Origin of the sequence: Rhizobium chutanense (assembly GCF_002531935.1) — a bacterium.
Classification (GTDB): domain Bacteria; phylum Pseudomonadota; class Alphaproteobacteria; order Rhizobiales; family Rhizobiaceae; genus Rhizobium; species Rhizobium chutanense.
Genome location: NZ_NWSV01000018.1, coordinates 57,062 through 112,490, shown reverse-complemented (window position 1 = coordinate 112,490; position 55,429 = coordinate 57,062). Strand labels below are relative to the sequence as shown.

Here is a 55,429-nt window from a genome sequence, read left to right as displayed (position 1 = left end):
AACAGGCGGTCGACCAGATCTTCGACGTCATCCGCTTCAAGTCGGTCACCAATCTCAAGGGCGACCTGCCCGAGGGCTACGTCTCGGCGGGCGGGCGCACCCCGGCCGGAATCGGCAAGGTGACGAAGCGGGTGGTCGGCGAGATCGGCGACAAGTCGGATCTGCTCGAAGAATTGCGGCAGACCTCGGAAAAGGTCGCAGCTATTATCGGTGCACTCTCGGCCGTCTCTGACCCGAACCACCGCGACCGGATCGTCGACCGTTACACCGGCCTGCTGGTCGAAAGCGCCGGCCGGCAGCGTGTCCTTCTCGAACGGCTCGCTCTCTATGGACCGACGGAAGAATAACCCATGACGGCGTCGAACGAGCGCTGATCATCTTGCAATGCCGAGGCCTTGAGCCTGGCTGAAGCGCGTCGCACCGAACCTGGTTCATGCGGCGCGCTTCGGCTTTCAGGCCCTGTCGATATGAACGCGCATGCGTCCGGCCAGGTCCTGAATATATTGCCAGGCGACGCGGCCGGAGCGCGCGCCGCGCGTCGTCGCCCATTCCAGCGCCTCGGCATGCATCCTGTCGCGTTCGAGCCCGAGCTTGAAGTGATCGGCATAGCCGTCGATCATGCCGAGATAGTCTTCCTGGCTGCATTTGTGGAAGCCGAGCCAAAGGCCGAAGCGGTCGGACAGCGAAACCTTCTCTTCGACCGCCTCAGACGGATTGATTGCCGTCGACTGCTCGTTTTCCATCATATGGCGCGGCAGGAGATGGCGCCGGTTGGATGTGGCATAGAAGAGCACATTGTCCGGCCGCCCCTCGACGCCGCCGTCGAGGGCCGCCTTCAGCGACTTGTAGGCGGTGTCGTCGTGATCGAAGGAGAGGTCGTCGCAGAAGACGATGACGCGGTAGGGCGTGTCCTTCAGGAGGTCGAGCAGGGTGGGGAGGCTGGCAATATCCTCGCGATGGACTTCGACCAGCTTCAGCGCGACGCCGCTTTCACCCCGGACATCCTCGTGCACGGCTTTAACAAGGGAGGATTTGCCCATGCCGCGTGCGCCCCAGAGCAGCACGTTGTTGGCGGCATAACCCTCGGCGAAACGCACCGTGTTTTCATGCAGGATATCGCGCACATGATCGACGCCGCGGATGAGCTTCAACGCCACCCGGTTCGGCTTTTTCACCGGCTGCAGGTGCTGGCGCATCGGCGCCCAGACGAAACAGTCGGCCGCATCCCAGTCGTTGACGGCAGGCGCCGGCCCGGCAAGGCGCTGAACGGCATCGGCGAGCCGCTTCAGTTCGGCAAGCAGGGCGGTGTTGATTTCCTCGGTCATCGCAGGCCTCCTGTTTTTCGCTGCGTCATTCGGCTTTGATCTTTCGATGCCGCCTACCATGGCGTTTTGCCGGCGGAAAGGTTATGAGGCAGCGGAATCGGTACTGTTTCCGGCTGTTTCTGTTGCATTCATCGAAGCGGCAATTATAGTCCGGCAACCTGAAAAAGAGGCGGGGTTCCGCCGCCAAGCCTGAGGAGTTTAGCATGTTCATCACCCCGGCATTCGCCCAGAGCGCGACCGACACCGCAACCGGTTTCGGCGGCTCCGGTTTCGAAATGATCATCCTGTTCGTGCCGCTGATGGTCGTCTGGTACTTCCTGCTGATCCGTCCGCAGCGCGCACAGGCAAAAAAGCGTGAGGAAACCCTGAAGGCAATCCGCCGCGGCGACCAGGTCGTCACCGGTGGTGGTCTCGTCGGCAAAGTCACCAAGGTCGTCGACGACAAGGAAGTCGAAGTCGAGATCGCCGATGGCGTTCGCGTTCGCATCGTCCGCAGCGGCATTTCGGACGTTCGCGTCAAGGGTGAACCGGTCAAGGCCGACGCAGCGTAACAAGCGATAACGGCAGGACAGCCGCCGGATCGGAAGATCGTCGAGAGAATGTTGCATTTTTCCCGCTGGAAAACACTTCTGATCTGGCTGGCTGCGTTTGCGGCCATCGTCATCGCTGCGCCCAATCTCCTGAGCGAGGCGCAGCGTTCCTCTCTGCCGGGCTGGTTGCGGCACGACCGTATGACGCTCGGTCTCGATCTGCAGGGCGGCTCGCATATCGTCCTGAAGCTCGAACGCTCCGATATCGTCAAGGACCGCCTGGAAGAGGTCGTCGCCAATGTGCGCAATGCACTGCGTGGTGCCGGCATCCGCTATACCGGGCTGACCGGCAACGATCAGACCGTCACGGTGCGGATTACCGATCCGGCCGAGACGCAGAAAGCGGTCGATCTCCTGAAGCCTCTGACCACTCCCGGCGGGCGTTCGGGACCAGAGGTCGCGCTGCAGCAGGGCGCGGAAGGACAGCTCTCGTTACAGATTTCCGACGCCGGCATCACTGCTGACGTCGCGTCCGCGCGGACCCGGTCGCTCGATATCGTCAGCCGCCGCATCGCGGGCTTCGGCTACGACAATTTCATCGTCGGTCCCGATGGCGCCGACCGGATCGTCGTGCAGGTGCTGGGATCGGTCGACGCCGAGCGATTGAAGAACCTCTTGAACCAGCCGGCCAAGCTTTCCTTTCATCTGATCGACGAAAGCATGTCGGGGCAGGAGGCATTGAACGGCCGCTGGCCGGTGACATCCGAGGTGCTCTATTCGCTGGACGACCCACCGGTTCCCTATCTCGTCGATCGCACGGCTTTCGCCACGGCCGGCAACATGGTGCAAATCGAGCCGCTCATCGACCCGCAGACGCAGGACGCGTCGATCGACTATCGTCTCGATGCGGAGGGCACAGCGCGGCTGGCTGAGGCGACGGGCCGGAATGTCGGCAAACATCTTGCCATCGTCTTCGACGACCAGGTGATGTCGGCGCCGGTCATCGAGGCGCCGATCACCGGCGGCGAGGGCCGGATTTCGGCCAACTTCTCCGAGGACGGGGTTCGCGATCTTGCCGTGATGCTGCGCGCCGGTTCTTTGCCGGCGACCCTGACAAGCGTCGAGGAGCGTAGCGTCAGCCCGGGTTTCGGCGCCGAATCGATTTTCTCCGGTCTCATTGCCGGCCTCGTCGCCGTTGTGCTGGTCGCAGCGCTCATGATCGCGCTCTATCGCATCCTCGGTGTCATCGCCGTCGTCTCGCTCGTCTTCAACCTGATCCTCATCGTCGCGGTGCTCAGCCTTGCCGGCGCGACGCTCACCTTGCCCGGGATTGCCGGCATCGTGCTCATCGTTGGCATGGCGGTCGATTCCAACGTGCTGATCTACGAGCGCATCCGCGAAGAGGAGAAAACCGCCCATTCCTTTGCGGAGGCGGTCGGCCGCGCTTTCCAGCGTGCATTCGCAACGATCGTCGACGCCAATGTGACGATCTTTATCGCCGCCGTCATCCTCTTCTTCCTCGGCAGTGAATCCATCCGCGGTTTCGCCGTGACGCTGGCGGTCGGCATTCTGACGACCGTCTTTACGGCGTTCACGCTGACGCGCTCGATCGTTGCCGTCTGGCTGCAGCGGCGCCATCCCCGGCATTTGCCGAAGAGCGTGCTGACGCATCTGTTCGAACACGCCAATATCCGCTTCATGGGCATCCGCCGCTATGTCTTTACGACGTCGGCGGTCATCTCGCTGATCGCCATGGCGGCCTTTGCCACCGTCGGCCTGCATCTCGGCATCGATTTCACCGGCGGCTCGCTCATCGAGGTGACGGCAAAGCAGGGCAATGCCGATATCGCCGATCTCCAATCGCGCCTCAATGATCTCAATCTCGGCGAGGTCGGTGTCGAGCGCGCCGGCGGCCCGTCGAATGCGCGGATTCGCATCGCCTCCCAGGGCGGCGGCGAGAATGCCGAGCAGTCGGCGGCAACGCTGGTGCGCGGCGAACTCCAGGCGGATTATGATTTTCGCCGGGTCGAGGTCGTCGGCCCCGCCATATCGGGCGAATTGACGATGATGGCGACGCTCGGCGTGCTGGCAGCACTTGTGGCGATCCTCATCTATATCTGGATCCGCTTCGAATGGCAGTTTGCGGTTGGCGCCATCATTGCCACGCTGCACGACGTCATCATCATGCTCGGTCTCTTCGTGCTATCAGGCATCGAGTTCAACCTGACGAGCATCGCCGCCGTGCTGACCATCGTCGGTTATTCGCTGAACGACACGGTGGTGGTCTATGACCGGATGCGCGAGAATCTGCAGCGATACCGGAAGATGCCGTTGCCGATCCTGATCGATGCCTCGATCAATCAGACGCTGTCGCGCACCGTTCTGACCGCCGCGACGACGCTGCTCGCCTTGCTGGCGCTCTATCTTTTCGGGGGCGAAGTCATCCGCTCCTTCACCTTTGCGATGCTCTTCGGCGTCGCTCTCGGCACCTTCTCTTCGATCTATATCGCCGCCCCTGTCTTGATCGTCTTTCGGCTGCGGCCGGGGGCTCCCGACGGGGAAGAGAGCAACAAGACGGATGCTGGTGTAAAATCCGGCACGGTGGTTTGAAAACATGGCAAAAGGCATAGAAATCCGCGCCGCCCATTTCCCCGGGCGTGCGCCGATCGATACTTACGGCAATGGCGGCTTCCGCTTTGCCGACATGTCGCATCGCGGCTCGATCCTTTGCCTGCCTTCCGGCATTCATGGCTGGGACATGGATATGTCGAAACCGCTGTCGCCCGAAAATTTCCGCCGTGTGCTGGATGAGGCTGGTGATATCGAAGTTCTGCTCGTCGGCACCGGAACCGAGCTTCGCCGCCTGCCGGAGGAATTGAAGCAGGCGCTGAAGGCGCGCGGCATTGCCTCTGATCCGATGAACACCGGGGCAGCGGTGCGCACCTTCAATATCATGCTCGCCGAGCAGCGCGCCGTCGCTGCGGCATTGATCGCGGTCTGACGATGGCTGAAGCGATTATGACGAAGAACCAGGAGATCTGCCTGGCGATGCTGCGCGACAGCGATCGCGACCGTTACCTCGCCTGTTTGCTGTCACCGGAGGAAAAGCGGGGCGCGCTTGCGGCCCTCTATGCCTTCAATGCCGAGCTTGCCCGCATCCGTGATCTCGTGCACGAACCGTTGCCCGGCGAGGTCAGGCTGCAATATTGGCGCGACCTGCTGGAAGGCAGCGCGCATGGTTCGACAGCCGCCAACCCCGTCGCCGCGGCACTTCTGACGGCGATCGAGACGCACCGCCTGCCGCGCCAGACGCTAATCGACATGATCGAGGCCCGCACTTTCGACCTCTATGACGATCCGATGGACACGCGCCTGTCGCTCGAAGGTTATGCCGGCGAGACGGCATCGGCCCTGATTCAGCTTGCGAGCCTCGTGCTTTCGCCTGAAGAGGCGGCACGGTCGGCTGATGTAGCCGGTCATGCCGGCATTGCCCAGGCGGTTGCCGGCCTGTTGTTGCTGATGCCGCTGCATCGCCGCCGCGGCCAGGTCTATATTCCGCTGCAGATCCTCTCCGCCACCGGTCTCGACCGTGATGCCTTCCTTGCCGGCGAAGATCGGCCGCGCATTTCTGCGGCCATCGAAGCCTTCGCCGGCCTTGGTCGCGAACATCTGGCAAAGGCGAGGGCGGCCGGACCGATTGCATCAGCCGTCTTTCCGGCCTTCCTGCCGGCGACGCTTGCCGAACCGGTGCTCGTCAGAGCGCAGAAGCGCGGCGTCCTGCTGTTCGACCGACCGCTGCAGCTGCCGCAATGGCGCCGCCAGCTGCAGATGGCGCTCTCGATAATCCGCAGAAAAATCTGACGCCGGTCAAACTCGCGCAAGTCTCACGCGTTACAAGCCTTGAACCGCTACCCTTTTTGAACGGAGACTCGGGCGTGGGCATTATCGTCTGGTGCGTTCTTTTCGCCATCGTCATCTTCTTTGCTTTTGCAGCAACGCGCATGGCTGCGCAGAACAAGGAAGACGGCCTGCATGACACGGGTCTCGCCATCATCGAGTTCGGCCGCGCCTTTCCAAACGAAGCGATCCGCCAGTTGCAGGCGACGGAAAACGGTCAGGCCGTCTTCGTGCGCCTGCACGACAATAAGGCCGGCGTCATGCGCAATATGTCGCGTCACTTCGCCTGCCATCTGATCGAGCCGGGCCGCGTGCGCGTCGTCAGCTCGCAAACGGGCAGGGGGCTGGTGATCGAGTTCCTGGATGCGCCGCATCATAACGGCGATTTCGAATTCGCTTCCGCCAAAGAGGCGTCGGAAGTCGCGCTCTGGCTGCTCGGCAACTATATCGCCGAGCCGGATAAGGATCTGCCATCCGATAATATGTCGGCGGCGAACAAGCAGTAAGCGCGGCTTACAGCGCCGCGCCTCTGAAAAGCGCGCAAAGAACGCTGAACACTGGACTATGCAGACGCGGAAATCTGCCCAAGCCAGGCGGCACAGTCTGCAAGGGCGCGGCGTGCAATCAGCTGCCGTTTCATGATCGTCTTGTCCTTGCCGCGGAAACGCTTGACGCCTTCGGGCTTGACGATCGAACCCGGCTCGAGCTCCGGAAACAGCCCGAAATTGATGTTCATCGGTTGGAACGACCGCTTGCCCGGCTCTTCGTCGGTGACGATATGGCCGCCGGTGATATGACCGAGCAGCGAGCCGAGCGCCGTCGTCGCCGGCGGCAGCGAGATCGCTTCGCCCTTGCGTTCGGCGGCAGCGAAACGCCCGGCCATCAAGCCGACGCTGGCGCTTTCCACATATCCCTCGCAGCCGGTGATCTGACCGGCAAAACGCAGGCCGGGCCGCGATTTCAACGTCAGCGACGGGTCGAGCAGGGTGGGGGAGTTGATGTAGGTGTTGCGGTGCAGACCGCCGAGACGGGCAAATTCCGCGTTTTCCAGACCCGGGATCATCCGGAAGATTTCCGCCTGCGCACCATATTTCAGCTTGGTCTGGAAGCCGACCATATTGTAGAGCGTGCCGAGCGCGTTGTCCTGGCGCAGCTGCACGACGGCATAGGCCTTGACCGTCGGGTTGTGCGCGTTCGTCAGCCCCATCGGTTTCATCGGCCCGTGACGCAGCGTCTCGCGGCCGCGTTCGGCCATCACCTCGATCGGCAGGCAGCCGTCGAAATAGGGCGTGCCTTCCCATTCCTTGAAGCCGACGGTGTCGCCTGCTGTCAGCGCGTCGACGAAGGCATTGTACTGCGCTTCGTCCATCGGGCAGTTGATGTAATCCTTGCCGGTGCCGCCGGGCCCCACCTTGTCGTAGCGCGACTGATACCAGCAGATATCCATGTCGATGCTCTCGCGGTAGACGATCGGCGCAATGGCGTCGAAGAAGGCGAGCGAATCCTCGCCGGTTTCCTTCTGGATGGCGCTGGCAAGCGACGGCGCCGTCAGAGGTCCGGTGGCGACGATGGCAAGATCCCAGTCCTTTGGCGGCAGGCCGGTAACCTCTTCCCGCACCACCGTGATCAGCGGGTGGTCGTGGATCGCCTTGGTCACCGCCTCGGAGAAGCCATCGCGATCGACGGCGAGCGCGCCGCCGGCCGGCACCTGATGCCGATCGGCAGTGGCCATGATCAGCGAGCCGGCCATGCGCATCTCGGCATGGATGACGCCGACGGCATTGCTGGTCGCATCGTCCGAACGGAAGGAATTGGAGCAGACCAGTTCGGCAAGGCCGTCGGTCTTGTGCGCATCCGTGCCGCGCACACCGCGCATTTCATGCAGGATGACGGGGACGCCGGAATTGGCGATCTGCCAGGCGGCTTCCGAACCGGCAAGCCCGCCGCCGACGACGTGGATGGGGGAATAGGAGGACATCGTGTTCATTCCGGGCTGATATCATGTCGGCAGGTGCGATCCAACACCCCGGAATCAAAAACGGCGCCTGAGGGCGCCGTCTTGGAAGCATCGCGCTCGCTATTGGCGAGCCCGCTATTAGCGGAAAGAGCGGGATGCGATATTGCGGATGTCGTAGCGGCTGACGCCGATATCGGACAGGGTCTGGTTGGAAAGGCCGCCCAGTTCGTTGAGCGTACGGCGGTAGCTAAGCCAGCTTTTTGCAATGCGGATCGGGTTCATTGTCTTCTTCCTATGTCCGTGGGACGGCGGGATCGCCTGTCTCTCTGCGGTTGATGTTTATATAGGCGATCTCGGTCCCATTGTGCAGTGCAAATAAATGGCGTCTGCCATGCAATTGTGCAGTGTGATGCTCTCAATTTAAGCGGTGAATATTTTTTGAGCGGGTAGCGACGCGGCAAAAACATGCAACCGCGACGGTAGCCGTATGCGGACAAAAGAAAACGCCCGCTGTGGGTACAGCGGGCGTTTCGATCGAGAACAATCGCGCTTGGGAGGAGCCGCGATCGCCTGGAATTAGCGGGAAGAAGCTTCGCGAGCAACGCGATGGATGTCCGAACGGTCGATGCCGAGATCGTGCAATTCGCGGTTGGTCATGCGGCCGAGTTCCGTGACGGTCTGACGATACTTGCGCCAGTTATTGAAAGAGCGAGAGAAGTTCATGTTAAGCCCCTTTCCGAGGGTTTGATCTGCCAGCAGCCACCGATCGGCGCTGACCTCTATTTGATGACCCGAATATATGTTGCGGCGCGAAAGACTAAAACAGCCAAGTTTTCAGATCACCTATGCGAATGGCGCAATGCTCCAGGAGTATTTGAGGCAGACTTACCATTTTCTGGTCAACGAATGGGCAGAATTGCGCCAGCGAAACTCATCCGGTTTGGCGTATGGAGTGGGCGCCGCTGCCGAAAGCCGCTGCTCCGCGGGCGGTTTCGCGCGTTTATCCGCTCTCCGCGTCGAAACGAAAGCTGCCCATTTGTTGGCGGCCATGGTTGGCCGGGTGTGACCACAATGTGGTCAGCCGGCCCTCTGCGGCGGAAATCCCCAATCCGCCAATGATTTAATTTAGTTTCTGCCGAGAAAAAAACGCCCGCCGGGGGAGGATCCGGCGGGCGCATTATGGTGACTGGCAACTGGGAGGAGGAGTGTTGCCAGCCTATCACAGCGCGCTGGGAGGAGGAGTGCGCTGCTGCGAATCTCGTCACGGACAAAAGATCCACGGGCATCCGGCTGGGCCGGGCCGGGGCGCCATCCCCGTGCTTCAATGACTATATAAATAGTATGACTAATTCCGATTTTGCAGTGCAATAAATTCATGAGGGATATGCGAAATCCGCATAGCTCTCCATTCCTATGCTTATCTATGCACTTCCGGCGTTAGCGGCCGGTTAATGCCCAATATAAGTTAGACCAATGAGGAACTTGTATATTTGTCGCAGCAGCGTTTGCGAACACCCGTGCTGCGGCTATAACGGCATGAGCCGCAGCGCCGCAGTCGGCGTCGCGAAACGAAGGGGTGGAGCATGTATCGCGGCAGATTGGAGCGGGATCTCTCGCTCTGGGTAGGCAAGGGCCTGCTGGGCCAGGAAACGGCGGCCACGCTGCTGGCCGAATATGATGCTCGCCCGGCAAGCTTCAGCCTCGGCAGGGTGCTGATGGCGTTGGCAGCGGTGCTGCTTGCCGCCGCCATCCTGCTTGTTGTCGCCTCCCACTGGGAGGACATCCCGCGCCTCGTGCGCGTCGGCGCCATCCTTCTCCTGATTTGGGCGGTTCATATCGGCGCCGCCCTGATGCTCGCCCGCGGTGCGACGGCGGCAGCGAGCGGATTGCTTATCATCGGCGCGATGAGCTTCGGCGGCGCCATCTCGCTGGTCGGGCAGATGTATCATCTCTCCGGCGACGAGCAGACGGTGATGTATCTCTGGTTCGCCATTGCGACCATCTCGGCGATCCTGTTCCGTTCGGGCGCAGTCACCGTCGTCGCCGGCTTTCTCTCCTGGGCGTCCTTTGCCGTCTATCTCGAGAATCATGATACGCATTGGGTCGGGCTCGATCCCTGGATGGCACCGGTCATGGCGGCGATCACAATCGCCCTGGTGCGCTATACCGGCGCTGAGCGAGCCCGCCATCTGGCCTATCTGCTTTTGATCGGCTGGCTCGCCTGGCTCTATACTCTTTATGAGGAGATTGCCGTGGCGCTCGCCTTCGCCGTCGGCGGCATGGTGGCCGTCGTCCTGACGGCCTTGCCGCTCCCGCGCATCGCCTCCCTGGTCAGGAGCGCCGGTGCCGCCCCGGCCTTCTACAGCTTCCTCGTCGCGGCGATCGGTTTCCTGCTGCTGCATATCGAGATCGAGGACGGCTGGCGGCTGGTGGTGCTGGGGCTGGCGACGCTCGCCGCCTCCGTGCTGGCGATTGCCCTGCACGGCAGGGACAACGGTGCGGTGCGTTATCTCGCCTACGTCACCTTTGCCGCGGAGATGCTCTACCTCGCCTCCGTCACCGTCGGCTCGATCCTCGGCACGTCGAGCCTCTTCCTGTTCTCGGGTCTCGTGGTGGCCCTTGTCGCCTGGATCGTCATCCGTCTCGAGCGGCGGTTTTCGGCGAGCGCACAGGGGGAGCGCGCATGAGCTCGTTCATGGCAAAGCTGCAGTCCGGCAAGGGTTATCTGCTATCGGCGATCATTGTCGCCGGCCTGCAGACCCTGATCCTCGGCACGATCATCCAGAGCCGGGCATCGATCCTCAGCAATGGCGCCGAGGTACTGCTGAAGACGGCGCCTGTCGACCCGCGCGATTTCCTGCGCGGCGATTATGTCGTCTTGAACTATGACATTTCCTCGGTGCCGGTGCAGACGGTTTCCGGCGGCATTCCGGCCGAGCCCGGCGAACGTGTGTTGTGGGTCCGGTTAAAGAAGCAGGAGGACGGTTTCTGGACGGCGATCGAATCGTCCTTCCATGAACTGCCGCCGCAGCCGGAGACCGTGATCCTGCGCAGCCAGCCATTCTACAGCAGCGGGCTTGCCGCGGGCGATAGCATCCGTGTCGAATATGGCATCGAGCGCTACTATGTTCCGGAAGGCGAGGGCAAGCCGATCGAGGAGGCCCGCAATGGCGGTAATGTCGCCATTGCAGTGCGCGTCTCGCCTGATGGAACCGCGCAGATTCGCAGCCTTCTCGTTGACCGCAAGCCGGTTTACGACGAGCCGCTTTACTGATCCGATGGCGCTTCGCAGCCAGGCGGCTTGTGAGGCGCAGATCCCTGTCATCGACCGTTCATTTTTCCTTTGCCTCGGCCAAATCGGGTGATATAGAGACGCCGCGCTCCGGAAGGCCTCATGCGCAGGCATAGGCATGCGGTTTTGTGAACGCGGGTATGGTGAAATTGGTAGACACGCCAGATTTAGGTTCTGGTGCCGCAAGGCGTGGGAGTTCAAGTCTCTCTACCCGCACCAAGCTGTTTGCAGGCGGGAGACTATGAATCGGTTGTTCCAGAACAATTGAGAGTTGTCCCGAAAAGCCCGCGAGTGCCGTTCCGCTTCGGGCGGAATGATACGGAATTGGGAAAAAAGCCACGCGCGGCACGCTGCCGGCGTCGTGCTCATCGAAACGAACGGCGTCTGGGCACGGCCGCCACGACATGAAGGTAGGAAGACATGCAGGTTATCGAAACGCTCGCTGAAGGGCTGAAGCGCGAAATCAAGGTCGTTATCCCGGCCAAGGACATGGAAAACAAGATGAATGAGCGTCTTGCCGATGTGAAGGACAAGGTTCGCATCAACGGCTTCCGTCCGGGCAAGGTCCCCGCTGCTCACCTGAAGAAGGTCTACGGCAAGTCGATCATGGCTGAGCTCGTCAACGAGATCGTCCGCGAGCAGCCGGCCGCCATCCTCTCCAGCCGCGGCGAGAAGTCGGCCACGCAGCCGGAAATCGCCATGACCGAGGACAAGGACGAAGCCGACAAGATCCTCGCCGCTCAGCAGGATTTCGAATTCACGCTCTCCTATGAAGTGCTGCCGCCGATCGAACTGAAGTCGGTCAAGGGCATCAAGGTCACGCGCGAAGTCATCGATATCTCGGACGACGAAGTCAACGAGCAGGTCCTGAAGGTTGCCGAAAGCGCCCGCGCTTACGAGACCAAGACCGGCAAGTCCGCCAACGGCGACCGCATCACCATGGATTACGTCGGCAAGGTCGACGGCGAAGCCTTCGCGGGCGGCACCGACCAGGGCGCCGAACTGGTGCTCGGCTCCGGCCGCTTCATCCCCGGCTTCGAAGACCAGCTCGTCGGCGTCAAGGCCGGCGATGAGAAGACCATCACCGTGACCTTCCCGGCCGACTACCCGGCCAAGGACCTCGCCGGCAAGGAAGCGACCTTCGACGTATCGGTCAAGGACGTTGCAGCCCCCGGCGCCGTCGAGATCAATGACGAACTCGCCTCCAAGCTCGGCATCGAATCCGCCGACCGCCTGAAGGAAATCGTCCGCGGCCAGATCGAATCGCAGTACGGCTCGCTGACCCGCCAGAAGCTGAAGCGCCAGATCCTCGACCAGCTCGACGAGATGTACAAGTTCGAGACCCCGAACTCGCTCGTCGACGCCGAATATAACGGCATCTGGAGCCAAGTGAACAACGACCTCGCCCAGTCGGGCAAGACCTTCGAGGACGAAGACACGACCGAAGAAAAGGCACGTGAGGAATACAAGACGCTCGCCGAGCGTCGCGTCCGCCTCGGCCTCGTTCTCTCCGAAATCGGCGAAAAGGCCGGCGTCGAAGTCAGCGAAGACGAAATGCAGCGCGCCATCTACGATCAGCTGCGCCAGTATCCGGGCCAGGAAAAGCAGATCCTCGAATTCTTCCGCAGCCAGCCGGGTGCCGCCGCCTCGATCCGCGCGCCGATCTTCGAAGAGAAGGTCATCGATCACCTGCTGACCGAAATCGACGTCACCGACAAGAAGGTGACGAAGGAAGAGCTGCTCGCCGAGGAAGAAGGCGAGACCAAGGCCGAGACCAAGAAGGCCGCGCCGAAGAAGAAGGCCGCCGCCAAGACCGAAGCAGCTGAGGCCGGTGAAGGCGAAGAAGCCGCACCGAAGAAGAAGGCCGCGCCGAAGAAGAAGGCGGCTGACGAAAGCGCCGAATAATCGCTTTTCAGCTCTGAAGTTTGGAAAGGCCCCGCCATCGTGCGGGGCCTTTTTCTATGATCCGGGGCAGTTCATTCCCCAACGTCTTCTCCCATAGATCTGCAGCAACAAAGAGTTGCAATGAAGTATATTTCAATGCAGATTTTGCTGATGGTGGGAGGACCTGAACATGACTGCAAAGCACGACATGAAGAAGCTCGTGGAGGAAATCTATGCTGTGCGTGACCGTGGCGATATCGAGGGCACGCTGGCGCTGCTCGGCGAGGATTGCACCTTTCGCATGGTCGGCAATACGCGGCTGGCGCCCTTTTCGACGGAAACAAGCGGGCATGCCTTTCGCCAGACGATCACGCAGCTGATCGCAGTATGGGATCTATCGAAGATCAGGACATCAGGCATCTATGTCGACGAAGACGAGCAGATGGTCTTTGCCCACCGCGAAGGCGAGGTGAGGCACATCCCATCGGGCGTGAGCTTCCAAACGGAGTTCGTCGACAAGATCCATTTTCAGGATGGCAAGCCGATCAAGATCGTCGAATTCGTCGACACGCTGCAAGTGGCCGAGACGACCCAGATAATCCAAATCGCTTAAGCGGGCATCCAGGTCGAAGCGCTTCAAAGCACGGCATCAAACTTGATTTAAGTTTGATGCCGCTGACGTTTTCGGCCGACAGGGTGTCGGCGGCCGTTGCAATCAATGCCCCGTCAGTTGCGCGACTTTCCTGACATGGCTGACGGCTGCGGCGCCGCCTGATGTCTGAGTGAAGAGGTGCAGCGTTTCTTCTTCGTCGTCGGCGACAGGCGTCAGGGCCTGATCCATATAGGTCTTCGACTTGACATCCCGTGAAATCAGGAAAGCCGAAACGGTCAGGCCGATGATCGTACCGGCGAGCGAGGCATGTTTGCGGAAGGTTTCCCAGGCAAAACGCGGCCAGAAGACCAGCGGATGTTCGCGCGGCAGTTCCGGGCGCCGCTCCGACGGCGTCTTCAGGCGCAAGAGACCGCTCTGCAGCGGATGCACGTTTTCCAGCGGTACGGTGGTCGCGAAGGAAACCAGAACCTTGACGAGCCTTGCCAGCGGCACACCGGTCGCCACGGCGCGGCGCAGCAGCGTCTTCATGTGATCGGGCGAATAATAGAGCGCCCAGGCCTCGTGGTAGATGTCTTCCCATTGCTGCTTGCTCATCTTCGGATGCGCGGTGCAGACATGTTCGACATCGTAGATGTTGAGATCGGCATCCATCTCGACGCCCTTCTTCCACAGCACCTGATGGTCTTCGGAGCCGGGCAGCGGCGTCAGGATGAAGAATTCGATGACGTCGAGCGGCAGCTCTTCCTGGATGATCGCGATGTCACGGCGGATCGATTCCGGCGTATCGCCGGGGAAGCCCAGAATATAACCGGCGAGCGTCATGATGCCCTGCGCCTTCCAGGCGAGCAGCATCTTGCGGTATTCGGTGATCTTGTTCTGGTTCTTCTTGGCGGCGGTCAGATTGTCCGGATTGACGTTTTCGAGGCCGATGAACACCCGGGTAACGCCGGCGCGCCGGGATTTCTCGATGAAATTCGGGATCTTGTGGCAGAGCGTGTCGACCTGGATCATCAGGCCGAGCGGAATGCCGTCCCGCTCCTTAAGCTCGATCAGCCGGTCGAAGATCGCTTCCCAATCCTTGTTGCGGGCGAAATTGTCGTCGGTGATGAAGAATTTGTGGATGCCCTGCGCCCAGTTCATCCGCACCAGCTTTTCGACGTCGTCGGCCGAGCGGAAACGCGACTTGCGTCCCTGCACGTTGATGATGGTGCAGAACGAGCATTGATAGGGACAGCCGCGTCCGGCGTCGAAGCTGGTGCTGAGCCCGAGCGTGCGCTGGATATTGTCCTTCGGCAGGAAAGGAACCGGCGTGCCGCCAATGCCCGGAAGGTCGTTCATGAAATTATAGAGCGGCTTCAACTCGCCGCTGGCGGCGTCGCGCAGCACCATTTCCAGCCGGCCCTCGGCCTCGCCGGCGAACATCGAGATGCCCATGTCGCGGCAGGCGTCGAGCCCGACGGCCTTGCCATCCAGCATCGACAGGCAGCCGGAAACATGGAAGCCGCCGATCGAAACCGGCAGGCCGGCATCGCGGAACGGCCGGGCGATATCCAGCGCACGCGGATACTGGTTGGTCTGGACGCCGACGAGCGCGATCATGCCGAAATTGTCATGACGCTTGAACTGGGCGAGCAGCCCGGCGAAATCGATCCGCGTATTGGTCTCGTCGATCACGGTGATGTCGATCGCGGTATCGGGCCCGAGCACCTTGCGCTCGGCGCATTCGGCGGCGATGCCGTAGAGAGCCGCAAGCGAATTGGACGGGATCATTGCCCGCCACCAGCGAATGACATAGCCGTCATCGTCATAATGCGACGGCTTGATCAGGATCAGCTGAAAACGTCGGCGTGCAGCTTCCAAGACATGGGACAAGAGTATCTATCTTTCTTCAGACGCTTTTGCCGGCGGCAAAATGGAGTTGAAGGCACATATCATGCATGGCGTATCAATGCGACTTATGCGGGGTTCAAACGAAGGCTTAGAAAACGGCACTGCGCGCGAAACGCTCCGCGCGTATCATTCATCAATATACTACCCGATATCGAGCAGCAATGCGCGGTGGTCGGAGACCTCGGGCGCCTCGACCACCTCGAACTTGCCGACCTTCACCCCCGGTGTGACCAGCATGTAGTCGGCAAAGCGGCCCTGCTTCAGATAGTAGGAGGTTCGCGTGTCTACAAGGCCGTTTCCGGTGACGAGATCCGAAAGCCCGAGTCCGGCGAGAATCGCAAAGGTGGCGCTGTCGGGCAAAACGTTGAAATCGCCGCAGACGACAAGCCCTTCGTCGCCGGGCCAGACGCGCTCGATGAGCCGGACCAGCGCTGCAGCCTGGTCCTGGCGCGCCGCCGTGTCGCCCTTGCCCGCGGGATCGCGCAGGCCATGCATATGGGCGATCGTCACGGCGCGGCTGTGCTCATGGCTGAAGACGCGGATGCAATGGGCGTTTCGCGGCCTGGGATGGGCGCCCCAGCCATCGGCGGAAAAACTTCCATGCACGAAATCCAGCCCCTCGGCGATAACGGCATGCGTTTTGCGCACGAAGGTTGCCAGGCCGAACTCGGCGGTGACGGTGCGATCGCCGTCGAAGAGTTCGCCTCTCGATGTCGGGAAGAAGAAGCCGTCGTGGCCGGGCAGGGCGGCGCTAATCTCGGCGAACAGATTGAAGCGCTGCGGCAGTTCCAGCCCGGCATCCCGATAGATCGACCATCCGCAATCCGCGCCCGGCGTCCGCAATACCTCCTGCAAGCAGAGCACGTCCGGATCGGCTTGTCTGACATAGCCGATCAGGGCCTCATGCAGCCTGCCGCCCCATGCGTTCAGCGAAATGATGCGCAATGTTGATTCGGCTCCGATTTTGACGGCCGGATATTAGACGGCGGCGCCGTCTAAAGTTCCGACTTGATGTCGCCCATCCGGTTCCAGGCATCGAGGCCGGCGATCTTGTAGGCTTCGGCAAGTGTCGGATAGTTGAAGGTGTTTTCGACGAAATATTCGACCGTGCCTTTGAGATTGAGCACGGCCTGGCCGATATGGACGAGTTCGGTGGCGCCTTCGCCGACGATATGCACGCCGAGCAGACGGCGTGTCTTCAGCGAGAAGATCAGCTTCAAAAGCCCGGTGTCGAGGCCCATGATATGACCGCGCGAGGTCTCGCGGAAGCGGGCGATGCCGCATTCATAGGGAATGCCGCGCTCCTTCATTTCCTCTTCGGTCAGGCCGCAGGTGGAAATTTCCGGCACGGCATAGATGCCGTAGGGGAAATATTTCGGCGGCTCCTTGGCGACTGCGCCGATCGCGACGCGGGCGGCGATGCGGCCCTGTTCCATCGAGGTCGAGGCAAGGCTCGGAAAGCCGACGACGTCGCCGGCGGCGTAGACATTGGCAACCGATGTCTGGAACGTCTCCGGATTGACCTTGAGACGGCCGCGGCTGTCGGCCTCGAGGCCGATCGCCGGCAGGTTCAGCGCGTCGGTCGCTCCCATGCGGCCGGCGGCGAACAGCACCATGTCGGTCGTCAGGCGCCGGCCGCTGTCGAGCGTCAGCTCGACCTTGCCGTTGTCGAGCGTCTCGACCTTGTCGGCCTTCTGGCCGAGCAGCAGCTTCATGTTGCGGTCGCGCAGCTGGTAGGTGAAGTCCTCGACGATTTCCTTGTCGATGAAGTCGAGCATCGTCGCCTTCGGATCGAGGACGGTGACGGCCGTGTCGAGCGCGCTGAAGATCGTGGCATATTCGATGCCGATGACGCCGGCGCCGATGACGACCATCGAGCGCGGCAACTCCTGGATATCGAGCAACTCGTCGCTGTCGAGAACGGTCTTGCCGTCGAAGGGGATGTAATCGGGGCGGAACGGCTTTGTGCCGACGGCGAGCAGCACGCTGGCGGCGGTGACCTGCGTAATCTCGCCGTCTTCCTTGACCACCTGCAGCGTCGACGCATCGATGAAGCTCGCCTTGCCGCGAATATGCTGCACGCGGTTGCGGGCGAACTGGTGTTCCAGCACCTCGACCTCATGGTTGAGCGTGATCAGCAGGCGGCGGCGCAGGTCGTCTGCACTGATCTCTTCCTTGACACGGTAGGAGCGGCCGTAGAAGCCGCGTTCGCGCCAGCCGGAAAGATTGAGCGCCGTCTCGCGCAGCGTTTTGGAAGGGATGGTGCCGGTATGCACGGACACGCCGCCGACGCGTTTTCCCTGCTCGATGACAAGCACTTTCTTGCCGAGTTTTGCAGCCTGGATGGCGCCACGGCGCCCTGCGGGACCGCTGCCCACCACAACAAGATCGTACTGAAGCATCATCTGGCCCCGGATTGGAAAGGAATCATTTTGCGACGCAAAATGTCGCCCGTCTATCGGTAGCCGGTCAATGTTACAGATTGTTTTACGGCCGCCGATTCAGCCGGCCCTGTGCTTTTCGGATCAGCTTCAACCCCTTCAGTCTGACCGCCGTCCCAACCGATAATGACGTGGTCGTGGACGATAATATCGAACGCCTCGGCGGCATCGATGATCACCTTCGTCGTTTTAATGTCGGTACGCGACGGCGTCGGGTTGCCGACTTTTGAGCTGTGCTGTCTGTGCAACCTTTAGTTGCCTAAAGGGTCATTCGAAGAGCTCGGCGAGTGGGGCAATATTCCTGCTTTACGGATTGCCGGAGTGGCCGCCATTGATCGCCCGATGGCTTCCTGCCCGGGTGATGTAGTCAGCGGAAATTTCGCTCACCTTGGTAACGCCGAGCAAAGCCATATTGCTATGCAGTTCCCTCTTCAGGATATCCGCCGCCTTGAGCACGCCCGGTAGGCCGGCGACGGCTGCAGCATAAAGGAACGGCCTGCCGACAAACACGAAGCAGGCCCCGAGCGCCAGGGCCTTCATGATATCCGTTCCGCGCCTGAAGCCGCCGTCGACCATGACGGCGGTGCGGTCTCCAACACGCGCCGCAATCTCCGGAAGCACCTGAAGGGGAGATGCGGTGCCATCGAGCTGGCGGCCGCCATGATTGGAGACGATCACGCCATCCGCCCCGGTGTCGGCAGCCCGTGCCGCGTCGTCAGGATGCATGATCCCCTTGACCACGAGCTTGCCGGACCACCGCTTGCGTATCCGCTCTAGATGGTCCCAGTTGAGATGGTCACGCCTGCCGAAATCGCGCGTGACGTTCGAGGAGATGATCGGCGCGCCTCTTGTGGCATAGGAATTTTCAAAGTGCGGGATGCCGTGCCGGGCGATCGTGCGCAGGAATGTGCCGGTTGTCCAGCGCGGGTGCGAAATGCCCTGCCAGGCCAGGCGGAGACTGGGACGCAAAGGCGTCGAAAACCCGGCCCTTACATTGTTTTCGCGATTTGGCAGCGTCGCCGTGTCCACGGTCAGCAGAAGTGTGCGGATGCCGGCGGAAGCGACGCGATCGATGAGAGCGTCGATACGGTCGGGTTCGCCGGGCAGATAGGCCTGAAACCAAGCTTGTGGCGAAACCGCAGCGATCTCTTCCAAAGGGATAAGAGATGAACCGCTGATGATCATCGGCATTCCCGATTGGTCCGCGCCTTGCGCAAGCACGATGTCGCCCCGATAGGCCATCAACGCGCTGATCCCCATCGGCGCGATGCCGAACGGCACGGCATGGGTCTTGCCGAAGAGGCTCGTCTCGGTGCTGCGTCCCGAGACGTCCCGAAGGACACGAGGCCGGAAGGCATAGGCCTGGAAAGCCTCGGCATTATGCCGCAGCGACGCATTGGTCTCGGTCGCCCCGGCGATATAACCGAACAGAGGCTTCGGCAGATGCCGCCGCGCCTTCCTTTCAAAATCATCGAGGCAGAGCACGTCGCGGCAGAGGCGGCTTGATCGATCGGAGTGACCGCTGGAGATCGTCATGAAGCTTCATCTTCTCGATATGTCGGGCGGGGATTGCTCAGCATATGGCGGAGCATGATTGCATACAATCTCCCACCAGCGACGACTGTCAACTCCAGCTTTCCTCAATCCTCGCGCGCCTTGAACGCTTGCCTGCGGCCGCGCCGAATCGACCGCCTGGCGGGACGCAGCCCGCGTGGCCGATGTGCCGGGGCTCGGTATTTCGGCGGCGATCAGCCTATTTCCTGTTCAGATCAGCTTCAGCCCCTTCAGGCTGACGTGGCCGTCCTTGCCGATGATGACGTGGTCGTGGACGGTGATATCAAGCGCCTTGGCGGCATCGATGATCACCTTCGTCATGTCGATGTCGGCGCGCGAGGGCGTCGGGTCGCCGGAGGGGTGGTTGTGCACGAGGATCATCGCCGTTGCCGAAAGCTCCAGCGCGCGTTTGACCACCTCGCGCGGATAGACCGGCGTATGGTCGACAGTGCCGCGGCCCTGCACCTCGTCGGCGATCAGCACGTTGCGCTTGTCGAGGAAAAGGATGCGGAATTGTTCGCGGGTTTCATGCGCCATGGCGGCGTGGCAATACTGGATGACCGACGACCAGGAGGAGAGCACCTGCTTGCTCCGGAGTTCGCTCTTCAGGGTCCGGTGGGCGACGGTTGAGATTAGCTTGAGGTCGAGGGCGACGGCCTCGCCGACACCTTTCACCTCGGTCAGCAATGCCGGTGGCGCGCCGAAGACGCCGGAAAGCGAGCCGAAGCGTTCGATCAGCGCCTTGGCGATCGGCTTGGTGTCGCGCCGCGGGATCAGCCGGAAAAGCAGGAGCTCGAGGATTTCGTAGTCGGCAAGCGCAGTGTCGCCGAGTTCGCGGAAGCGCTCGCGCAACCGCTCGCGATGGCCGTGATAATGCTCCTGCCCGGCAAGCGAGGCGGGCAGGGTGGTCCCGGCTTTCGGCGCGGACGGTTTCTGTTTGCCGAAGAACGAGCGTTCGTCGGCCATGGGCTCTTGCGTCGGGAAAGGCAGTTCGTCGTCGGAAGATGTCGAAACAGGGCCTTTCGCCATCGCAGCGTCACCCGTTGTACGGCGGCAGACCCGGGCGGTCGAGGCCGCCGGGCGACAGCGTGAAGATCTCGCAGCCATTGGCGGTGACGCCGACGGTGTGTTCGTACTGCGCCGAAAGCGAGCGGTCGCGGGTCACCGCCGTCCAGCCATCGGCCAGCACCTTCACATGCGGCCGGCCGAGATTGATCATCGGCTCGATGGTGAAGATCATGCCTTCGCGCAGCTCCGGCCCCTCGTTGGCGCGGCCGTAATGCAGGATATTCGGCGAATCATGAAACAGCCGGCCGACGCCATGGCCGCAGAAATCGCGCACCACCGAGCAGCGCTCGGCCTCGGCAAAGGTCTGGATCGCCTCGCCGATCGCGCCGGTGCGAGCACCCGGCCTGACGGCTGATATGCCGCGCATCAGCGATTCGTAGGTCACCTCGAGCAGCCGCTCGGCGGCGCGCTTGATCGTGCCGACAGGATACATTCGGCTGGAATCGCCGTGCCAGCCGTCAAGCACGAAGGTGACGTCGATATTGACGATATCGCCTTCGCGCAGCGGCTTGTCGTTCGGAATGCCGTGACAGACGACGTGGTTGATCGAAGTGCAGGTCGATTTGGTGTAGCCGCGATAGTTCAGCGTCGCCGGGTGAGCGCCGTGATCCATGCCGAAATCGAAGACGAATCGATCGATGTCATCGGTCACCAGCCCCGGCTTGACGATATCGGCCAGCGCATCGAGGCAGCGCGCCGTCAGCTGGCACGCCCTGCGCATGCCCTCGAATGCTTCAGCGTCATAAAGCCGGATGGCGCCCGTATTCTTCGACGGCGCGGAGGAGGCTTCGATATAGTTCACCATTGCAGGGCCTTAGTGGAGAATATTAGAATTGTTCATAATGCAGCTATGCCGGGTTCGTCCATCGCGATCAACCGCAAGGACGAGATTTCTCAGCCGATCCGATCGGCCCGGCATGCGCTCCTCCACATGCCTTCGATGCCAATCATCGGTGCGGGATGGAATATCCACAATCTTGCCAAGGGGATAGGATTGATTGCAGGAGGCCTGCCCGCTACTCACCGATTGGTGACAGCGGGGAAGGGTCGGTCATGCTTGACGAAGCCGTAAATCTTGAAAATTCGCTTGAGGCCGGCGGCGAGCCGGAACGGCGCGTACGTGATCGCGGCGCCACTGAGCGCGCCATCCTTGCTGCCGCCAAGCGACTGCTGGCCGAAGAAGGCTTCCAGAATTTCGGCATCAATGCGGTTGCCCGCCGCGCCGGCTGCGACAAGCAGCTGATCTATCGCTATTATGGCGGCCTCGACGGCCTGGTCGAGGCGATTGGCGCCGATCTCGGCACATGGGTGAAGGATCGCATTCCGGAAGACACCGGCGGCATGTTCCTGCTCACCTATGGCGACCTGATGGAGCGGCTGTCGCTTCTTCTCCTCGACGCCTTGAGAGATGATCCGCTGATGCGCCGCATCCTCGCCTGGGAAATATCGGAAAACACCGAGCAGGTGAGGCGGCTGTCGGAAGCGCGTTCGAAGGCGCTGGCTCTCTGGCTGGAGCGCATGCGGGGTTCGCTGACGCCGCCGAAGGGCGTAGATACGGCAGCGGTCAATGCCATCGTCATTGCAGCGATCCAGCATCTGGTGCTTGCCGCCTCGGCCGGCGGGCAGTGCGCCGGTCTGTCGCTGAAGACGTCCAAGGATTGGGAGAAGGCGGCGACGGCGCTGAAGCGCATCGTGCGCGGCGTCTACGGCTGATCGCTTCTTCATCCACAGGGAACCGGCGCCGCGTTAACCTTAATGAATGGTTTACGTTGCCTGGACTGGGTTAACCCGACAGTGTGGGATCAGCAGAGATGGAATGAGTGAGAGTCTCCGAGTTGACATCCATGGGACCCAAGATCGGCAGAGCCGCGTTTTTCGTAACGGCGATGATGTTTTTCGCAGTTCTGGCGCTCGATATCGCAATTCCCACCCTGGTGCTTTGCATCATGGCATTGTCGACCTGGTTGGTCTCCCTCGATCTGCCCGTCGCGCGCAAGCATGGAGGAGAGGCCGCATGAAGTGGTTTCTGATCTTCTGGGCCGGCCCCATCGTCTTTCTCGGCGGATGGTACTGGCTCTCCTATTACGACATGAATTTCGGCATCCTCATGCTGTCGCGGCAGGTCCATGACCTGACCTTCCAGCTTTACGGAAAGGCGCTCGGCATTCCGCCGGAGACGATCCCGCCGCTCGTGGCCCGCGCCATCGCGGTCGACAGCCTCGTCGTCTTCGCCATTCTCGGCTTCAGAAAGCGCAAGTCGATCATCGGCTGGTGGAAGGCGCGTCAGGCGCTGAATTCGTCTCCCGACCTTGCCAGCAAGGAAAGCCTGTCGAGCGCGCCCTGAAGGATGAAGCTTGCCGCGGCCGAATCGATCCGTTCGGCCCGCTTGGCGCGCGAGACGTCCATTTCCAGCAGCGTCCGTTCGGCCGCCACCGTCGAAAGCCGCTCATCCCAATAGACGAAGGGCAGCGCGGTCTTCTGCTCCATGTTGCGCACGAAGGCGCGTGTCGCCTGCACCCGCGGACCCGCCGATCCGTCCATATTCATCGGCAGGCCGATGATGAAGCCCGCGACCTTTTCGGCTGCCGCAAAATCCAATAGCGCCTGCGCATCGACGGTGAACTTGACGCGCCGGATCACCGGGCGCGGCGTGGCGAAACGCCGGCCGAGATCGGACATCGACAGCCCGATCGTCTTGGTGCCGAGATCGAGGCCGGCAATCGCCTGTCGCGGGCCAAGCGTCCCGGCCATTTCCTCGATCGTCAGCACCGTCATCGCCGTTTCGTCCCGTCAAAAGAAATTGAACTCGCCGCCGCTTTTCTTTGCGGCCGCATGAGATATGTCCTTAGAGCATGATGCCGAAAAGTGTGAGCGGTTTTCGGACGACATCATGCTCCAATTCCTTGAATGAGATGCGGATTCAGATTTTAGGCCGATCCGGCGTAAAATCATCCGGATCTCCCGAAACGGTAATTTGCATCACGTAAGGAGAGATTTCATGAAGATCACCTGGCTCGGCCATTCCGCCTTCCGCATCGAGACCGGAAAGGCGAAGATCCTGCTCGATCCCTTCCTCAGCTATAACGCCTCCTTTTCCGGCCAAGATATCAAGGACGTTTCGGCGGGCATCACCCACATCCTGCTGACGCATGGCCATGGCGACCACGTCGGCGATACCGTGGCGCTTGCCAAGGAAACCGGCGCCGTTGTCCTCGCCAATGCCGATCTCGCCGCCTGGCTCGGCTCCAAGGGTGTCGACAAGATCGAGATGGGCAATACCGGCGGTACGGTCGCGCTCGGCAGCTTCTCGGCAACCTTCACCAATGCGCTGCACTCGTCTGCCCAGATCACCGAGGACGGCGTCTCGCATGCGCTCGGCAACGCCAACGGCCTGATGCTGCATTTCGAAGACGAGGCCTCGATTCTGGCCATGGGCGATACCGACATCTTCTCCGACATGGCGCTGATCAACGAATTGCACCAGCCCGACATCGGCCTCGTGCCGGTCGGCGACCGCTTCACCATGGGCGGCGCGGTGGCGGCCCTGGCGTGCCGGCGCTATTTCAACTTCAAGACCGCGATCCCCTGCCACTTCGCCACCTTCCCGATCATCGATCAGACGGCCGATAAGTTCGTTGCCGGCATGGAAGGATCGAAGACCGATGTGAAGGCGCTCAAGCCTTCCGAGAGCCTGTCGATCTGACGAAACCCCGTTGCGCCGGGCGGACATGGCCTTTATAGCGGGTAGGAAAAATCCTATCCGGAGAATGCCATGTCCGTCGATCTTGCCACCGTGAAGCGCGTCGCCCACCTTGCCCGTATTGCCGTCTCCGAAGATGAGGCAAATCGCATGGTCGGCGAGCTGAACGGCATCCTCGGCTTCGTCGAGCAGCTCTCCGAAGTCGATGTCGACGGCGTCGAGGCGATGACCTCGGTAACCCCGATGGCGATGAAGAAGCGGACCGATGCGGTGACGGACGGCAGCAAGGCCGCCGATATCGTCGCCAACGCGCCCGTCACCGATCACAATTTCTTCCTGGTGCCGAAAGTCGTCGAATAAGGCTGGAAAGCCTCTTTCCGACCCTGTTGCCATTTTCAAGATCTGAAGCGAAAACACCATGAGCGAACTCACCAGCCTGACCATTGCCGAAGCCCGCCAGAAGCTGCGCGCCAAGGAAATCACCGCACTCGAACTGACCGAGGCCTATATCTCGGCGATCGATGCGGCCAATGGCCGGCTGAACGCCTATATCAAGACGACGCCGGATCTCGCCCGTGTCATGGCGAAGAACTCCGACGAGCGCATCGCCGCCGGCAAGGCGGGCGAGCTCGAAGGCATTCCGCTCGGCATCAAGGATCTCTTTGCCACGGTCGGCGTGCATACCCAGGCCTGCAGCCACATTCTCGATGGTTTCGAGCCGCGTTATGAATCGACCGTCACGCAGAATCTCTGGGATGACGGCGCCGTCATGCTCGGCAAGCTTAATATGGACGAGTTCGCCATGGGCTCTTCCAACGAGACGTCCTATTACGGCCCGGTCATCAATCCCTGGCGTGCGTCAGGCTCCAATCAGCAACTCGTTCCCGGCGGCTCCTCCGGCGGCTCGGCCGCGGCCGTTGCCGCCCATCTTTGCGCCGGCGCCACCGCCACCGATACCGGCGGCTCGATCCGTCAGCCGGCCGCCTTCACTGGCACCGTCGGCATCAAGCCGACCTATGGCCGCTGCTCGCGCTGGGGCACCGTCGCCTTCGCTTCGTCGCTCGACCAGGCCGGCCCGATCGCCCGTGATGTGCGCGATGCCGCGATCCTTTTGAAGTCGATGGCAAGCGTCGACGCCAAGGACACGACATCGGTCGATCTGCCTGTGCCGGATTACGAGGCCGTCCTCGGCCAGTCGCTGAAGGGCATGAAGATCGGCATTCCCAATGAATACCGCGTCGACGGCATGCCGGATGAGATCGAAGCCATCTGGCGCCAGGGCATCGCCTGGCTGAAGGAGGCCGGCGCCGAAATCGTCGATATCTCGCTGCCGCACACCAAATACGCCCTTCCGGCCTATTATATCGTCGCCCCGGCCGAAGCATCCTCGAACCTCGCGCGTTACGACGGCGTGCGTTACGGCCTGCGCGTCGACGGCAAGGATATCGTCGACATGTACGAGAAGACGCGTGCCGCCGGCTTCGGCCAGGAAGTCAAGCGCCGCATCATGATCGGCACTTATGTGCTGTCGGCCGGTTATTATGATGCCTATTACATCCGCGCCCAGAAGGTCCGCACGCTGATCAAGCGCGATTTCGAGCTTGCCTTCGATGCCGGCGTCGACGCCATCCTGACGCCGGCGACACCGTCTTCCGCCTTCGGGATCGCCGATGAGGACCTCGCCGCCGATCCGGTGAAGATGTATCTGAACGACATCTTCACGGTAACGGTCAACATGGCGGGTCTGCCCGGCATCGCCGTGCCTGCCGGCCTCGACCAGAAGGGCCTGCCGCTCGGCCTGCAGCTGATCGGCAAGCCCTTCGATGAGGAAACCCTGTTCAGGACTGCCCATGTCATCGAGCAGGCAGCCGGCCGGTTTACGCCGGCCAAGTGGTGGTAACGGACCTTAAGATCCGAAAGATAGCGCTGCCGACCACGAAGCGGTCGGCGCCGTCGCGTTTGCCGCATGGTTGGCTGATTGACAGCCGGAACCGGGAGGGCCTCATGCCGAACCATGATCTGGCGCGATTGATCGAGGCAGCGGATCGCCTTGCTGCCGGCGGCTTCACCATGGGTGCGGATTGGCAGGCGGTGCACGAAATCTGCCAGCGTCACGAAGGCGAGCAGCCGTTCGACTGGGGCCATGCGCTTTGCCATCGCATCGAGGGCGACGATTGGAATGCCGATTACTGGTATCGCCGCGCCGGCAGGAAGCGCGGCACAGGCACGATGGCCGACGAGTGGTCGGCGATGCGTGTGGAGCTCGCTGCAAAGGCTTGAGCTGCGCCCTGACCGCGCCGGCTTTCAGCGCGGTCAGGTTGATTGCCCGAATTACCTGTTGTTGAGCTGCGACCTCACTAGCCTCAGCCCCCTTTCGGTGATCCGGTAGGGCTGACCGCTCGAGGACTTGATCGCCCCCAGCCGTTTCAGCCTGCGGAAGAGATCGAGGTCGACGCCGGGATAGAGCCAGCCGTCGCGGGTGAAGCAACTGACTGCCTCGATCTTCCTGTTGTCGTCGCGAGAAATTTCGATGCGGCCGCCTTGGGCCATGAGATGCAGGATGCGCTGCTCCGTGCGGGAAATGTCCATGTTGAGATCCGGTATCGCGCCCAGAGGCGCGTGCAAAAACGATCTGGCGCTCTTTCGAACGTCAGGGCTTCGTTTTTTTCGGGCCCATGCGCGCAAGCGGATTTGCGGGCAGGGCCTTTACCGGGTCTGTGACAGGCTCAACATAAAACACCTCGATGCGTTTTTTTATGCAGCGGGGAAAAAGCGGTCAAGTCCGTGCTTGCCGATCAAACCGGTCGAAAACAGCAGTTTTCACCCATCATCCCACTGCGGGTACTGGTAAATTCCGCGACTCAATGGTCTAGTTGCGGGGTAACGCGGAGGTGTCGTTGATCCACATTCGCAATGCCCGCGACGGCGAAGCGGAGCTATTGAGCGAGATCGGGCTGAGGGCCTGGCAAAAGGCGATGGCGTCGATCGGTGAATCGGACGCGATGATGGATGCAGCCCGCAACGCCTTTCGCAACTTCGTGGAAAACCGCTGGCTGACCATCACGGTCGTCGAGCAAAACAGCCAGATCGCGGGCTGGGCGGCGCGCGAAGGATTGGATGAAACCATCTCGGATTTCTGGATCGATCCCGTCTTCACCCGCCAGGGGCTCGGTTCGGCGCTTCTCGAGCGCATCGAAAAGAATATCGCCGATCAGGGTTTCGAAAAGGCGGCGATGCAGACTCATTCCGGCAATGGCGAGGCGATCGGCTTCTTTCGGAAACACGGCTACAGCATCCATTGGCTCTCGGTCGCCTATAATCCGAAGCTCGACCGCGACGTGCCCTCGGTCGGACTGACGAAAAGGCTCATCTCCGATGGCGAAGGCGGATACGGGCGGGAATTCTGAGGTTTCAAAAATTCGGAAGAAGGCGAGGGGCCCATAGCGGCGCCAAGGTCAGCGCTACGGCCAATGTGCCATGCAGGATCAGGATCGCCGCCAGGATCGAGCGGAACGGTTCCTTTCTCGTCTTGTGCCGCAGGATCTGCTGCGCCGCCACCGCGCCGAGGCTGCCGCCGATCAGCGCAAGGGTCAGAAGCGTCCGCTCGCTGATGCGCCACCCGCCCTGGCGCGCCGCCCGCTTGTCGAGGAAATAGACCGAAAAGACGATGAGGTTCAGCGCCAGAAACAGTGCGGTCATTTGAGTGATATCGATCATCGTCATGCGGCGACACTATCATGCATCGGTTAACCCGCGGCAAATGTCGCCGCCCGCCGTCGAACCGCGTTGCACGCCGTGGCGAAAGCCTTGCACCGGCACGCCATTTCCTTTACCTCACCAATGGAAAAGAACAGCCTGCAAAGAGTATCAGATGACCCTTGTCGACGTCCGCACGCCCGATCCGAAACGCTTCATCCCCGGCGCCACCGGTGACTGGGAAGTCATCGTCGGCATGGAAGTCCATGCCCAGGTGCTGTCCAATTCGAAGCTCTTCTCCGGCGCTTCGACGGAATTCGGCAAGCCGCAGAATTCGAACGTATCGCTGGTCGATGCCGCCATGCCCGGCATGCTGCCCGTGATCAACGAGGAATGCGTGAGACAGGCGGTGCGCACCGGTCTCGGCCTCAAGGCTGAGATCAACAAGCGCTCGCTCTTCGACCGCAAGAATTATTTCTATCCCGACCTGCCGCAGGGCTATCAGATCTCCCAGTTCAAGGATCCGATCGTCGGCGAGGGCAAGATCGTCATTTCGCTCGGGCCGGACCGCCAGGGCCAGTTCGAGGATATCGAGATCGGCATCGAGCGCCTGCATCTGGAGCAGGATGCCGGCAAATCGCTGCACGACCAGCACGCCACCATGTCCTATGTCGACCTCAACCGTTCCGGTGTCGCGCTGATGGAGATCGTCTCCAAGCCCGACATGCGCTCGTCCGACGAGGCCAAGGCCTATATGACCAAGCTGCGGTCGATCGTGCGTTACCTCGGCACCTGCGACGGCAACATGGACGAAGGCTCGATGCGCGCCGACGTCAACGTCTCCGTTCGCCGCCCGGGCGAGGCTTTCGGCACGCGCTGCGAGATCAAGAACGTCAACTCCATTCGCTTCATCGGCCAGGCGATCGAATACGAAGCCCGCCGCCAGATCGGCATTCTGGAGGATGGCGGCGCGATCGAGCAGGAGACGCGCCTCTTCGACCCGAACAAGGGCGAGACGCGCTCCATGCGTTCCAAGGAAGACGCGCACGACTATCGTTATTTCCCCGATCCGGACCTGCTGCCGCTCGAATTCGACGATGCCTTCGTGAACGCGCTCGCCGCCGATCTGCCGGAACTGCCTGACGACAAGAAGGAGCGCTTCGTGCGCGAACTCGGCCTGTCGATCTATGACGCCTCCGTGCTCGTCTCCGAAAAGGCGATCGCCGATTATTTCGAGGCCGTTGCCGCGGGCCGCGACGGCAAGATGGCGGCAAACTGGGTGATCAACGACCTGCTCGGCGCGCTGAACCGCACCGGCAAGGACATCGAGCAGACGCCGGTTTCGCCGGCCCAGCTCGGCGCCATCATCGATCTCATCAAGGCCGGCACCATCTCCGGCAAGATCGCCAAGGATCTCTTCGAGATCGTGCTGACCGAAGGCGGCGATCCCGCCGAGATCGTCGAAGCGCGTGGGATGAAGCAGGTGACCGATACCGGCGCGATCGAAAAGGCCGTGGACGAAATCATCGCCGCCAATCCCGATCAGGTGGAAAAGGTCAAGGCGAAGCCGACCTTGGCCGCATGGTTCGTCGGTCAGGTGATGAAGGCGACCGGCGGCAAGGCCAATCCGCAGGCCGTGCAGGCGCTCGTCAAGGCGAAGCTCGGTATCGAGGAATAAGCGGTGTATTTCGTCCGCACTGCCGGCGAGCGCGACCTGGAGAAGGTCCGCGCCCTGCTGGTGGAGAGCTTTCACGCCACTTATGACGGCCTGCATGGCAAAGCCAAGGTGGATGAGCTGATCGCCCATCTCTTTACGCCGGCGGCGCTGAAGGCGCGGCTGGTACGCAGGGATGCCGAATTCCTCGTGGCCGACGATGGACGCAACATCGGCGGCATGGGCTATGCGGCAATGTCGCAGGCGTTGACGAAGACGGTCATGCTGCATCTCCTCTATGTCAGCCCGGTGCTGCAGCGACAGGGTATCGGCCGCGATCTCTTCGCCGAACTCGAAACCTGCTTCCCCGATGCGGAAATCATGCGTCTCGAAGTCGAACCGCAGAATGCGGCGGCGATCGCTTTCTATCAGGTGCACGGCTTCTCCGAAGTCGGCCGCAACGAAAATAACGCAGCCGGGCAATCCGGCATTCCCTCGCTCATCCTCGAAAAGCCGCTCGAAGGGCATTGAGGCGTGACGGTCGAAACCGACATTCTCATTCGCCAGGCGCGCCGGGAGGACCTTTCGGCCCTGGTGGCAATATTTGCCGCCGACGCAGTCGGCGGTCATGGTGACACCACCGATCCCGAGGCTCTTGCCGATTATGCCAGGGCCTTCGCGGCCATCGAGGCTTCGCCCGACCAGACGCTGTATGTCGCCGAATGCGACGGCGAGGTCGTCGGCACGTTCCAGACAATGGTGACGACCACTCTGACCGGCCGCGGTTCCTCGGCGATGATCATCGAGGCGGTGCAGACGCGTGCCGACAGGCGCGGTCAGGGGATCGGTGCCGCGATGATCGAATTCGCCATTGCCGAGGCAAAAGGCCGCGGGATCGGGCGGGCAGCGTTGACCTCGAATGCAATCCGTAAGGATGCCCATCGTTTCTATGAGCGGCTGGGCTTCAAGCCTTCGCATCTCGGCTTCAAGATGGCCTTGAAATGACCCGGGACCCTCGTGGAATCGCTGGACAATTCGGCTTGGCGACGGCATAAGCGAGGAAATGAGTTCTGGTTTGGCTCGCATCTGGCGGGCACAAGGAAAACACATGTGGAATCTTCTGGTTCAAACCTTTACCTGGTGGAACGGTCAGACGATGGGCACGCGTTTTGCGACCTGGCGTTTCGGCAAGCGCGTCGGCGAGGATGAATTCGGCAACCTCTATTACGAAGGCGGCATGTCGTCCTATGGCCTGCCGAAGCGTTGGGTGATCTACAAGGGTTATGCCGATGCCTCCGCCATTCCTCCGGGCTGGCATGGCTGGATGCATCATCGCACCGATGTTCCTCCGTCCAAGGAAAATTACGTCGCCAAGGAATGGCAGAAGGCGCATCGCCCGAACTTTACCGGTTCTCCGCAGGCTTACCGTCCGCCGGGCTCGATCGCCGCTCCGGGCGAACGGCCGCGCGTCACCGGTGACTACGATGCCTGGACGCCGGGCAACTGAGACGGCTCGACCGGCCGGCCCTCAGGCCCGGCTTTTGGCCACAATTGACCTTTACCCGCAGGTTGGCCGCGCTTGACCGCGGTCTTGAACTGAAAATGTCTGGAGACGGGTACATATGAAGCTCTTCACGCGGAACATGGTCCTGCGTGCCGCCGGATCGCTGCTGGCGCTCTCGGCCCTGCTTCCACCAGTTGCAGCCAATGCCGCACGCATCGAAAATCCGGTCGCCGTCTTCTCCGGCCTCGACAAGATCACCGGCCGCATCACGACCTTCGACGTCTATGTCAACGAGACGGTGCAGTTCGGCGCGCTGCAGGTGACGCCGAAGGCCTGTTATTCGCGCGACCAGGCCGAAGCGCAGAAGATCGACGGTTTCGTCGAGGTCGACGAGATCACCCTCGACCGCAAGATCCGCCGCATCTTCACCGGCTGGATGTTCGCCGCCAGCCCCGGCCTCAACGCCGTCGAACACCCGATCTACGACGTCTGGCTGAAGGACTGCAAGACCAGCTCGGACGTTCCGGCCCCCGACGGCGCCAAGGCGCCTGCTCGCTGACGGGTGAATCCTAAGCCGTCGGTGTCTTGTTCCTTCTGAAAAGACCCTTGGCAAAGCGAAGCGCGCCGCCGGCCACGACGACGATGAGGATGCCGGCTTTTTTGAGGAAGACGGCGGCAAGCGCCAGCAGCCCCACCTTTGCGGCGATCTTGGCGCCTGCGCCGGCGGCGATCATTCCCGCCATCCCATAGGCAGCGATCTTGTCGCCTTCGACGTAGTCGGTATAGGCCATTCCCGTGTCGAACTGCACGAGCGTCGTGACGGTCGGAATGACCTCCTCGATCTCCTTCAACTGGTTCAAGCCGGCAACGAAGTCGAACTCAAATACGCCCTGGCGGCCGAGCGTGCGCACGGAATAGTTCAGGGTGTGCGGCGCTTGCATGTCATCGCCGAACAACAGATCGCGCGCCCAGTGCATCGCATGCGCGGATTTGTCATAATGCGGCGTCGAGGCCCAGCCGATAAGCGCGATCTTTTGAAAACCCTGCTTCTCGCGTTCGACGTTGTTTTCCTGGATGGAATCTTTGATGTTCTGCAGCAGTTCGTCGTAATTCGTCGTCGCAGCATCGGCGTCGGAGACATAGCCGTCGGCGCTGTATTGCACGATGGAACCCCAGGCCTCGATATCGGTCGGCGCGTATTTCGCCGGGAAGATCATCCCCAATGTTCCCTCCGCCGCCTGCGGGGGATTTCCCCAGATGTCGACGAGCACCGTCTTCGTGTCGGCGGGATTGAGATAATAGAAGCCTTGCGGCACGTTCAGCGTTGCCTTCGCGGCAGTCAGCTTGATCGCTCCCTGCTGAAAATCGAGCTTTTCCAGCAGCGGTTTTTCCGCGTCGGAAAAGTCGCTCCTGGCCGGGAACATTTCCTGGTAAGGGCGGGCGCCGGCTTGAGCTGTGAATAAGGCGAAAAGGATCGCGGCTGCAAAATATCGTTTCAAAATTCTATCCCCCGTTGCATGCGCCGAACCTATTCAAATCGGCTCGAAAATCAACGCAAGGATGAAAGGATCGCACTTAAAACTTGAGGTGTGGCGATTCCATCGCGGCCGCAAGCAGCAGGGCATAATCGGCCTTCGGAACATCGATCGCTCCGAACGTCTTCAGGTGCTCTGTGGTGAACTGTGTGTCGAGCAGGGTGAAGCCCTTTTCCCTGAGCCGCTCGACCAGATGCACGAGGCAGATCTTCGAGGCGTCCGTCCGGCGGGAAAACATGCTTTCGCCGAAGAAGGCCGAGGCGAGCGAGACGCCATAGAGGCCGCCGACCAATTCATCGCCGTCCCAGGCTTCGACGGTGTGGGCGTGGCCCATGTCGAAAAGCGTCGCGTAAAGCGATCGGATCGTCCTGTTGATCCAGGTGCTCGGGCGACCGGCTGTCTCCTCCGCGCAAGCGGCAATCACCTGGTCGAAGGCGTGATCGAAACGGATCTCGAAGGGTCTCCTGCGCACCGTCTTGGCAAGGCTCTTCGACACGTGGAAATGGTCGAGCGGCAGCACACCACGCAGCTCCGGCTCGACCCAGAAAATCTCCGGGTCGTCGGCGGATTCAGCCATCGGGAAGAGGCCGATGGAATAGGCGCGCAGGAGAATGTCAGGGGTGATGCCTGGTGACTTCCTGCGCGATCCTGCCATTCCTGTCCTATGCCGCCGGTGTGTTGGCGAGGTAGTGTTCAAGCCAATGGATATCGTAGTCGCCGTTGGCGATGTCCTGGTTGGAGACGAGATCCTGGAACAGCGGCAAGGTCGTATTGATGCCGTCGACGACGAATTCGTCGAGTGCGCGACGCAGGCGCATCATGCATTCGACGCGGGTACGGCCGTGAACGATCAGCTTGCCGATGAGGCTGTCGTAATAGGGCGGGATCTTGTAGCCCTGATAGGCACCCGAATCGATGCGCACCCCGAGGCCGCCAGGCGCGTGGAAATGCGTGATCGTGCCGGGCGAGGGCACGAAGGTGCGCGGATGCTCGGCATTGATGCGGCACTCGATGGCGTGGCCGGAAAAATGCACTTCATCCTGCGTCACCGACAGACCGCCGCCGGAGGCGACGCGGATCTGTTCGTGCACGAGGTCGATGCCGGTGATCGCTTCGGTGATCGGATGCTCCACCTGCAGGCGGGTGTTCATTTCGATGAAATAGAACTCGCCGTTCTCGTAGAGGAATTCGATCGTGCCGGCGCCGCGATATTTCAGCTTCTTCATGGCGTCGGCGCAGATCTGGCCGATCTTCATGCGCTGCTCGACATTGAGCGCCGGAGAATTCGCCTCTTCCCAGACCTTTTGGTGGCGGCGCTGCAGCGAGCAGTCGCGCTCGCCGAGATGGATGGCATTGCCTTCGCCGTCACCGAACACCTGGATTTCGATGTGGCGCGGCTTGCCGAGATATTTTTCCATGTAGACGGCGTCATTGCCGAAGGCGGCGGCTGCTTCGGTGCGCGCCGTCGACCATGCCTCGATCAGGTCGGCCTCGCTCTTGGCGACCTTCATGCCGCGTCCGCCGCCGCCGGCGGTCGCCTTGATCAGCACGGGATAACCGATTTCGGCGGCCGTCTTCAGCGCATCCTCTTCGGTCTTCACTTCGCCGTCCGAACCCGGAACGACGGGGATGCCGAGTTCCAGCGCCGTCGTCTTGGCGGTGATCTTATCGCCCATGATGCGGATATGGTCCGCCGTCGGCCCGATGAAGGTGATGCCGTGCGCTTCGAGGATATCCGCGAACTTAGCATTTTCCGACAGAAAGCCGTAGCCCGGATGCACGGCATCGGCGCCGGTGATCTCGCAGGCGGCGACGATCTGATGGATATTGAGATAGCTCTCGCGCGAAGACGGCGGGCCGATGCAGACACTTTCGTCGGCAAGGCGCACATGCATGGCATCGGCGTCGGCGGTGGAATGAACCACGACGCAGGCAATGCCGAGCTCCTTGCAAGCCCGGAGCACGCGAAGGGCGATTTCCCCGCGATTGGCGATGAGGATTTTCGAAATCATGGGCATGGGCCTATTCGATGACGACGAGGGCTTGGCCGTATTCGACGGGATGTCCGTCATCGACGAGGATTTCGGTCACCTTGCCCGACTTCGGCGAGGGGATCTGGTTCATCGTCTTCATCGCTTCGATGATGATCAGCGTCTGGCCTTCCTTGACGGTCGCGCCGACTTCGATGAAGGGACGCGCACCCGGAGCCGGCGCCATGTAGACGGTGCCGACCATCGGCGCATTGACGACATTGGCCGGGTTACGAGAGGGAGCTGCGGCCGGGGCGGCAGCGGCGGCGGCTGCCGCCGGTGCGGCGGCTGCGGGCGCGGCAAAGGCCTGCGCTGCAATCGGCGCCTGGACATATTGCGTCGCGCCGGCGCGCGAAACGCGGATGCGCAGATCGTCCTGCTCGACCTCGATCTCGGTCAGATCCGTCTCGTTGAGGATGTTGGCGAGATCGCGGATCAGTGCCTGATCGATACCCGATTTCTTTTCAACCATGGTGTTGCCCTGTCTTATTCTTATGCCGTGATGTTCTTCAGCGCGTGGAGCGCCAGGATGTAGCTGTGAGGCCCGAAGCCGCAGATCACACCCTTGCATGCGGGCGCGATCATCGACTTGTGGCGGAATTCTTCCCGTGCATGCACGTTGGATATGTGGAGCTCGATCACGGGAACTGAAATAGCTCGGATCGCATCATGCAGCGCGACCGATGTATGCGTATAGGCGCCTGCATTGACGGCAACGCCGGCCGCCTTTTCGTCCGCCTCGTGGAACCAGTCGACAAGCGTGCCTTCGTGGTTGCTCTGGCGGAAATCGATATCGAAGCCGAGTTCTCGGCCGGCCGCCTTGCAGTCCGCCTCGATGTCCTTCAGCGTCTTGCCGCCATAAATGCCGGGCTCTCTTTTACCCAGCATATTCAGGTTGGGGCCGTTCAGGACAAAAATCGTTTGCGTCATCGAATGTTCCGAAAAATGTACGACGGCAACCTATAGACTCCGCGAAGGCCGATTGAAAGCCCTTACGGTTTGGGCAGCCGGAATCGCGCCACATTTGTCCACATGGTTGAAACGCTTCGATTTTGGCGATTTGATGGGCGGCCGATCGGCGGCTCTCCGCTCAGCAGGCGGTCTTGCCGCAGCTGCGCATGTTCTTGACCTTGGCCTCGAGATCGTCGAGCCCGACGGCGCCCGGCACCAGTTCCTTACCGATCACATAGGAGGGCGTGCCGCTGATGCCGAGGCTCGAGGCGAGCTGATAGGTCGCCTGGACGATGCTGTCATTCGGGCTCTTGGCCATCTCGGCGCGGATCTTGTCCTCGCTGACGCCGAGCGAGGCGGCGACTGCGACCGCCGTTTCGTCGGAGGCACGGCCCTCGCTGCCGAGAAGGGCGACGTGGAAATCGGCGTATTTCTCCGGCGCCAGCTTGCGGAAGGCGTCGGCGACCTTGTGGGCGGCGACCGAATCCGGCCCGAGGATCGGAAATTCCTTGAGCACGAAGCGGACATTCTTGTCCTTCTTCAGCATCGCCTGCATGTCGGGAAGCGCGTGCCGGCAGTAGCTGCAATTATAATCGAAGAATTCGACGACGGTGACATCGCCCTTGGGGTTGCCCAGCGTGACGTCGTTCTTCGAATCGAAGATGTCGGCGGTGTTTTCATCGATCGCCATATTGGCCTTCACCAGCCGCTGGGCTTCCTGCTTCTTCTGCAGCGCATCCTGGACATCGAGCATGATCTCGGGATTCTCGATCAGATATTGCTTGATGAATTCGCCGAACTCCTTCTTCTGCTGGTCGTCGAGCGCTGCCGCCGGAAACGGAAGAGCGATCGATGCGGCAAGCGCCAGTGTGGTGAAGCTTTTCGAGAAGAAGGCCATGATATCCTCGTCATCGGCAATGTGGTCTTGGTCGGGAAGACCGTCGCCGGGTTATGGACTTGAATGCGTCGCGTCAAGGTACGGCGCGTCGAGTTCTGCTCAAACAGGAATTTTCACCCTCGCGCCGCCCTCGCGGGATTGTGATGAGCCGATTAATGCGGCAATTGTCTGGCCATCATCGAAGAAGCCGAGCGAGAAGCGATCTTGTTTTCCATATCGAAACGCAGCGAAGTCGAACCCTTTCACGCCATGGACGTCCTGGCGGAGGCGACGAAGCGGCGTGCGGCCGGCCATCCCGTCATCTCGATGGCCGTCGGTCAACCCTCGCATCCGGCCCCACAGGCCGCCCTCGCAGCGGCGCGCGAAGCCCTTGCCGAAGGCCGTATCGGCTACACCGATGCCCTGGGGACGGCGCGGCTGAAATCGGCGCTTGCCGGGCACTATAAGAATCGTCACGGCCTGGAGATCGATCCCACGCGGATCGCCATCACCACAGGTTCCTCGGCCGGCTTCAATCTCGCCTTCCTCACGCTCTTCGATGCCGGCGATGCGGTGGCGATCGCCAGACCCGGTTATCCCGCCTATCGCAATATTCTGGGCGCACTCGGCCTGAAGGTGGTCGAGGTGCCGGTAACGGCCGAGACCCACTTTACGCTCACACCTGAGAGCCTCGAGGCGGCGCAGAAGGAAAGCGGCCTGACGCTGAAAGGCGTGCTGCTCGCAAGCCCTGCCAACCCGACCGGCACGGTGACCGGCCGCGATGGGCTGAAGGCGCTTGCGGATTACTGCGCCGCCCATTCCATCGCCTTCATCTCCGATGAGATCTATCACGGGCTGACCTTCGCCGGCGAGGAGGCGAGCGCGCTGGAGCTGACCGACGAGGCGATCGTCATCAACTCCTTCTCCAAATATTATTGCATGACCGGCTGGCGGATAGGCTGGATGGTGCTGCCGGAGCGTCTGGTGCGGCCGATCGAGCGGGTGGCGCAGAGCCTCTATATCTCGCCGCCCGAGCTCTCGCAGATCGCCGCCACCGCCGCGCTTGGCGCCGCCGCCGAGCTCGATCGTTACAAGGCGAGTTATGCCGCCAACCGCGAGCTGCTGATGCGGCGCCTGCCGCAGATCGGCCTTTCGATCGCCTCGCCGATGGACGGCGCCTTCTACGCCTATCTCGACGTCACTCGCTTTTCCAATGACAGCATGGGTTTTGCCAAACGCATGCTGGCGGAAATCGACGTCGCCGCAACACCCGGCCTCGACTTCGATCCGCTGGAGGGACATCGAACCCTGCGCCTGTCCTATGCGGGCTCTGAAGTCGAGATCGCCGAGGCGGTGGAGCGAATCGCAGCCTGGCTGAAGTAAGGCGGGGCAGGCTGCTGCTGCTTGCTGTATCCCGGAATGCGACGCCTGCCTGTTTCGATCTCGAGCGTGACGGCTATGTCGAGCGACGTTACAGTCGATGCAAAATGGTTGCATAGCATCTTTTTGCTACTTATGTCTGTTTCCAGAGGGTGCAGTGGCCAACCGATCCTATTTGCAAAGTCGCAAAACTCGGCTGCAATAGGATGATATAGCCTCGCTGGCGCCCAGGGGACACTGACCATGCTGGACTTTGACGCGCTATATTCAACCCCGCAGATCGAAGCCGTCGAACGGTTCATAAACACGCATTATGCGCTCGCAGGGCCAGTGTCTTGTCGACTGCTTCAACGCGGCTTGAACGATATTTATCTTGCCGTTGGGAGAAACAGCGGGCGTTACGTGTTTCGACTGTCGCACCGCCGTGCGCGTGGCCCAGCGGACGTCAAAACCGAAACGGCATTTCTGACGCATCTTTCACAATCGGGTGTTCCGGTCGCTGAGCCCATCGCAACGCGCAATGGCGACTTCTTCGTGGACGGACGTGCGCCGGAGGGCGCGCGGTCGGGAGTACTCTTCCGGGCGATCGATGGCCGTGAGCCACATGCGGAGGATCCTGGCGATGCACGGGCCAACGGGAAGACCCTTGCCCTGCTGCACAATGCTGCCGAGACGTTTTCTTCCAGCGGATCGCTGTATCGGCTTGACCTCGAACACCTGCTGCACCGGCCTCTTGCGCGAATACGCGACAGCGGAATTGTGGAGGATGCGGAGGTCATCAGCGATCTTGAGCATATCGCTGCGCGGACGGGAAAGGCAATTGAAGCGTTCGGCCATCTGACGTGGACCTATTGTCACGGAGATTGCCATGGTTTCAATTCACGCATCAACGAGATTGGTGAAGCCGTATTTTTCGACTTTGACGACGGCGGCCCGGGATATCTTTCCTATGATCTGGCAGTGTTCCTGTGGGCGAAAATATCCTTCGGCAGGAAACTGACCGATATGTGGGATGCCTTCATCGATGGCTATCGGGCAGTCCGGCCAATAGCGCCATACGACATCGAAGCAGCTCTTCGGTTGTGATCGTCCGCCACTTTTGGCTCATGGGCGAGTACGCAAGCCGAACACAAGAGTGGGGAAGCAATGCCGTTGGATGGATCGCGCGGGAGGCGCATTTTCTCAGAACGTGGGAGACCGAGCGGTTTGTCGATCGTCTATTCTAATGCATATCGCCCGCAGTGCGGGCGATATGCATCATCCGTCAACTGCGCGACGAAAACAGCGAGGCGAGCGTCGAAGCCGGTTTGCCGTTCAGCCGCGGCACGACCACCAACTGCTTGATGTCGCCGCGCCTGTAGGCTGCGAGGAAACGCTTGTAGTCCTTGAACGAAACGCAGCCGTTGGAATCGCCGTTCTTGCCGAGCATATAGGTATGGGCGAGCAGGCCGACGCGGTCGTAGATGGCGTCCGAGCCCTCGAGCGGCGTTAGCCGGATTGCCGCGACGCCATGGAAAAGGCTCTCGCGCATGGTGAGGGCGTAGGTGTGTGGCGGCGTCGGTCCGCGCATCTTCTGGTTCACATAGCGTGGGTTGTCGCGCATCTTGCCGAGACCGGAGTGAGCTTCCAGCCTCTCGCCGTTCGGCAGATAGACGGTGCTGTTCTCGATATCGTAGATCGCTACACCGGCACGCAGCTTCGGCGAGAAGACCGGCTTGTCGTAGCGCGGCACGGCATCGTCCTGGTCGTCCTCGATCGGCGAGTTCGGCTGGGCGTAGGCAAGTGCGGGCTCGGCAGAGCGCTGCGAACCCCTGGCGGTGGGCGCCGGTTTGCCGACGAGGCCATCGGGACGCGCCATCGGCAGCGGCACGGAACCTTCATCCGGCGCCAGCACGAGATCGAAGGGCTGCTGCTCTTCGGCCTCCGCGACTTCTACGGGCGCAGGTTTTTCCTGCGGTAGTGACGCCGTCTTGAGGGCGGGTGCTGCCGGCTCGACTCGGGCCGGCTCGACTCTGGCCGGCTCGACTGGGGCCGGCGCAATCTGCTGCGGTCCGGCATCGGCAAGTGCGAGCAGGGCAGGGAGTTCGACGGCCGCGACGGTCTCCTTGGAAGGAATGATGATGCGGTCGTTGCTCTCTGCTTCCGTCTCCGCCTGGGCAAGCTCGACCGGCGGCGCGACGCTATCGTCCTTGGCGAATTTCGCGGTGTCGGAAGGTGTTGCGGCCGCAACGGCGACCGGCGGTTCGGCAGGCGTGGCGAGACGAGTGTTCTTTGCAAGCGCCAGCGATGCCGTTGCGGCGGCATTGGTCTTTTGCGCATGCGATTGGATGAGGTGCGCCGTCAGGGCGACGACCGGCTTGGCATCGAAGGCCGCCAGCCGGTCGGCCTTGCCGACATGGATCAGCCGTTCGTGCTGTGTCGCCGGCTTCAGCTTCGGCATCGATGCGACTTGCGTGAAGCTCTCGGACGGAGAAGCCGGAGCGCCGACGGAATGCATCGTCGCGAAGGTCGCGATCAACCATGTGGAGGTGAGAAATCCGGCGCCGACGACACCGTAAAGGAAACCGCGAGATCTGCGCAAACGAAAGGCAGATCCGCCAAGAGGGGTGACGTTATTGAACGTCCCAACCGCAAACGCCATACTACACTCGTCTTTCAAACTCGCTACGCAGGCCGGCGGCACTGACTGACTAAACTTCGCCGGGGCCGGTAAAGGCGCAAGTGGGCCGAATTTAGACCACTGGCGACTTCCGACTGTTTCGCAAGGATGACGAATTATGGTTTCTAATTTGTTTACGCCGCGTCGCTCTTTCTCGCGGCGTCTCAAAAAGAGATGCGCAGAACCTTCTCAGGCGCGTTCCATCACGTAGCTTCCCGGCGCTTCCTCGATCGCGTTCAGCGCATCACCGCCGGGTTTGCGTGCTGGTACACGCCTGTCGTCATGCGTCTCGATCCAGGCCTGCCAGTGCGGCCACCAGGATCCCGGCGTCTCGGTCGCCTTCTCGATCCAGGTCTCGTAGTCGCCCTTGGTGGGGCCGCCGGTCCAGTATTGATACTTCTTCTTGTCGGGCGGGTTGACGACGCCGGCAATATGTCCCGAGCCGGTGACAACGAATTCCACCTTGCCGCCGAAGAACCGGCTGCCGACGAAGACGGACTTGGCAGGCGCGATGTGATCCTCGCGCGTGGCAAGATTATAGATCGGGATCTTTACGTCCTTCAGCGACACGGGCTTGCCGTCGAGGATCATCTCGTTTTTCGTCAGCGCATTCTTCAGATAGCAATTGCGCAGGTAGAAGGCATGGTTTGCCGCTGCCATGCGGGTCGAATCGGCGTTCCAGAACAGGAGGTCGAAGGGCAGGGGCTCCTGGCCCTTGAGGTAGCTGTTGACGAAATAAGGCCAGATCAGCTCGGAGGCGCGCAGCATGTTGAAAGCCATCGACATCTTCGAACCGTCGAGATAGCCGGCCGCCTGCATATGCTCTTCGAGCGCGGCAAGCTGCTCCTCGTCGACGAAGACCTTGAGGTCGCCGGCATGGGTGAAGTCGACCTGGGTGGTGAACAGCGTCGCGGTCTTGATGCGCTTGTTCTTCTCCCTGGCGTGCAGCGCCAGTGTCGCGGCCAGCAGCGTGCCGCCGACGCAATAGCCGACGGCGTTGACTTCCTTCTCGCCGGTCGCCTTCTCGATCGTCTCGAGCGCGAAATCGATGCCCTCGTGGGCATAGGCCGCCCAGTCCTTCTCGGCGTGGCGCGCATCCGGGTTGACCCAGGAAATGACGAAGACGGTCTGCCCCTGGTCGACACACCATTTGATGAAGGATTTCTGTGGGTTGAGGTCGAGAATATAGAATTTGTTGATCCAGGGCGGGCAGATCAGCAGCGGCCGTTTCAGCACCGTTTCGGTCGATGCCTCATATTGGATGATCTGGCAGATATCGTTCTGGGCGATCACCTTGCCCGGCGTCAGCGCCATGTCGCGGCCGACGGCGAATTTCGTCATGTCGGTCTGGCGCAGGCGAAGATCGCCGTTTCCGGCCGCGATATCCTCGGCCAGCATCTTCATTCCGCGCACCAGATTTTCGCCGCTGGTTGCGATCGTTTCGCGGTATAGTTGCGGATTGGTGGCGACGAAATTGCTTGGCGAAAGCGCGGCCGTGATCTGCTTCACGTAAAAGCCGGCCTTGTGCTTGGTGTGCTCGTCGAGGCCATCGGTCTCCGACACCAGCTTTTCCACCCAGTCCGATGTGACGAAATAGACCTGGCGGAGAAAATCGAAGAACGGATTCTTCTGCCAGTCTTCGTCCGAAAAGCGTTTATCCTTGCGGGTGTCCGGCTCGGGCGGCTCGCCTTGCGCGCGCTGCATCGAGCGCATCCAAATGCCGAAAAACGACGACATCAGCTGCGTCTGCGCCTCGAAAGTGCGGCGCGGATCGGCAATCCAGTATTCGCTGACCTTGGAAAGCGTCTTGACCATATCGGTCATCGGATCGACGGCGGTTTGGGTGATCTCGCCGCGTTCGCGCGGCGCAAGCCAGGCCGAGGCTGCCTGCCCGAGATTTTCGAGCGCTCGGGCGAAATTCATCGCCATGGCCTCGGGATCCTTCAACACATAGGGATCGAGATCGGTCGCGTCGAAACCGGCCTTGCCGCCATTCTTCTGGCCGCCATTTTCCTGCTTGCTGTCGGTCACCATTTCCTCCCGGCGGCAGCACTGTTTTTATCCATTCGTTGTACATCGTGATCGAACGAGAAAACAAGTTCCACGCGCGCCGGCTCATGCTATTGCTTTGTGGCTGCGACAAATTTAACAGTCGACGCAATCAGAACTGGATTTTGAGGCATGACGAAGAACGGCATTCGGCGCATCGCAACCTTCAACCGCACCGCATTGATCTGCGCCGCGGCGGCGATGGCCCTTGCCGGATGCAATCTGACGGCGGAAGAGAAAGCCGCGGCCGCTGCCAAGCGCGCGGCGCCGACCGCCGTCGTCATGCCGGCCACCAAGGGCGATGCGGTCGAAGGCGGTCTGGCAAAGTCGCCGGACGGCTATCCGAATTTCGGCGCGCCGCTGACGGCCGCCAATGTCCAGATGAGCGACGAGCAGGCGGCCGACCTGCAGCATCAGCTGACCGCACTTGTCGCCCGGCGTAAGGCCGGCACGCTCTCGGAGGCCGAATATCAGGCCAAGGTCGCCGAAATGCGCCGCCTCGCCGCCGAACACGGCACCGATACGCTCTCCGAAATCTCCAAATAAACCTTGCCTTTCAGGCAATTTGGACGCAAAGCCTTCGGCAGGGATCGGAAGTTACGATTTTCCCGATAATGCGCGTTGCGCGGCCTTTCCGTCAAAGATTTGCCGCGTGACTTAGGTCTGATGAATACGGCGTTGCGATTCTGAAGTTCGTGTCGCAGCCGCCGGGAGACGGAACGAACTTCGACTGCGGCCCGAAATGCCGCCTTTCCATGGGGAATGAAATGGAAGAGTTTCACAAAGTCCGGCGTTTGCCGCCTTATGTTTTCGAACAGGTCAACCGTTTGAAAGCAAGCGCGCGAGCGGGCGGCGCCGATATCATCGATCTCGGCATGGGAAACCCCGACCTTCCCACTCCCCAGGCGATTGTCGACAAGCTGTGTGAGGTCGTGCAGGATCCGCGCACCCACCGTTATTCCTCCTCCAAGGGCATTCCGGGGCTGCGTCGCGCCCAGGCCGCCTATTATGCCCGCCGTTTCGGCGTCAAGCTCAACCCGGATACGCAGGTGGTCGCCACCCTCGGCTCCAAGGAAGGCTTCGCCAATATGGCGCAGGCGATCACCGCACCTGGCGATGTGATCCTCTGCCCGAACCCCACCTATCCGATCCACGCCTTCGGTTTCCTGATGGCCGGCGGCGTCATCCGCTCGATGTCGGTGGAGCCGGACGAGACCTTCTTCCCGCCGCTTGAGCGCGCGGTCCGCCATTCGATCCCGAAGCCCTTGGCGCTGATCCTCAACTATCCCTCGAACCCGACGGCCTTTGTCGCGACGCTCGATTTCTACAAGGACGTCATTGCCTTCGCCAAGAAGCACGACATCATCGTGCTGTCCGACCTTGCCTATTCGGAGATCTATTTCGACGACGCGCCGCCGCCGTCGGTTCTCGAAGTGCCGGGCGCCATGGATGTGACGGTCGAGTTCACCTCGATGTCGAAGACCTTCTCCATGCCCGGCTGGCGCATGGGCTTTGCTGTCGGCAACGAGCGGCTGATCGCGGCGCTCACCCGCGTCAAGTCCTACCTCGATTATGGCGCCTTCACGCCGATCCAGGTTGCGGCGACGCATGCGCTGAACGGCGACGGCTCCGACATTGCGGAAGTCCGCAACGTCTATAAACGCCGCCGCGACGTCATGGTCGAAAGCTTTGGCAAGGCCGGTTTCGACGTGCCGCCGCCGGCCGCCACCATGTTTGCCTGGGCGAAGATCCCGGAAAAGTTCCGCCATCTCGGTTCGCTGGAATTTTCCAAGCTGCTGGTCGAGAAGGCCGATGTCGCCGTTGCCCCGGGCATCGGCTTCGGCGAGATGGGCGACGACTATGTCCGTCTGGCGCTTGTCGAAAACGAACACCGCATCCGCCAGGCTGCGCGCAACATCAAGAAGTTCATGTCGACGGCAGACGAAACGATGCATAACGTCATTTCGCTGAACGCGCACCGTTAATCCAACCCTTGGGCAGCCGCTTTGAGCGGCTGCCGCCACACACTCATTCAGGATCGATCCATGGCAGATGCCCTCAAAATCGGCATTGCGGGCTTGGGCACCGTTGGCGCCTCGCTTGTCCGCATCATTCAGCAGAAGAGCAACGAGCTTGCCGTCACCTGCGGGCGTCCGATCACGATCACCGCGGTCTCCGCGCGTGACAGGATGCGGGATCGCGGCGTCGATCTTTCCGCGGTCACTTGGTTCGACCGGCCGGAAGAGCTTGCCGAAAAGGGCGATATCGACGTCTTCGTCGAGCTGATGGGCGGCGCCGAAGGGGCGGCCAACGTTTCGGTGCGCGCCGCACTCCAGCGCGGTCTCCATGTGGTGACGGCCAACAAGGCGCTGCTTGCCTATCACGGCGTCGAGCTTGCGACGATCGCCGAGGAGAAGGGCGCGCTGCTGAATTTCGAGGCGGCGGTCGCCGGCGGCATCCCCGTCATCAAGGCGCTGCGCGAATCGCTGACCGGCAATGCCGTCTCCCGCATCTACGGCATCATGAACGGCACCTGCAATTACATCCTGACCAAGATGGAGAAGGAGGGGCTTTCCTTCGCCGAATGCCTCAAGGAAGCGCAGCGGCTGGGTTATGCCGAAGCCGATCCGGCCTTCGATATCGAGGGCAACGACACGGCCCATAAGCTCGCCATCCTGACGACGCTCGCCTTCGGCAATAAGATCGCCGCCGACGACATCTATCTCGAAGGCATCACCAACATCTCGATCGAGGATATCCACGCCGCCGCCGAGCTCGGTTATCGCATCAAGCTGCTGGGCGTTGCCCAGCGCACCGATACCGGCATCGAGCAGCGCGTCCATCCCACGATGGTACCGGTCGATTCGGTCATTGCCCAGGTCGACGGCGTCACCAATGCGGTGGCGATCGAATCCGACGTGCTCGGCGAACTGCTGATGGTCGGCCCCGGCGCCGGCGGCAACGCCACGGCCTCGTCCGTGCTCGGCGACATCGCCGATATCGCCAAGAGCCAGCCGGGCGCCCAGCGCGTGCCGGTGCTCGGCCATCCCGCAACGGCGCTGGAGCCCTACCGCAAGGCGCAGATGCAGAGCCATGAGGGTGGTTATTTCATTCGCCTGACCGTGCTCGACCGCACCGGCGTCTTTGCCAGCGTCGCCACCCGCATGGCCGAAAACAACATCTCGCTGGAATCGATCGTCCAGCGCTCCAAACAGCATCTGGCGCCATCGCACCACCAGACGATCATTCTTGTCACGCACGCAACGATGGAAGAGTCTGTCCGCAAGGCGGTCGCCTCGATCAAATCGGAAGGTTATCTCTTCGGCGAGCCGCAGGTGATTCGCATCGAGCGGCCGAAAGAAGAAGTTTAAGTCTTTCCCCTACCGGGACGATGAACCGCCCTGTCTCTGGCAGGGCGGTTTTTTTGTTGATCGGCCAGGCTCCCCGTACGGAAGTCTATATTAACAAATACCGAAATATTGATATAAATAAAACCATAGATGGTGAGTCGCCGGCGTGGAGAATTTCATGAGCAAGGACAGCCATGCCGGGAAGGGGTATGGCCGCCCGAGCGACGAGCCGCCCAACCCTCCTGATATGCTTGAGCAAATCCTCAAGCCCGTGCGCGGCGACATCAGTCATGAGGTTCATGACGAGGCTGACGGCGATGAAGACAACCCGGAGGGCCGCAACTGGGCCATTCTCCTGACGCTGTTTTCGTTTCTGCTGGTGCAGTTCGCAGGCATTGCCATGCTGATCTGGGCAGTATTCTGGTAAAAATCCGTGTCTGCAAATCCCCCGCTATGTTATCTCCGCTGCTCCTGTAGAAACAGCAGATGAAGTCAGCGGAGTGTGGCATGGCAGATCCCGTCGATCCGGTACAGCGCGCCTTTCTCGGCGTGGAGAAATCCGCGCTCGACAATCGTTGGGTGGCGCGGCTCGACCAGGCCGGGCAGAACCGGGCGCTCGCCATGTCGCAGATCCACGGCCTGCCGGATCTGATCGCCCGCGTCTTGGCCGGGCGTGGCGTGCCGGTGGACGATGCGATCGAATTTCTCGACCCCACAATCCGCAGCTTGATGCCCGATCCCCATAGCCTCACCGATTGCGAAAAGGCGGCGACCCGTCTGGTGCGGGCGATCGAGCGCGGCGAGAGCGTCGCGATCTTCGGCGACTACGATGTCGACGGCGCGGCCTCCTCGGCGCTGATGTTCCGCTTCCTCAGCCATTTCGGCGTCAAGGCGACCATCTATATTCCCGACCGCGTCTTCGAAGGTTACGGCCCCAATCCGGCGGCGATCAACCAGTTGATCGACAACGGCGCCCAACTGATCGTTACCGTCGATTGCGGCTCCACCAGTCACGAAGCGCTGGCGGCGGCTGCCGCGCGCGATATCGATGTCGTCGTCATCGATCACCACCAGGTGACACACGAGCTACCGCGCTGTCATGCGCTTGTTAATCCGAACCGAGAGGACGATCTCTCGGGGCAGGGGCATCTTTGCGCCGCCGGCGTCGTCTTTATGGTGCTGGTCGCGACGCTGCGCCTGCTGCGCGCCGCCGGCAACAAGCGCATCCTGGCGATCGACCTCTTGCAATGGCTTGACATCGTCGCATTGGCGACGGTTTGCGATGTCGTGCCTTTGAAGGGCCTCAACCGCGCCTATGTGGTGAAGGGACTGGTCGCTGCCCGCCACCAGAGCAATGCCGGGCTTGCCGCACTCTTCCGCAAAGCCGGGCTTTCAGGCCCGGTCACACCCTATCATTTCGGCTTCCTGATCGGCCCGCGCATCAATGCCGGCGGGCGGATCGGCGACGCGGCCCTCGGAAGCCGGCTGCTGACGCTCGACGATGCCGGCGAGGCTGAGGCGATCGCCCAGCGCCTCGACGAGCTCAACCGCGAACGCCAGGCGATGGAGGCGGCCATGCTGCAGGAGGCGGAAGCCGAGGCGCTGGCCGAATATGGCGACGGCGAGGGCGCCTCCGTCATCGTCACCGCCCATGAAAAATGGCACCCCGGCATCGTCGGGCTGATTGCGGCGCGGCTCAAGGAGAAGTTCAAACGCCCGGCCTTCGCGATCGCCTTCGATGCCTCCGGCCGCGGCACCGGCTCGGGCCGTTCGATCAACGGCTTCGACATGGGCAGGATGGTGCGGGCCGCGGTCGACGAGGGGCTGCTCGTCAAGGGCGGCGGCCACGCCATGGCCGCGGGGCTGACGGTCGAGCGCGCTGATCTCGGCAGGTTGAGGACCTTCTTCACGGAGAAATCGGCAAGGACGGTGGCGAGCCTCGTCGCCAACGAGACCTTGAAGATCGATGGGGCTATCGGCGCCAGCGGCGCCACGCTCGAACTCATCGACCGCCTGGAGGCGGCCGGCCCCTATGGCTCCGGCCATTCGCAACCGCTCTTTGCCGTGCCGGCCCATCGTGTGCGCGATGCGCGCCTCGTCGGCGAAAAACATGTGAAGGTGACACTGGAGGCAATGGATGGATCGCGGCTCGACGGCATTGCCTTCCGCGCCGCCGATACGGCGCTCGGCAACCTGCTGCTCAACTCGCGCGGCGCCAGCCTCCATGTCGCGGGTTCGCTCGGCGCCGAGCATTACCAGGGTGCGCGCCGCATCCAGCTGCGCGTCTGCGACGCAGCGCCGGCAAAATAGCACTGTCGCGCAAGCGCTTGAAGGACATGGAATTGAGAGAGGAGAAGTGGCACGCCCTAGGGGAGTCGAACCCCTCTTCCCAGAATGAAAATCTGGTGTCCTAACCGATAGACGAAGGGCGCTTCCTTCGTGGTGGCGCCCTTATAGTCAGCACCTTCGAAAGCCGCAAGCGCCAAGACGCGAAATAATCATCGTTTTCGCCGATTTTTTTCGGCTGTGGAAAATCGCGCCGCTGCGGGAAAGGGAAGTCGGAGAAGGATCGGCATAACAACTTCAGGACTGACCGAAGAGACAATCGGCGGCCACCACTGCAAGATCGTTACCTTGGCGAACGACGGCGCAGAAGGTGTCGGGCCGCGCGGAGCGTCGCTTGGGAGCAGACCGAAAACTTTCCTCCACACGACCCAACTCTGCGATGGGGTGGATCGCAAGGTGGAAAGGCTTGCGCGATCCGAAGGACTACCTCTCTCCCGCGATCCAATGGACTAACCCTTGCTGTCCCCTTCCGTTCCCGTACGCTGCCGGAAAAAAAGCCCCGCCTAGGCGGGGCAAGTCTTGATAAAGACGGATCGCACAGGAGGAACACCCGTGCTTTCCTACTGATACAACGAGATGTGACCGGTATGGTTCCGCCAGCACTCGCACGAAGTTGAGGGCGGCTTCCTGGCCATCTCGCGGTAGATTTGCAAAACAACTCATGCCTTTCCCTCCTGAATGGTGTGACAAACGAGGGAAAAGATGTAATGATTTCAGCGGAGCTTTTCTCTAAGTGTCTGATTTTGGGATGTTTTGGTACGCCCTAGGGGAGTCGAACCCCTCTTTACAGAATGAGAATCTGTCGTCCTAACCGATAGACGAAGGGCGCAGGCCAACTTCGTTAAAATAGGAAAGCGCGGTGACATCTGCAAGCAGATCACGAAATGCTTTGACAATTGAGAGAGAAGAAGTGGCACGCCCTAGGGGAGTCGAACCCCTCTTCCCAGAATGAAAATCTGGTGTCCTAACCGATAGACGAAGGGCGCTTCCTTCGTGGTGGCGCCCTTATAGTCAGCACCTTCGAAAGCCGCAAGCGGCAAATTCGATTTTTTGCAAAAAAATGACAGATATTTCGGCTGGTGTATTTAGGAGGATTAGGTTAGCCGAATCAACGGTTTGTGGGAATTGCCGCAAACCACCGGGGCGGAACTGACGTAGCGTTATGCCGATCCGCGCTTGCAGGATCAGATCGCTCTTGCGGTCGTTATCGGCGCGCGTTTGCCGCCGCAACCCCAGTTCCAGTCGCGGCTTTTGCCGGTATCGAGGTGGACCGAATCCGTGTGGCAATAGGTGCCGACGCCGCCGCGGTTCGGCAGCGAGCGGATATAGGCGGCGATATCCCATTTCGTGACACCGTCGATTTGGATGTCGGCTGCCTCGCAGCTCTTGTGCATCGATTCGTCAGCGCCGCCGACCAGGCGGTTATGCTCTTCGTCGCGGTAGCCTGACGTGACGATAACAGGCCGACCGAAATGGTTTTCGACGGTCTTGATCACGTTCAGCAGGTCCGGCTTGAAGCAGCCGACCTCGACCTTGTCGTTCTGAAGATGCAGCCCGTTCGGCGCGATACGCGTCATGCCGGGCAGGGATGCCTTCTGGAGCAGGCCGGAAAGGCTGCCGAGCAGGTTCTGCTTCGGGGCGCTGTAGAGCGCATTCACAGTCGAAGTCGGAATGCTGCCGGTCGCGAGCGACGCCGTCTGAACCGGAGGAAGCTGTGTGCTCCCATTCTGAGAGGATTGCTGCGGCAGCACCGGTTCCGCCGGTTGTGCCGATGTGGGCTGCTGGCTGTAGACGCTGCTTCTTGCGGGCACTGCACCTTCCACCGGCGCATAGGCCTGCGGCTGGATGACGGTGGATGTGCTGTTGTTCTGCGGCCCCGGCTGGTGATCGGAAAAGATGCTCATCGCCTGCGCATTGATCCGGGTCGACTGCATGACGAGCCCGCCGATATTGGCAGGCGCCGATGCCGCCGGATCGGCGGGCGGGACAGCGGCGTTCGGATCCGCCGCCGCGGCCTGAGGTGCGGCTTGAGCGCCGGAGACATTGACGAGCCGGGGATCGGTATAGACCGAACGTGGGGCCTGAGGGCTTGGGGCTTGAGAGCTTGCAGGCGCTGCCGCGGCAAGCTGGGGTGCGGCGGCCTGCGCCGCCGGAACCACGGCTGCGGAATCAAGCGCCTTCTTGTCCGAGACGCAGCCGGACAGCGCCAGCACCGAAGTGGCGATCAGCAAAGCGCCCGTCACGGGCATCCGCATCTGCATGTTGGGCAAGCGACAGTCTCCGGTGGATGCGGAATAGGGGCGAAAAACGCCATCCTCCGCTTCGAGTCACCGGGAGATTGCCTGCGGGGCCGGATCGCGGCAAGCGCCAAGGCGCCGGCCGGACCCGAAATCGAAAAAGCCGCAAGCCTCGCAAAAGCCTTGCGGAAAAAATCCTTACCAGGCGCCGGTATTGCCCATCGAGGCCCAGGGTTCGGCGGCCGGAAGCGGGCTGCCCTTCTGCAGGATTTCGATCGAGATGCCGTCGGGCGAGCGCACGAAGGCCATGTTGCCGTCGCGCGGCGGCCGGTTGATGGTGATGCCGTTGTCCATCAGATTCTGGCAGGTTGCGTAAATATCGTCGACCTCATAGGCGAGGTGGCCGAAATTGCGTCCTCCGCTATAATCTTCCGTGTCCCAGTTATAGGTCAGCTCGAGGCAGGGCGCCTTTTCGCTGCGCGCACGGTCGAGATCGTCGCGGGCGGCCAGGAAAACCAGGGTGAATCGGCCCTTCTCGTTTTCGTGGCGGCGGATCTCCTCCAGCCCGAACAGGGTGGTGTAAAAGGCGAGCGAGGCATCCAGGTCTTTGACGCGAACCATTGTATGGAGATAACGCATTCTATTTACTCCTTTATTGGGGCTAGCTTTTTTCGGCGATGCGAGGTCAGCTTCGGGCAAGTCATCTTTATAAAATGTGCAGCTGGGAATAACCGAAAACTAGGACTTGCGCTTATCCGTTACCAAGATGTTAATCTTGATTTCAAGAATCAGTTAACCGTAACAGTGTGACGCGTATTCGAGGGGCTGGCGAAATGGCTGATAGGATTTCATCGAACGAATACTCCGATCTTGACGAGCTATCGGCAGAGGCGGTCGATCTTGTGGAAATCACCGGCGTCGTCAAGTGGTTCGACGTCGCCAAGGGTTTCGGCTTCATCGTGCCAGACAATGGTATGCAGGATGTTCTCCTGCATGTAACCTGCCTGCGCCGCGACGGTTACCAGACGATCCTGGAGGGAACGCGCATTGTTGCCCTCATCCAGCGCCGCGAACGCGGCTACCAGGCTTTCAAGATCCTCTCGATGGACCAGTCGACGGCGGTTCATCCCTCGCAGATGCCGCCGGTGCGCACCCATGTGCAGGTCACCGCGACGAGCGGGCTCGAGCGGGCGCTCGTCAAGTGGTTCAACCGCACCAAGGGCTTCGGTTTCCTGACGCGCGGTGAGGGCACCGAAGACATCTTCGTGCACATGGAAACGCTCCGCCGCTTCGGCCTGACGGAACTGCGCCCCGGCCAGGTGGTGCTCGTCCGCTTCGGCGACGGCGAGAAGGGCCTGATGGCCGCGGAAATCCACCCCGACGTTCCGAGCCCGGCCAGCCGGTCGCACTGATATGCGCGGCCCAATCCTGTTTCATGCGATCAGAAGCGCCGTCCTGGCGCTTTTTTTCATGGTCGCCCTTCCGGCTCTGGCCGAAGAGCAGATGCGGTTCGACCAGGAGCCGCTGCTCATCCAGACCGCTGCGGGCAAGGTGCTGCATTTCACCGTCGAGATCGCCTCGACCCCCGATCAGCGCGCCCACGGGCTGATGTTTCGCAGAGTGATGGCCGATGATGCCGGCATGATCTTCGATTTCGACGAGCCGCGGCGCGTCACCATGTGGATGGAAAACACCATCCTGCCGCTCGACATGCTGTTTGCCGACGACACCGGCACGATCCGCCACATCAAGGAAAACGCAAAGCCCTATTCGCGCGACATCATCGATTCGATGAGCCCGGTGAAATACGTCGTCGAACTCAATGCCGGCATCGTCGCCAAACTCGGAATCAAGCCGGGCGACAGGATCGTCAGCGCCACGACGACCAAGAAGGCGAAGTGACAGCGCGCACGCCAGGACAATGCGGGCCGTGATGCTGCTTTCAAGGATTCAAGAATATCAGGATATTGAATGGTCGGAGTGGAGAGATTCGAACTCCCGACCCTCTGGTCCCAAACCAGATGCGCTACCAGACTGCGCTACACTCCGTGCCGTGGGCGGGGAGATACACGGTTCACTTCGCCGTCGCAACCCATAAAACCAGCTCAGGCGGAAGATTCCCGCCTGATATTGGATGCATGGAGAAAAATCGTGATCGGCCGCCCGTCTGCCTCTGCAGGACGACTGGACTTCAGGAAAAGGCTGCCTCAGCCGTGTTCGAGCAGGCCGATATATTGGGCGTAGCTGATGGCAACGTAGAAGAATGCCGTAATGACAGCGCCTATCACAATGGCATTGAACTCCGCCGAACGTCTCATCATGAGTGCAAATCCACTGAAATTAGATGAGCCGTAAACTAGTGCCGAGGGCTGGCCGCGGCAATCTGGTTGTTATCACAACATGAGACAAGCGGTAATAATCGCGCAACCGCCCGTCCGGCTATATCCATGTTTCGGCGGCATCACCTCTTAATCTGGATGCGATCGACAGCGCGTCGCGCGCCGCCTTTTTTCTTGAAAAGCCCGGGATTCGCGGATAAGCAAAATTCATCTCTTCGTGCTATCTCAGCGACGAAGCAAAGCCCCGGCAACGGGGATCGAGACCATGAAAGGCGGGCGCTGCCCGCATAGTCGGAGACGCCGCAGTCATGTCTGCCAAGATCTATCGTCCAGCCAAGACCGCCATGCAGTCCGGCAAGGCCAAGACCCATCTCTGGGTGCTCGAATTCGATCAGGAGTCGCCGCGCAAGATCGATCCGATGATGGGCTACACCTCTTCCGGTGATACGCGCCAGCAGGTGAAGCTCACCTTCGAAACGCAGGAACTGGCCGAAGCCTATGCCCAGCGCAATGGCATCGAATACCGCGTCATCGCGCCGAAGGATCCGGCCCGTCAGGTTGTCGCCTATCCGGATAATTTCCGCTATACCCGCACGCAGCCCTGGACGCATTGAGATTTCTCGTTCAGAACTGCCGCATCCGGTCGCGCTCCCTGAACGCGACCGCCGGACGGCCCCTTAGCTCAGCTGGATAGAGCACCTGCCTTCTAAGCAGGTTGTCGCAGGTTCGATTCCTGCAGGGGTCGCCATTTTTCAAGTGTCCATCCATGCTGCATGCCGTTCGCCAACGAGGCGGGAGCGGCTTCCGCGAGAACGACGCTGCTGGCCGTGAACCGACCATCCGACAGGAACGCCCATTAACTCTTCGGGCGAGATGACCATCGAGAACTGAATAGGTGTCGCGAAAGATGGGTGTACGCATCGTGCTCATAGGCTTCCCGGGCGTTGGAAAGTTGACCGTCGCGAAAGAGTTGAGCGCGATGGTTTCGGCAAAGATTGTCGACAACCACTGGATCAACAACCCGATCCTGCGCCTGCTGGACGAGGATGGAACGGCGTCGCTTCCAAAGGGAATATGGGAGTTCACAGGTCGAATTCGGCAAACCGTCCTTGATGCAATCACCGCTTACGCACCGTCCGCCAATTTCATTTTCACCCATGCCGGTCTCGAAGGTGACGAGCGGAGCCTTCGTACCTTTCAGCAGATCGTCAGTGCTGCCGAAGCCTGCGACGCCGTTCTGGTGCCGGTGCGGTTGCTGTGTGATGAAGAGGAACTGGCTCGCAGGGTTTCGAGCCCCGGGCGGCGCGAAAGGTTGAAATCCACGGACGTGGCAGCCTCGAGAGATCGCAGCCGGAGGGCAGGGGTTTTCGATCCACGCCACCCAAACACATTGGTCCTCGACGTCACTTCCGTGCCACCGGAAAAAACGGCCACAGCGATCCGGGATCATATTCTGAAGGTTCTTGGCGACCTGTCAGCCTGAAATTCGTCGGAGTTGACTCTATTCCCGCTACGATCGTCGATACGCCTGACGGCGGGAGGTGAGGCGTTCTGACAAGCTATCGGCTTACGCAAAGCCGGCCCGAAAGGCCGGCTGACGCCCGTCGAAAAATCGCAGCGCGCGGATGGGGTTCCCTCATCCGCGCGCCGAAGTAGCCGATTTTTGCGGCCCGCGTGTTGTGGCGATCGGACGACCGCCACAACGGGGACAGTTACAGGAGAAAATCGCCTGCCCCCAGGTGGACGTGGCCCTGCAGCTGAATCTCGAAGTCATGCACGCCGTCGCCGTTCGTGTCGGCCTGGATAACGGTATGATCGTCCTCATAGTGCCAGGCGAGCGCGCCAGCCTTGTGGTCGAACAAGGCATTCTCCTGTGCCTGGAAATGGAAGGTTCCATCGCCCGCCGCAGAGCCATTCGCATCGATCGCCGACAAGTCGATCTTATCGACGCCGTGCTGGAAGTCGGTGATGACGTCGCGGTTCGAGCCGGACCCGGTTTCCGTCGGTGCCTTCAAGATAAACGTATCCTCGCCGATGCCGCCGGTCATAATGTCCTTCCCGGCACCACCAATGAGGAAATCGTTGCCGGCACCGCCATCCAGCTTGTCCGCGCCAGCCCCGCCCGTGAGAACGTTGCCGCCGTTATTGCCGCCGGTCAGTACGTCGTTGTAGCTTGAGCCGGTCAAGTTTTCGATGCCGGCGATCTTGTCACCGGCCGCCTGGCCGCCCGATGCTGCCCCGGTCGCCAAGTTGACGTTGACCGCGTCGGAGCCTGCATAGGTGGCAGTGTCGTTGCCGGTGCCGCCGTCGAGCACGTCCGCGCCAGCGCCGCCCTTCAACACGTCATTACCACCGAGACCCTTGAAGGTTTCATTGCCACCGTTGGACTGACCGGTGTGCGGCATGATGTCGTTGCCGCTGGTGCCGATGAATTCCTTTGTCGGCGTGGTTGGCGTTGTCGGTTGCGTGGGCGTGGTTGGGGTTGTCGGTGTGGTCGGGGTTGTCGGGGTGGTCGGTGTGGTTGGGGTTGTCGGCGTTGTCGGGGTCGAGCTGGAGCCCGATTCGTAGGCACCCATATCGACAGTTCCAACGACGCGAGCGTGGTCGTCCAGATCGACCGAGCCGAGGCCGTACTTGGCGGTTCCGCCGTCGATCGCTGCCGAGCCCGAGG

Annotated in this window: 58 protein-coding genes, 6 tRNA genes and 1 pseudogene (2 of these 65 cut by a window edge); 36 read left to right on the top strand and 29 right to left on the bottom strand. The window is 61.2% G+C overall.

From position 1 onward, the window contains the following. Positions 1-347: the end of an NAD(P)-dependent oxidoreductase gene (locus CO666_RS23065; protein WP_097614492.1), read on the top strand. The gene continues 2,629 nt to the left of window position 1, outside the view; the window shows 347 of its 2,976 coding nt (coding positions 2,630-2,976); the start codon falls outside the window, past its left edge; its stop codon occupies positions 345-347. A gap of 105 nt (positions 348-452) precedes the next feature. On the opposite strand, the gene CO666_RS23060 is transcribed toward CO666_RS23065, so the two are convergent. Then, on the bottom strand, positions 453-1,325 hold the full coding sequence (locus CO666_RS23060; protein WP_085737083.1) for an ATP-binding protein: 873 nt from the start codon (positions 1,323-1,325) through the stop codon (positions 453-455). Between the two features lie 203 nt (positions 1,326-1,528). On the opposite strand from CO666_RS23060, the gene yajC reads away from it, so the two are divergent. From yajC to CO666_RS23035, 5 genes are all read left to right on the top strand, one after another. Further along, on the top strand, positions 1,529-1,876 hold the full coding sequence (gene yajC / locus CO666_RS23055) for a preprotein translocase subunit YajC (RefSeq protein WP_085737084.1): 348 nt from the start codon (positions 1,529-1,531) through the stop codon (positions 1,874-1,876). A 48-nt stretch (positions 1,877-1,924) separates the two neighbouring features. After that, positions 1,925-4,465: a protein translocase subunit SecDF gene (gene secDF, locus CO666_RS23050; protein ID WP_097614488.1), complete on the top strand. Its 2,541-nt coding sequence runs from the start codon at positions 1,925-1,927 to the stop codon at positions 4,463-4,465. Between the two features lie 4 nt (positions 4,466-4,469). After that, positions 4,470-4,856, top strand: a complete 387-nt coding sequence (locus CO666_RS23045; protein WP_097614487.1) for an Mth938-like domain-containing protein — start codon at positions 4,470-4,472, stop codon at positions 4,854-4,856. Between the two features lie 2 nt (positions 4,857-4,858). Continuing rightward, positions 4,859-5,716 carry a phytoene/squalene synthase family protein gene (locus CO666_RS23040; RefSeq protein ID WP_097614486.1) on the top strand — a complete coding sequence of 286 codons (858 nt, stop codon included), beginning with the start codon at positions 4,859-4,861 and terminating at the stop codon, positions 5,714-5,716. A gap of 74 nt (positions 5,717-5,790) precedes the next feature. Next, on the top strand, positions 5,791-6,258 hold the full coding sequence (locus CO666_RS23035) for a hypothetical protein (protein WP_097614485.1): 468 nt from the start codon (positions 5,791-5,793) through the stop codon (positions 6,256-6,258). Between the two features lie 56 nt (positions 6,259-6,314). Here the strand turns inward: CO666_RS23035 and trmFO are convergent, their stop codons facing one another. The 3 genes from trmFO to CO666_RS23020 form a co-directional block, all read right to left on the bottom strand. Next, a complete protein-coding gene (trmFO, locus tag CO666_RS23030; protein ID WP_097614484.1) occupies positions 6,315-7,739 on the bottom strand; it encodes a methylenetetrahydrofolate--tRNA-(uracil(54)-C(5))-methyltransferase (FADH(2)-oxidizing) TrmFO in 1,425 nt (474 codons plus the stop codon). Between the two features lie 108 nt (positions 7,740-7,847). Next, positions 7,848-7,991 carry a DUF1127 domain-containing protein gene (locus CO666_RS23025; RefSeq protein WP_003573524.1) on the bottom strand — a complete coding sequence of 48 codons (144 nt, stop codon included), beginning with the start codon at positions 7,989-7,991 and terminating at the stop codon, positions 7,848-7,850. A gap of 294 nt (positions 7,992-8,285) precedes the next feature. Beyond that, positions 8,286-8,432, bottom strand: a complete 147-nt coding sequence (locus tag CO666_RS23020) for a DUF1127 domain-containing protein (protein WP_010067591.1) — start codon at positions 8,430-8,432, stop codon at positions 8,286-8,288. Between the two features lie 860 nt (positions 8,433-9,292). On the opposite strand from CO666_RS23020, the gene CO666_RS23010 reads away from it, so the two are divergent. The 5 genes from CO666_RS23010 to CO666_RS22990 all read left to right on the top strand — a co-directional run bounded on the left by CO666_RS23010 (position 9,293) and on the right by CO666_RS22990 (position 13,498). Continuing rightward, positions 9,293-10,396, top strand: coding sequence for a DUF2157 domain-containing protein (locus tag CO666_RS23010; RefSeq protein ID WP_097614482.1), 1,104 nt, complete (start codon positions 9,293-9,295; stop codon positions 10,394-10,396). After that, entirely contained in the window at positions 10,393-10,983 is a 591-nt protein-coding gene (locus CO666_RS23005) for a GDYXXLXY domain-containing protein (RefSeq protein ID WP_097614481.1), read from the top strand. Before CO666_RS23010 ends, CO666_RS23005 begins: the two co-directional genes overlap by 4 nt. A gap of 152 nt (positions 10,984-11,135) precedes the next feature. After that, a tRNA-Leu gene (locus CO666_RS23000) sits at positions 11,136-11,220 on the top strand. A 201-nt stretch (positions 11,221-11,421) separates the two neighbouring features. Further along, positions 11,422-12,906, top strand: a complete 1,485-nt coding sequence (gene tig / locus CO666_RS22995) for a trigger factor (protein ID WP_097614480.1) — start codon at positions 11,422-11,424, stop codon at positions 12,904-12,906. Positions 12,907-13,075: 169 nt separating this feature from the next. Then, positions 13,076-13,498, top strand: coding sequence for a nuclear transport factor 2 family protein (locus CO666_RS22990; RefSeq protein ID WP_097614479.1), 423 nt, complete (start codon positions 13,076-13,078; stop codon positions 13,496-13,498). 102 nt (positions 13,499-13,600) lie between these two features. On the opposite strand, the gene CO666_RS22985 is transcribed toward CO666_RS22990, so the two are convergent. From CO666_RS22985 to map, 7 genes are all read right to left on the bottom strand, one after another. Then, the gene (locus CO666_RS22985; protein WP_097614478.1) at positions 13,601-15,370 is read right to left on the bottom strand and encodes a B12-binding domain-containing radical SAM protein; all 1,770 of its coding nucleotides are present in this window, start codon (positions 15,368-15,370) and stop codon (positions 13,601-13,603) included. A gap of 159 nt (positions 15,371-15,529) precedes the next feature. Next, on the bottom strand, positions 15,530-16,333 hold the full coding sequence (locus CO666_RS22980; protein ID WP_097614477.1) for an endonuclease/exonuclease/phosphatase family protein: 804 nt from the start codon (positions 16,331-16,333) through the stop codon (positions 15,530-15,532). 50 nt (positions 16,334-16,383) lie between these two features. Beyond that, positions 16,384-17,790, bottom strand: a complete 1,407-nt coding sequence (gene sthA, locus CO666_RS22975) for a Si-specific NAD(P)(+) transhydrogenase (protein ID WP_097614491.1) — start codon at positions 17,788-17,790, stop codon at positions 16,384-16,386. Between the two features lie 53 nt (positions 17,791-17,843). Continuing rightward, positions 17,844-18,077, bottom strand: a complete 234-nt coding sequence (locus tag CO666_RS22970; RefSeq protein ID WP_425352431.1) for a JAB domain-containing protein — start codon at positions 18,075-18,077, stop codon at positions 17,844-17,846. 58 nt (positions 18,078-18,135) lie between these two features. Then, the gene (locus CO666_RS22965; RefSeq protein WP_097614476.1) at positions 18,136-19,365 is read right to left on the bottom strand and encodes an alpha-hydroxy acid oxidase; all 1,230 of its coding nucleotides are present in this window, start codon (positions 19,363-19,365) and stop codon (positions 18,136-18,138) included. Positions 19,366-19,593: 228 nt separating this feature from the next. Beyond that, a complete protein-coding gene (gene radC, locus CO666_RS22960) occupies positions 19,594-20,412 on the bottom strand; it encodes a RadC family protein (protein WP_097614475.1) in 819 nt (272 codons plus the stop codon). A 7-nt stretch (positions 20,413-20,419) separates the two neighbouring features. Then, positions 20,420-21,256 (bottom strand): type I methionyl aminopeptidase, encoded by an 837-nt coding sequence (gene map / locus CO666_RS22955; RefSeq protein WP_097614474.1) that lies wholly within the window; start codon positions 21,254-21,256, stop codon positions 20,420-20,422. A gap of 248 nt (positions 21,257-21,504) precedes the next feature. Between map and CO666_RS22950 the strand changes: the two genes are divergently transcribed. The 3 genes from CO666_RS22950 to CO666_RS22945 all read left to right on the top strand — a co-directional run bounded on the left by CO666_RS22950 (position 21,505) and on the right by CO666_RS22945 (position 22,795). Beyond that, positions 21,505-22,164 carry a TetR/AcrR family transcriptional regulator gene (locus CO666_RS22950; protein ID WP_097614473.1) on the top strand — a complete coding sequence of 220 codons (660 nt, stop codon included), beginning with the start codon at positions 21,505-21,507 and terminating at the stop codon, positions 22,162-22,164. A gap of 131 nt (positions 22,165-22,295) precedes the next feature. Further along, entirely contained in the window at positions 22,296-22,469 is a 174-nt protein-coding gene (locus tag CO666_RS34240) for a hypothetical protein (protein WP_164740488.1), read from the top strand. Next, positions 22,466-22,795: a DUF6105 family protein gene (locus tag CO666_RS22945; RefSeq protein ID WP_097614472.1), complete on the top strand. Its 330-nt coding sequence runs from the start codon at positions 22,466-22,468 to the stop codon at positions 22,793-22,795. Before CO666_RS34240 ends, CO666_RS22945 begins: the two co-directional genes overlap by 4 nt. On the opposite strand, the gene ruvX is transcribed toward CO666_RS22945, so the two are convergent. After that, positions 22,735-23,226, bottom strand: coding sequence for a Holliday junction resolvase RuvX (ruvX, locus tag CO666_RS22940; protein WP_097614471.1), 492 nt, complete (start codon positions 23,224-23,226; stop codon positions 22,735-22,737). The two genes, CO666_RS22945 and ruvX, sit on opposite strands and share 61 nt — an antisense overlap. A gap of 223 nt (positions 23,227-23,449) precedes the next feature. On the opposite strand from ruvX, the gene CO666_RS22935 reads away from it, so the two are divergent. From CO666_RS22935 to CO666_RS22920, 4 genes are all read left to right on the top strand, one after another. Beyond that, positions 23,450-24,154: a metal-dependent hydrolase gene (locus CO666_RS22935; protein WP_097614470.1), complete on the top strand. Its 705-nt coding sequence runs from the start codon at positions 23,450-23,452 to the stop codon at positions 24,152-24,154. A 69-nt stretch (positions 24,155-24,223) separates the two neighbouring features. Beyond that, entirely contained in the window at positions 24,224-24,511 is a 288-nt protein-coding gene (gatC, locus tag CO666_RS22930) for an Asp-tRNA(Asn)/Glu-tRNA(Gln) amidotransferase subunit GatC (protein ID WP_097614469.1), read from the top strand. 58 nt (positions 24,512-24,569) lie between these two features. Beyond that, a complete protein-coding gene (gene gatA / locus CO666_RS22925) occupies positions 24,570-26,051 on the top strand; it encodes an Asp-tRNA(Asn)/Glu-tRNA(Gln) amidotransferase subunit GatA (RefSeq protein ID WP_097614468.1) in 1,482 nt (493 codons plus the stop codon). A 104-nt stretch (positions 26,052-26,155) separates the two neighbouring features. After that, positions 26,156-26,431: a hypothetical protein gene (locus tag CO666_RS22920; RefSeq protein WP_097614467.1), complete on the top strand. Its 276-nt coding sequence runs from the start codon at positions 26,156-26,158 to the stop codon at positions 26,429-26,431. A gap of 51 nt (positions 26,432-26,482) precedes the next feature. Here the strand turns inward: CO666_RS22920 and CO666_RS22915 are convergent, their stop codons facing one another. Continuing rightward, complete coding sequence (locus tag CO666_RS22915; RefSeq protein ID WP_097614466.1) at positions 26,483-26,740, bottom strand: YjhX family toxin; 258 nt, start codon at positions 26,738-26,740, stop codon at positions 26,483-26,485. 308 nt (positions 26,741-27,048) lie between these two features. Between CO666_RS22915 and CO666_RS22910 the strand changes: the two genes are divergently transcribed. Further along, complete coding sequence (locus CO666_RS22910) at positions 27,049-27,558, top strand: GNAT family N-acetyltransferase (protein WP_097614465.1); 510 nt, start codon at positions 27,049-27,051, stop codon at positions 27,556-27,558. A gap of 4 nt (positions 27,559-27,562) precedes the next feature. On the opposite strand, the gene CO666_RS22905 is transcribed toward CO666_RS22910, so the two are convergent. After that, positions 27,563-27,874, bottom strand: a complete 312-nt coding sequence (locus CO666_RS22905) for a DUF1294 domain-containing protein (RefSeq protein WP_097614464.1) — start codon at positions 27,872-27,874, stop codon at positions 27,563-27,565. A gap of 148 nt (positions 27,875-28,022) precedes the next feature. Here CO666_RS22905 and gatB point away from each other — a divergent pair, with 148 nt between their 5' ends. From gatB to CO666_RS22880, 5 genes are all read left to right on the top strand, one after another. Then, on the top strand, positions 28,023-29,525 hold the full coding sequence (gene gatB, locus CO666_RS22900) for an Asp-tRNA(Asn)/Glu-tRNA(Gln) amidotransferase subunit GatB (protein WP_097614463.1): 1,503 nt from the start codon (positions 28,023-28,025) through the stop codon (positions 29,523-29,525). Between the two features lie 3 nt (positions 29,526-29,528). Next, positions 29,529-30,032, top strand: coding sequence for a GNAT family N-acetyltransferase (locus CO666_RS22895; protein WP_097614462.1), 504 nt, complete (start codon positions 29,529-29,531; stop codon positions 30,030-30,032). Between the two features lie 3 nt (positions 30,033-30,035). After that, entirely contained in the window at positions 30,036-30,506 is a 471-nt protein-coding gene (locus CO666_RS22890) for a GNAT family N-acetyltransferase (RefSeq protein ID WP_097614461.1), read from the top strand. Positions 30,507-30,609: 103 nt separating this feature from the next. Next, a complete protein-coding gene (locus CO666_RS22885) occupies positions 30,610-31,008 on the top strand; it encodes an NADH:ubiquinone oxidoreductase subunit NDUFA12 (protein WP_097614460.1) in 399 nt (132 codons plus the stop codon). 115 nt (positions 31,009-31,123) lie between these two features. Continuing rightward, on the top strand, positions 31,124-31,564 hold the full coding sequence (locus CO666_RS22880) for a DUF2155 domain-containing protein (RefSeq protein WP_097614459.1): 441 nt from the start codon (positions 31,124-31,126) through the stop codon (positions 31,562-31,564). Positions 31,565-31,574: 10 nt separating this feature from the next. Here CO666_RS22880 and CO666_RS22875 read toward each other — a convergent pair whose 3' ends face one another. From CO666_RS22875 to CO666_RS22850, 6 genes are all read right to left on the bottom strand, one after another. After that, a complete protein-coding gene (locus tag CO666_RS22875) occupies positions 31,575-32,504 on the bottom strand; it encodes a DUF2167 domain-containing protein (protein ID WP_097614458.1) in 930 nt (309 codons plus the stop codon). A 76-nt stretch (positions 32,505-32,580) separates the two neighbouring features. Further along, positions 32,581-33,195, bottom strand: a complete 615-nt coding sequence (gene aat, locus CO666_RS22870) for a leucyl/phenylalanyl-tRNA--protein transferase (protein WP_097614457.1) — start codon at positions 33,193-33,195, stop codon at positions 32,581-32,583. Between the two features lie 7 nt (positions 33,196-33,202). Continuing rightward, positions 33,203-34,558: an acetyl-CoA carboxylase biotin carboxylase subunit gene (gene accC, locus CO666_RS22865; protein WP_179869747.1), complete on the bottom strand. Its 1,356-nt coding sequence runs from the start codon at positions 34,556-34,558 to the stop codon at positions 33,203-33,205. A gap of 4 nt (positions 34,559-34,562) precedes the next feature. Next, positions 34,563-35,042, bottom strand: coding sequence for an acetyl-CoA carboxylase biotin carboxyl carrier protein (gene accB / locus CO666_RS22860; RefSeq protein ID WP_097614456.1), 480 nt, complete (start codon positions 35,040-35,042; stop codon positions 34,563-34,565). A 20-nt stretch (positions 35,043-35,062) separates the two neighbouring features. Continuing rightward, positions 35,063-35,500, bottom strand: a complete 438-nt coding sequence (gene aroQ / locus CO666_RS22855) for a type II 3-dehydroquinate dehydratase (protein ID WP_097614455.1) — start codon at positions 35,498-35,500, stop codon at positions 35,063-35,065. Between the two features lie 160 nt (positions 35,501-35,660). Then, complete coding sequence (locus CO666_RS22850) at positions 35,661-36,419, bottom strand: DsbA family protein (protein ID WP_097614454.1); 759 nt, start codon at positions 36,417-36,419, stop codon at positions 35,661-35,663. A 204-nt stretch (positions 36,420-36,623) separates the two neighbouring features. On the opposite strand from CO666_RS22850, the gene CO666_RS22845 reads away from it, so the two are divergent. Beyond that, complete coding sequence (locus tag CO666_RS22845; RefSeq protein WP_097614453.1) at positions 36,624-37,781, top strand: pyridoxal phosphate-dependent aminotransferase; 1,158 nt, start codon at positions 36,624-36,626, stop codon at positions 37,779-37,781. A gap of 240 nt (positions 37,782-38,021) precedes the next feature. Continuing rightward, positions 38,022-39,004 (top strand): annotated as a pseudogene (locus CO666_RS22840) (phosphotransferase enzyme family protein). A gap of 38 nt (positions 39,005-39,042) precedes the next feature. Here the strand turns inward: CO666_RS22840 and CO666_RS22835 are convergent. Beyond that, positions 39,043-40,419 carry a DUF2778 domain-containing protein gene (locus tag CO666_RS22835; protein WP_097614452.1) on the bottom strand — a complete coding sequence of 459 codons (1,377 nt, stop codon included), beginning with the start codon at positions 40,417-40,419 and terminating at the stop codon, positions 39,043-39,045. A 207-nt stretch (positions 40,420-40,626) separates the two neighbouring features. Next, positions 40,627-42,471 carry a class I poly(R)-hydroxyalkanoic acid synthase gene (phaC, locus tag CO666_RS22830; RefSeq protein ID WP_097614451.1) on the bottom strand — a complete coding sequence of 615 codons (1,845 nt, stop codon included), beginning with the start codon at positions 42,469-42,471 and terminating at the stop codon, positions 40,627-40,629. 147 nt (positions 42,472-42,618) lie between these two features. Here phaC and CO666_RS22825 point away from each other — a divergent pair, with 147 nt between their 5' ends. The 5 genes from CO666_RS22825 to recJ all read left to right on the top strand — a co-directional run bounded on the left by CO666_RS22825 (position 42,619) and on the right by recJ (position 48,146). Beyond that, positions 42,619-43,032 carry a hypothetical protein gene (locus CO666_RS22825; RefSeq protein WP_097614450.1) on the top strand — a complete coding sequence of 138 codons (414 nt, stop codon included), beginning with the start codon at positions 42,619-42,621 and terminating at the stop codon, positions 43,030-43,032. Between the two features lie 221 nt (positions 43,033-43,253). Next, positions 43,254-44,471: an LL-diaminopimelate aminotransferase gene (locus CO666_RS22820; protein ID WP_097614449.1), complete on the top strand. Its 1,218-nt coding sequence runs from the start codon at positions 43,254-43,256 to the stop codon at positions 44,469-44,471. 60 nt (positions 44,472-44,531) lie between these two features. Continuing rightward, the gene (locus CO666_RS22815) at positions 44,532-45,857 is read left to right on the top strand and encodes a homoserine dehydrogenase (protein ID WP_097614448.1); all 1,326 of its coding nucleotides are present in this window, start codon (positions 44,532-44,534) and stop codon (positions 45,855-45,857) included. Positions 45,858-46,014: 157 nt separating this feature from the next. Further along, entirely contained in the window at positions 46,015-46,263 is a 249-nt protein-coding gene (locus tag CO666_RS22810; RefSeq protein ID WP_097614447.1) for a hypothetical protein, read from the top strand. Between the two features lie 80 nt (positions 46,264-46,343). After that, positions 46,344-48,146, top strand: coding sequence for a single-stranded-DNA-specific exonuclease RecJ (recJ, locus tag CO666_RS22805; RefSeq protein WP_097614446.1), 1,803 nt, complete (start codon positions 46,344-46,346; stop codon positions 48,144-48,146). Between the two features lie 47 nt (positions 48,147-48,193). Here recJ and CO666_RS22800 read toward each other — a convergent pair. From CO666_RS22800 to gloA, 5 genes are all read right to left on the bottom strand, one after another. Further along, positions 48,194-48,268: transfer RNA gene (locus tag CO666_RS22800), tRNA-Glu, on the bottom strand. A gap of 668 nt (positions 48,269-48,936) precedes the next feature. After that, positions 48,937-49,011 (bottom strand) — tRNA-Glu (locus tag CO666_RS22795). 82 nt (positions 49,012-49,093) lie between these two features. Beyond that, positions 49,094-49,168: transfer RNA gene (locus CO666_RS22790), tRNA-Glu, on the bottom strand. A gap of 198 nt (positions 49,169-49,366) precedes the next feature. Then, positions 49,367-50,443 carry a YcbK family protein gene (locus CO666_RS22785; RefSeq protein ID WP_425352432.1) on the bottom strand — a complete coding sequence of 359 codons (1,077 nt, stop codon included), beginning with the start codon at positions 50,441-50,443 and terminating at the stop codon, positions 49,367-49,369. Between the two features lie 174 nt (positions 50,444-50,617). After that, positions 50,618-51,058, bottom strand: coding sequence for a lactoylglutathione lyase (gene gloA / locus CO666_RS22780; RefSeq protein WP_003539134.1), 441 nt, complete (start codon positions 51,056-51,058; stop codon positions 50,618-50,620). A 194-nt stretch (positions 51,059-51,252) separates the two neighbouring features. On the opposite strand from gloA, the gene CO666_RS22775 reads away from it, so the two are divergent. Continuing rightward, positions 51,253-51,831, top strand: a complete 579-nt coding sequence (locus CO666_RS22775; RefSeq protein WP_010067665.1) for a cold-shock protein — start codon at positions 51,253-51,255, stop codon at positions 51,829-51,831. Between the two features lies 1 nt (position 51,832). Next, positions 51,833-52,321, top strand: coding sequence for a DUF192 domain-containing protein (locus CO666_RS22770; RefSeq protein ID WP_097614444.1), 489 nt, complete (start codon positions 51,833-51,835; stop codon positions 52,319-52,321). A 70-nt stretch (positions 52,322-52,391) separates the two neighbouring features. On the opposite strand, the gene CO666_RS22765 is transcribed toward CO666_RS22770, so the two are convergent. Beyond that, positions 52,392-52,468, bottom strand: a tRNA-Pro gene (locus tag CO666_RS22765). Positions 52,469-53,066: 598 nt separating this feature from the next. Between CO666_RS22765 and CO666_RS22760 the strand changes: the two genes are divergently transcribed. The 3 genes from CO666_RS22760 (at position 53,067) to CO666_RS22750 (ending at position 54,241) form a co-directional block, all read left to right on the top strand. Then, entirely contained in the window at positions 53,067-53,372 is a 306-nt protein-coding gene (locus CO666_RS22760; RefSeq protein WP_097614443.1) for an ETC complex I subunit, read from the top strand. A gap of 57 nt (positions 53,373-53,429) precedes the next feature. After that, positions 53,430-53,506: transfer RNA gene (locus CO666_RS22755), tRNA-Arg, on the top strand. A gap of 159 nt (positions 53,507-53,665) precedes the next feature. Next, positions 53,666-54,241: a DEAD/DEAH box helicase family protein gene (locus CO666_RS22750; protein ID WP_097614442.1), complete on the top strand. Its 576-nt coding sequence runs from the start codon at positions 53,666-53,668 to the stop codon at positions 54,239-54,241. Between the two features lie 229 nt (positions 54,242-54,470). On the opposite strand, the gene CO666_RS22745 is transcribed toward CO666_RS22750, so the two are convergent. After that, on the bottom strand, positions 54,471-55,429 hold the 3' end of the coding sequence (locus tag CO666_RS22745) for a calcium-binding protein (RefSeq protein ID WP_097614441.1). Its footprint extends 1,069 nt past the window's final position; only the last 959 of its 2,028 coding nucleotides appear in the window; the start codon falls outside the window, past its right edge; its stop codon occupies positions 54,471-54,473.

Bases quoted from the DNA above. Each gene is read 5' to 3' on its own strand.
- CO666_RS23060 (WP_085737083.1), bottom strand. From the start codon at position 1,325: ATGACCGAGGAAATCAACACCGCCCTGCTTGCCGAACTGAAGCGGCTC.
- yajC (WP_085737084.1), top strand. From the start codon at position 1,529: ATGTTCATCACCCCGGCATTCGCCCAGAGCGCGACCGACACCGCAACC.
- secDF (WP_097614488.1), top strand. From the start codon at position 1,925: ATGTTGCATTTTTCCCGCTGGAAAACACTTCTGATCTGGCTGGCTGCG.
- CO666_RS23045 (WP_097614487.1), top strand. From the start codon at position 4,470: ATGGCAAAAGGCATAGAAATCCGCGCCGCCCATTTCCCCGGGCGTGCG.
- CO666_RS23040 (WP_097614486.1), top strand. From the start codon at position 4,859: ATGGCTGAAGCGATTATGACGAAGAACCAGGAGATCTGCCTGGCGATG.
- trmFO (WP_097614484.1), bottom strand. From the start codon at position 7,739: ATGAACACGATGTCCTCCTATTCCCCCATCCACGTCGTCGGCGGCGGG.
- CO666_RS23025 (WP_003573524.1), bottom strand. From the start codon at position 7,991: ATGAACCCGATCCGCATTGCAAAAAGCTGGCTTAGCTACCGCCGTACG.
- CO666_RS23020 (WP_010067591.1), bottom strand. From the start codon at position 8,432: ATGAACTTCTCTCGCTCTTTCAATAACTGGCGCAAGTATCGTCAGACC.
- CO666_RS23010 (WP_097614482.1), top strand. From the start codon at position 9,293: ATGTATCGCGGCAGATTGGAGCGGGATCTCTCGCTCTGGGTAGGCAAG.
- CO666_RS23005 (WP_097614481.1), top strand. From the start codon at position 10,393: ATGAGCTCGTTCATGGCAAAGCTGCAGTCCGGCAAGGGTTATCTGCTA.
- tig (WP_097614480.1), top strand. From the start codon at position 11,422: ATGCAGGTTATCGAAACGCTCGCTGAAGGGCTGAAGCGCGAAATCAAG.
- CO666_RS22990 (WP_097614479.1), top strand. From the start codon at position 13,076: ATGACTGCAAAGCACGACATGAAGAAGCTCGTGGAGGAAATCTATGCT.
- sthA (WP_097614491.1), bottom strand. From the start codon at position 17,790: ATGCTTCAGTACGATCTTGTTGTGGTGGGCAGCGGTCCCGCAGGGCGC.
- CO666_RS22965 (WP_097614476.1), bottom strand. From the start codon at position 19,365: ATGACGATCTCCAGCGGTCACTCCGATCGATCAAGCCGCCTCTGCCGC.
- radC (WP_097614475.1), bottom strand. From the start codon at position 20,412: ATGGCGAAAGGCCCTGTTTCGACATCTTCCGACGACGAACTGCCTTTC.
- map (WP_097614474.1), bottom strand. From the start codon at position 21,256: ATGGTGAACTATATCGAAGCCTCCTCCGCGCCGTCGAAGAATACGGGC.
- CO666_RS22950 (WP_097614473.1), top strand. From the start codon at position 21,505: ATGCTTGACGAAGCCGTAAATCTTGAAAATTCGCTTGAGGCCGGCGGC.
- CO666_RS34240 (WP_164740488.1), top strand. From the start codon at position 22,296: ATGGGACCCAAGATCGGCAGAGCCGCGTTTTTCGTAACGGCGATGATG.
- CO666_RS22945 (WP_097614472.1), top strand. From the start codon at position 22,466: ATGAAGTGGTTTCTGATCTTCTGGGCCGGCCCCATCGTCTTTCTCGGC.
- ruvX (WP_097614471.1), bottom strand. From the start codon at position 23,226: ATGACGGTGCTGACGATCGAGGAAATGGCCGGGACGCTTGGCCCGCGA.
- CO666_RS22935 (WP_097614470.1), top strand. From the start codon at position 23,450: ATGAAGATCACCTGGCTCGGCCATTCCGCCTTCCGCATCGAGACCGGA.
- gatC (WP_097614469.1), top strand. From the start codon at position 24,224: ATGTCCGTCGATCTTGCCACCGTGAAGCGCGTCGCCCACCTTGCCCGT.
- gatA (WP_097614468.1), top strand. From the start codon at position 24,570: ATGAGCGAACTCACCAGCCTGACCATTGCCGAAGCCCGCCAGAAGCTG.
- CO666_RS22920 (WP_097614467.1), top strand. From the start codon at position 26,156: ATGCCGAACCATGATCTGGCGCGATTGATCGAGGCAGCGGATCGCCTT.
- CO666_RS22915 (WP_097614466.1), bottom strand. From the start codon at position 26,740: ATGGACATTTCCCGCACGGAGCAGCGCATCCTGCATCTCATGGCCCAA.
- CO666_RS22905 (WP_097614464.1), bottom strand. From the start codon at position 27,874: ATGACGATGATCGATATCACTCAAATGACCGCACTGTTTCTGGCGCTG.
- gatB (WP_097614463.1), top strand. From the start codon at position 28,023: ATGACCCTTGTCGACGTCCGCACGCCCGATCCGAAACGCTTCATCCCC.
- CO666_RS22885 (WP_097614460.1), top strand. From the start codon at position 30,610: ATGTGGAATCTTCTGGTTCAAACCTTTACCTGGTGGAACGGTCAGACG.
- CO666_RS22880 (WP_097614459.1), top strand. From the start codon at position 31,124: ATGAAGCTCTTCACGCGGAACATGGTCCTGCGTGCCGCCGGATCGCTG.
- aat (WP_097614457.1), bottom strand. From the start codon at position 33,195: ATGGCAGGATCGCGCAGGAAGTCACCAGGCATCACCCCTGACATTCTC.
- accC (WP_179869747.1), bottom strand. From the start codon at position 34,558: ATGCCCATGATTTCGAAAATCCTCATCGCCAATCGCGGGGAAATCGCC.
- accB (WP_097614456.1), bottom strand. From the start codon at position 35,042: ATGGTTGAAAAGAAATCGGGTATCGATCAGGCACTGATCCGCGATCTC.
- aroQ (WP_097614455.1), bottom strand. From the start codon at position 35,500: ATGACGCAAACGATTTTTGTCCTGAACGGCCCCAACCTGAATATGCTG.
- CO666_RS22850 (WP_097614454.1), bottom strand. From the start codon at position 36,419: ATGGCCTTCTTCTCGAAAAGCTTCACCACACTGGCGCTTGCCGCATCG.
- CO666_RS22835 (WP_097614452.1), bottom strand. From the start codon at position 40,419: ATGGCGTTTGCGGTTGGGACGTTCAATAACGTCACCCCTCTTGGCGGA.
- phaC (WP_097614451.1), bottom strand. From the start codon at position 42,471: ATGGTGACCGACAGCAAGCAGGAAAATGGCGGCCAGAAGAATGGCGGC.
- CO666_RS22825 (WP_097614450.1), top strand. From the start codon at position 42,619: ATGACGAAGAACGGCATTCGGCGCATCGCAACCTTCAACCGCACCGCA.
- CO666_RS22820 (WP_097614449.1), top strand. From the start codon at position 43,254: ATGGAAGAGTTTCACAAAGTCCGGCGTTTGCCGCCTTATGTTTTCGAA.
- CO666_RS22815 (WP_097614448.1), top strand. From the start codon at position 44,532: ATGGCAGATGCCCTCAAAATCGGCATTGCGGGCTTGGGCACCGTTGGC.
- CO666_RS22810 (WP_097614447.1), top strand. From the start codon at position 46,015: ATGAGCAAGGACAGCCATGCCGGGAAGGGGTATGGCCGCCCGAGCGAC.
- recJ (WP_097614446.1), top strand. From the start codon at position 46,344: ATGGCAGATCCCGTCGATCCGGTACAGCGCGCCTTTCTCGGCGTGGAG.
- CO666_RS22785 (WP_425352432.1), bottom strand. From the start codon at position 50,443: ATGCAGATGCGGATGCCCGTGACGGGCGCTTTGCTGATCGCCACTTCG.
- gloA (WP_003539134.1), bottom strand. From the start codon at position 51,058: ATGCGTTATCTCCATACAATGGTTCGCGTCAAAGACCTGGATGCCTCG.
- CO666_RS22775 (WP_010067665.1), top strand. From the start codon at position 51,253: ATGGCTGATAGGATTTCATCGAACGAATACTCCGATCTTGACGAGCTA.
- CO666_RS22770 (WP_097614444.1), top strand. From the start codon at position 51,833: ATGCGCGGCCCAATCCTGTTTCATGCGATCAGAAGCGCCGTCCTGGCG.
- CO666_RS22760 (WP_097614443.1), top strand. From the start codon at position 53,067: ATGTCTGCCAAGATCTATCGTCCAGCCAAGACCGCCATGCAGTCCGGC.
- CO666_RS22750 (WP_097614442.1), top strand. From the start codon at position 53,666: ATGGGTGTACGCATCGTGCTCATAGGCTTCCCGGGCGTTGGAAAGTTG.